41 protein-coding genes and 1 pseudogene are annotated in these 42,129 nt (G+C 72.5%); 16 read left to right on the top strand and 26 right to left on the bottom strand.

Annotated features, from left to right (window positions below; genetic code table 11):
- Window positions 1–166 precede the first annotated feature (166 nt).
- Window positions 167–2,605, bottom strand: coding sequence for a GNAT family N-acetyltransferase (locus ACIWVC_RS12550; protein WP_396447081.1), 2,439 nt, complete (start codon window positions 2,603–2,605; stop codon window positions 167–169).
- 168 nt (window positions 2,606–2,773) lie between these two features.
- Here ACIWVC_RS12550 and ACIWVC_RS12545 point away from each other — a divergent pair, with 168 nt between their 5' ends.
- Window positions 2,774–3,697, top strand: a complete 924-nt coding sequence (locus tag ACIWVC_RS12545) for a carbohydrate kinase family protein (protein ID WP_396447080.1) — start codon at window positions 2,774–2,776, stop codon at window positions 3,695–3,697.
- 144 nt (window positions 3,698–3,841) lie between these two features.
- Here the strand turns inward: ACIWVC_RS12545 and ACIWVC_RS12540 are convergent, their stop codons facing one another.
- Window positions 3,842–4,816, bottom strand: coding sequence for a LysR family transcriptional regulator (locus ACIWVC_RS12540; protein ID WP_396454156.1), 975 nt, complete (start codon window positions 4,814–4,816; stop codon window positions 3,842–3,844).
- 557 nt (window positions 4,817–5,373) lie between these two features.
- Between ACIWVC_RS12540 and ACIWVC_RS12535 the strand changes: the two genes are divergently transcribed.
- Window positions 5,374–5,901 carry a pyridoxamine 5'-phosphate oxidase family protein gene (locus ACIWVC_RS12535; protein WP_396447078.1) on the top strand — a complete coding sequence of 176 codons (528 nt, stop codon included), beginning with the start codon at window positions 5,374–5,376 and terminating at the stop codon, window positions 5,899–5,901.
- A gap of 61 nt (window positions 5,902–5,962) precedes the next feature.
- On the opposite strand, the gene ACIWVC_RS12530 is transcribed toward ACIWVC_RS12535, so the two are convergent.
- Window positions 5,963–8,050: a RecQ family ATP-dependent DNA helicase gene (locus ACIWVC_RS12530; protein ID WP_396447077.1), complete on the bottom strand. Its 2,088-nt coding sequence runs from the start codon at window positions 8,048–8,050 to the stop codon at window positions 5,963–5,965.
- Between the two features lie 193 nt (window positions 8,051–8,243).
- Between ACIWVC_RS12530 and ACIWVC_RS12525 the strand changes: the two genes are divergently transcribed.
- From ACIWVC_RS12525 to ACIWVC_RS12515, 3 genes are read left to right on the top strand one after another with little or no spacing between them, the layout of a single operon-like run.
- The gene (locus ACIWVC_RS12525) at window positions 8,244–9,572 is read left to right on the top strand and encodes a threonine/serine exporter ThrE family protein (protein WP_396447076.1); all 1,329 of its coding nucleotides are present in this window, start codon (window positions 8,244–8,246) and stop codon (window positions 9,570–9,572) included.
- A 55-nt stretch (window positions 9,573–9,627) separates the two neighbouring features.
- On the top strand, window positions 9,628–9,954 hold the full coding sequence (locus ACIWVC_RS12520; protein WP_396447075.1) for a hypothetical protein: 327 nt from the start codon (window positions 9,628–9,630) through the stop codon (window positions 9,952–9,954).
- Window positions 9,955–9,964: 10 nt separating this feature from the next.
- Complete coding sequence (locus ACIWVC_RS12515) at window positions 9,965–11,086, top strand: DUF6745 domain-containing protein (RefSeq protein ID WP_396447074.1); 1,122 nt, start codon at window positions 9,965–9,967, stop codon at window positions 11,084–11,086.
- Window positions 11,087–11,304: 218 nt separating this feature from the next.
- Here the strand turns inward: ACIWVC_RS12515 and ACIWVC_RS12510 are convergent, their stop codons facing one another.
- From ACIWVC_RS12510 to ACIWVC_RS12470, 9 genes are all read right to left on the bottom strand, one after another.
- Window positions 11,305–12,153 carry an STM4011 family radical SAM protein gene (locus ACIWVC_RS12510; protein WP_396447073.1) on the bottom strand — a complete coding sequence of 283 codons (849 nt, stop codon included), beginning with the start codon at window positions 12,151–12,153 and terminating at the stop codon, window positions 11,305–11,307.
- Entirely contained in the window at window positions 12,153–13,433 is a 1,281-nt protein-coding gene (locus tag ACIWVC_RS12505; protein WP_396447072.1) for an STM4012 family radical SAM protein, read from the bottom strand. The genes ACIWVC_RS12510 and ACIWVC_RS12505 overlap by 1 nt, the downstream gene beginning before the upstream one ends.
- Window positions 13,430–14,221: an STM4013/SEN3800 family hydrolase gene (locus tag ACIWVC_RS12500; protein WP_396447071.1), complete on the bottom strand. Its 792-nt coding sequence runs from the start codon at window positions 14,219–14,221 to the stop codon at window positions 13,430–13,432. The genes ACIWVC_RS12505 and ACIWVC_RS12500 overlap by 4 nt, the downstream gene beginning before the upstream one ends.
- Entirely contained in the window at window positions 14,218–15,282 is a 1,065-nt protein-coding gene (locus ACIWVC_RS12495) for an STM4014 family protein (protein WP_396447069.1), read from the bottom strand. The genes ACIWVC_RS12500 and ACIWVC_RS12495 overlap by 4 nt, the downstream gene beginning before the upstream one ends.
- 28 nt (window positions 15,283–15,310) lie before the next feature.
- Window positions 15,311–16,273 carry an STM4015 family protein gene (locus tag ACIWVC_RS12490; RefSeq protein WP_396447068.1) on the bottom strand — a complete coding sequence of 321 codons (963 nt, stop codon included), beginning with the start codon at window positions 16,271–16,273 and terminating at the stop codon, window positions 15,311–15,313.
- A gap of 119 nt (window positions 16,274–16,392) precedes the next feature.
- Window positions 16,393–17,208, bottom strand: a complete 816-nt coding sequence (locus ACIWVC_RS12485) for a MetQ/NlpA family ABC transporter substrate-binding protein (RefSeq protein ID WP_396447067.1) — start codon at window positions 17,206–17,208, stop codon at window positions 16,393–16,395.
- 20 nt (window positions 17,209–17,228) lie between these two features.
- Window positions 17,229–17,885, bottom strand: a complete 657-nt coding sequence (locus tag ACIWVC_RS12480; protein WP_396447066.1) for a methionine ABC transporter permease — start codon at window positions 17,883–17,885, stop codon at window positions 17,229–17,231.
- The gene (locus ACIWVC_RS12475) at window positions 17,882–18,928 is read right to left on the bottom strand and encodes a methionine ABC transporter ATP-binding protein (protein ID WP_396447065.1); all 1,047 of its coding nucleotides are present in this window, start codon (window positions 18,926–18,928) and stop codon (window positions 17,882–17,884) included. Before ACIWVC_RS12475 ends, ACIWVC_RS12480 begins: the two co-directional genes overlap by 4 nt.
- Before the next feature lie 302 nt (window positions 18,929–19,230).
- Window positions 19,231–19,503, bottom strand: coding sequence for a hypothetical protein (locus ACIWVC_RS12470; RefSeq protein WP_396454155.1), 273 nt, complete (start codon window positions 19,501–19,503; stop codon window positions 19,231–19,233).
- Window positions 19,504–19,627: 124 nt separating this feature from the next.
- Here ACIWVC_RS12470 and ACIWVC_RS12465 point away from each other — a divergent pair, with 124 nt between their 5' ends.
- The 4 genes from ACIWVC_RS12465 (at window position 19,628) to ACIWVC_RS12450 (ending at window position 22,373) form a co-directional block, all read left to right on the top strand.
- A complete protein-coding gene (locus tag ACIWVC_RS12465) occupies window positions 19,628–20,194 on the top strand; it encodes a hypothetical protein (RefSeq protein ID WP_396447064.1) in 567 nt (188 codons plus the stop codon).
- 39 nt (window positions 20,195–20,233) lie between these two features.
- Window positions 20,234–20,815 (top strand): TetR/AcrR family transcriptional regulator, encoded by a 582-nt coding sequence (locus ACIWVC_RS12460; protein WP_396447063.1) that lies wholly within the window; start codon window positions 20,234–20,236, stop codon window positions 20,813–20,815.
- A gap of 80 nt (window positions 20,816–20,895) precedes the next feature.
- Complete coding sequence (locus ACIWVC_RS12455) at window positions 20,896–21,645, top strand: SDR family NAD(P)-dependent oxidoreductase (protein ID WP_396447062.1); 750 nt, start codon at window positions 20,896–20,898, stop codon at window positions 21,643–21,645.
- A gap of 38 nt (window positions 21,646–21,683) precedes the next feature.
- The gene (locus ACIWVC_RS12450) at window positions 21,684–22,373 is read left to right on the top strand and encodes a class I SAM-dependent methyltransferase (protein ID WP_396447061.1); all 690 of its coding nucleotides are present in this window, start codon (window positions 21,684–21,686) and stop codon (window positions 22,371–22,373) included.
- Window positions 22,374–22,396: 23 nt separating this feature from the next.
- Here the strand turns inward: ACIWVC_RS12450 and ACIWVC_RS12445 are convergent, their stop codons facing one another.
- The 6 genes from ACIWVC_RS12445 to ACIWVC_RS12420 all read right to left on the bottom strand — a co-directional run bounded on the left by ACIWVC_RS12445 (window position 22,397) and on the right by ACIWVC_RS12420 (window position 27,893).
- Window positions 22,397–23,002: a response regulator gene (locus ACIWVC_RS12445; protein ID WP_396447060.1), complete on the bottom strand. Its 606-nt coding sequence runs from the start codon at window positions 23,000–23,002 to the stop codon at window positions 22,397–22,399.
- A complete protein-coding gene (locus tag ACIWVC_RS12440; protein WP_396447059.1) occupies window positions 22,999–24,129 on the bottom strand; it encodes a sensor histidine kinase in 1,131 nt (376 codons plus the stop codon). Before ACIWVC_RS12440 ends, ACIWVC_RS12445 begins: the two co-directional genes overlap by 4 nt.
- Window positions 24,130–24,189: 60 nt before the next feature.
- Entirely contained in the window at window positions 24,190–24,834 is a 645-nt protein-coding gene (locus ACIWVC_RS12435) for an ABC transporter ATP-binding protein (protein WP_396447058.1), read from the bottom strand.
- Window positions 24,835–24,925: 91 nt separating this feature from the next.
- Complete coding sequence (locus tag ACIWVC_RS12430) at window positions 24,926–26,206, bottom strand: alpha-amylase family glycosyl hydrolase (RefSeq protein ID WP_396447057.1); 1,281 nt, start codon at window positions 26,204–26,206, stop codon at window positions 24,926–24,928.
- A 33-nt stretch (window positions 26,207–26,239) separates the two neighbouring features.
- A complete protein-coding gene (locus ACIWVC_RS12425; RefSeq protein ID WP_396447056.1) occupies window positions 26,240–26,668 on the bottom strand; it encodes a MarR family winged helix-turn-helix transcriptional regulator in 429 nt (142 codons plus the stop codon).
- Window positions 26,669–26,729: 61 nt separating this feature from the next.
- Complete coding sequence (locus ACIWVC_RS12420; RefSeq protein ID WP_396447055.1) at window positions 26,730–27,893, bottom strand: lactate 2-monooxygenase; 1,164 nt, start codon at window positions 27,891–27,893, stop codon at window positions 26,730–26,732.
- 148 nt (window positions 27,894–28,041) lie between these two features.
- On the opposite strand from ACIWVC_RS12420, the gene ACIWVC_RS12415 reads away from it, so the two are divergent.
- Window positions 28,042–30,531, top strand: coding sequence for a DNA topoisomerase (ATP-hydrolyzing) subunit A (locus ACIWVC_RS12415; RefSeq protein WP_396447054.1), 2,490 nt, complete (start codon window positions 28,042–28,044; stop codon window positions 30,529–30,531).
- A gap of 158 nt (window positions 30,532–30,689) precedes the next feature.
- On the opposite strand, the gene ACIWVC_RS12410 is transcribed toward ACIWVC_RS12415, so the two are convergent.
- On the bottom strand, window positions 30,690–31,262 hold the full coding sequence (locus ACIWVC_RS12410; protein WP_396447053.1) for a dihydrofolate reductase family protein: 573 nt from the start codon (window positions 31,260–31,262) through the stop codon (window positions 30,690–30,692).
- A gap of 229 nt (window positions 31,263–31,491) precedes the next feature.
- Here ACIWVC_RS12410 and ACIWVC_RS12405 point away from each other — a divergent pair.
- Together ACIWVC_RS12405 and ACIWVC_RS12400 are read left to right on the top strand one after the other, a co-directional pair.
- A pseudogene (locus tag ACIWVC_RS12405) lies at window positions 31,492–31,869 on the top strand (alpha/beta fold hydrolase); the annotation flags it as partial.
- Entirely contained in the window at window positions 31,862–32,425 is a 564-nt protein-coding gene (locus ACIWVC_RS12400; protein WP_396447052.1) for a TetR/AcrR family transcriptional regulator, read from the top strand. The pseudogene ACIWVC_RS12405 and the gene ACIWVC_RS12400, both read left to right, overlap by 8 nt.
- 81 nt (window positions 32,426–32,506) lie before the next feature.
- Here ACIWVC_RS12400 and ACIWVC_RS12395 read toward each other — a convergent pair whose 3' ends face one another.
- The 5 genes from ACIWVC_RS12395 to ACIWVC_RS12375 all read right to left on the bottom strand — a co-directional run bounded on the left by ACIWVC_RS12395 (window position 32,507) and on the right by ACIWVC_RS12375 (window position 37,395).
- Window positions 32,507–32,848 carry a hypothetical protein gene (locus tag ACIWVC_RS12395; RefSeq protein ID WP_396447051.1) on the bottom strand — a complete coding sequence of 114 codons (342 nt, stop codon included), beginning with the start codon at window positions 32,846–32,848 and terminating at the stop codon, window positions 32,507–32,509.
- Between the two features lie 74 nt (window positions 32,849–32,922).
- A complete protein-coding gene (locus ACIWVC_RS12390; protein WP_396447050.1) occupies window positions 32,923–33,567 on the bottom strand; it encodes a response regulator in 645 nt (214 codons plus the stop codon).
- Window positions 33,568–33,578: 11 nt separating this feature from the next.
- Complete coding sequence (locus ACIWVC_RS12385; protein ID WP_396447049.1) at window positions 33,579–34,715, bottom strand: sensor histidine kinase; 1,137 nt, start codon at window positions 34,713–34,715, stop codon at window positions 33,579–33,581.
- Window positions 34,712–35,185 (bottom strand): hypothetical protein, encoded by a 474-nt coding sequence (locus ACIWVC_RS12380; RefSeq protein WP_396447048.1) that lies wholly within the window; start codon window positions 35,183–35,185, stop codon window positions 34,712–34,714. The genes ACIWVC_RS12385 and ACIWVC_RS12380 overlap by 4 nt, the downstream gene beginning before the upstream one ends.
- A gap of 119 nt (window positions 35,186–35,304) precedes the next feature.
- The gene (locus ACIWVC_RS12375; RefSeq protein ID WP_396447047.1) at window positions 35,305–37,395 is read right to left on the bottom strand and encodes a type IIA DNA topoisomerase subunit B; all 2,091 of its coding nucleotides are present in this window, start codon (window positions 37,393–37,395) and stop codon (window positions 35,305–35,307) included.
- Window positions 37,396–37,608: 213 nt separating this feature from the next.
- On the opposite strand from ACIWVC_RS12375, the gene ACIWVC_RS12370 reads away from it, so the two are divergent.
- The 3 genes from ACIWVC_RS12370 to ACIWVC_RS12360 all read left to right on the top strand — a co-directional run bounded on the left by ACIWVC_RS12370 (window position 37,609) and on the right by ACIWVC_RS12360 (window position 39,931).
- Window positions 37,609–38,511, top strand: coding sequence for an ABC transporter ATP-binding protein (locus tag ACIWVC_RS12370; RefSeq protein WP_396447046.1), 903 nt, complete (start codon window positions 37,609–37,611; stop codon window positions 38,509–38,511).
- Entirely contained in the window at window positions 38,508–39,581 is a 1,074-nt protein-coding gene (locus tag ACIWVC_RS12365) for an ABC transporter permease (RefSeq protein WP_396447045.1), read from the top strand. Before ACIWVC_RS12370 ends, ACIWVC_RS12365 begins: the two co-directional genes overlap by 4 nt.
- A gap of 119 nt (window positions 39,582–39,700) precedes the next feature.
- A complete protein-coding gene (locus ACIWVC_RS12360) occupies window positions 39,701–39,931 on the top strand; it encodes a hypothetical protein (protein WP_396447044.1) in 231 nt (76 codons plus the stop codon).
- A 168-nt stretch (window positions 39,932–40,099) separates the two neighbouring features.
- On the opposite strand, the gene ACIWVC_RS12355 is transcribed toward ACIWVC_RS12360, so the two are convergent.
- Window positions 40,100–40,807, bottom strand: coding sequence for a GNAT family N-acetyltransferase (locus ACIWVC_RS12355; RefSeq protein WP_396447043.1), 708 nt, complete (start codon window positions 40,805–40,807; stop codon window positions 40,100–40,102).
- 47 nt (window positions 40,808–40,854) lie between these two features.
- Here ACIWVC_RS12355 and ACIWVC_RS12350 point away from each other — a divergent pair, with 47 nt between their 5' ends.
- The gene (locus ACIWVC_RS12350; RefSeq protein WP_396447042.1) at window positions 40,855–41,598 is read left to right on the top strand and encodes a YaaA family protein; all 744 of its coding nucleotides are present in this window, start codon (window positions 40,855–40,857) and stop codon (window positions 41,596–41,598) included.
- A 109-nt stretch (window positions 41,599–41,707) separates the two neighbouring features.
- Here ACIWVC_RS12350 and ACIWVC_RS12345 read toward each other — a convergent pair.
- Window positions 41,708–42,129: sigma-70 family RNA polymerase sigma factor (locus ACIWVC_RS12345; protein ID WP_396454154.1), on the bottom strand; the 422-nt coding region annotated here is incomplete at its 5' end.

Genomic DNA, 42,129 nt, shown 5'->3' with positions numbered 1-42,129 from the left:
CCGCCCGGCCCGCCGCCGGAGCCCACCCCTCCGGGCCCGCCCCCCGACCCGAGCCCGCCGGCGCCGCCGCCGGAGCCGATCCCGCCGGGGCCGGAGCCCGACCCCGTCCCGCCGACCCCGGAACCGCGCCCGCCGGCGCCGCCCGGGTAGCGCGGCCGGCGGGGCGTCAGAGGCGGCGGGGGGCCATTTCGGGGCGCGGGCCCAGGGGGCGCTCCAGCGTCAGCTTCGCCTCGCGCACCGTCACGCCGGCTCCGTCCGCCATGACGGGGTTCAGCTCCAGGCGCGCCACCTCGGGGAGGTCGTAGCCGAGGCGGGACGCGCGCAGCAGCAGCCGTTCGAGGGCTCCGACGTCCACGGGTTCGGCGCCCCGGTGGCCGAGCAGCAGCGGGGCGGTGCGGATCGCGCGGATCATCTCGGCGGCGTCCACGTCCGCGAGCGGCGACAGGCGGTAGGCGCGGTCGTCGAGCAGGTCGGCGGTCTCGTCCGCGATGCCGAACGAGATCAGCGGGCCGAACGAGCGGTCCTCGCTGACGACGATGCGGGCCGGCACTCCGCCGCCGCCCTCGGCGACCTCGATGCCGTAGCAGGCGAGGAGCTCGGCCGCCTGCTTCGGCGCGACGTCCACCGGGCCGCCGTCGCCGAGCAGGCCGGCGACCAGGACGCGGGCGCGGTCGCGGTCGACGTCCTCGAACACCGGCATGTGCCCCGCGGGGCGCTGCCGCCACTGCGCGTACCGGATCACGTACGCCAGCGCCCGCACGGCGTCCTCCGGCGAGGCGTAGGACGGCACCGACCCCTCGGCGGGCATCCCGTCCGGGCCGGGGACGCGCAGCTCGGCGGGCATGCCCTCGCTGCCCAGGTAGGTCGCCACGATCGGCTTCCCCGCCCCGGCGGCCAGCCGCAGGATCTTCTCCGGGACGCGCACGTCGTAGCCGCCGATCGTCGGGGGCGTGAACAGCGCCACGACCGCGTCGACCGTGTCGTCGGCGAGCGCGCCGGCGAGGGCGGCCTCGTAGTCGTCGGCGTCCGCGCGCGGACCGAGGTCGATGCGGGGCCGGACGTCCAGGCCGAGCGCGACCGCCTCGTCCTGCGCCAGCAGGCCCAGCGAGTTGGAGTTGTCGATGATCGCGATGCGGTCGCCGGCGGGGAGCGGCTGGTAGGCGAGCACCTGCGCGACGTCGAACAGCTCCGCCAGGTCCTCGACCCGGATGACGCCGGCCTGCTCGAACAGGGCGCTGACCGCGTGGTCGGGCAGGGTGAGCGCGCGCGCCGCGTGCCCCAGCGGGACGCCCTGCGTGCTGCGGCCGCTCTTCACCGCGACGATCGGCTTGCGGCGGCCGAGCCGGCGCGCCAGCCGCGCGAACTTGCGGGGGTTGCCCAGCGACTCCAGGTACAGCAGGACGGCCTTGGTCGCCGGGTCCTCCTCCCAGTACTGCATGAGGTCGTTGCCGGACACGTCCGCCCGGTTGCCCGCGGACACGAACGTCGACAGGCCGAGGCCGCGCTCGGCCGTCCGCTGCAGGATCGCGATGCCCAGCGCGCCCGACTGGGAGAAGAAGCCGACCGGCCCGCGTCCCGGCATGGTCGGCGCCAGGGTCGCGTTGAGCCGCACGTCCGTGTCGGTGTTGGCGATGCCCAGGCAGTTGGGGCCGACGACGCGCATCCCGTAGGCGCGCGCGAGGCTCACCAGCTCCTCCTGGGCGGCGCGCCCCTCCTCGCCGACCTCGCCGAAGCCGGACGACACCACGACCAGGCCGCGCACGCCCTTGCTCGCGCACTGCTCCACGACCTCGCGGACGGCGTCGGCGCGGACGGCGACGACCGCGAGGTCCACGTCGTCCGGGATCTCCAGGACGGACGCGTACGCCCGGACCCCCGCGACCGCCACGGCCGTCGGATGCACCGGGTACACGGGCCCGGTGAAGTCGCCGGCCAGCAGGTTCCGCAGGACGGTCTGCCCCACGCTGTGCTCCGCGCGGCTCGCCCCGATCACCGCGACCGACCCGGGGAACAGCAGCCGCTGGATCGACCGCGACTCGGCCCGGTGCTCGCGGGCCGCCATGACCTCCAGGGACGTCTCGGTCGGCTCCAGGTCGAGGACGAGCTCGATCACGCCCTCCTCGAACCGCTGCTCCGCCCGGTACCCCGCCTCCCGGAACACCCGCGTCATCCGGCGGTTGTCGGGCAGCACGCTCGCCACGAACCGCCGCACGCCGCGCTCCCGCGCCGCCGCCGCGATGTGCTCCAGCAGCACGGCGCCGAGGCCGCGGCCCTGGTGCGCGTCCTCCACGAGGAACGCGACCTCCGCCGTCTCCGGCCGGTCGGGGAGCCGGTCGTAGCGGACGACCGCCACCATCACCCCCGCGATCGTGGCGATCAGCGCGACACGCCGGTCGTGGTCCACGGTGGTGAAGTGCTCGACGTCGCGGTCCGACAGGTGCGGGCGCGGCGAGAAGAACCGGTAGTAGATCGACTCCGGGGACAGCCGCTGGTGGAACGACCGCAGCAGGTCCGCGTCATCGGGCCGGATGGGACGCAGATGCGCCGTCCCGCCGTCGCTGAGGACGACGTCGGCCTCCCACTGATCCGGATAACCCTCGGTCACGTACCCGAGGGTAAGGCACGGACCCCCCGGCCCCGCGCGGGGAAAAATCGGGCTTCCCCGGGTTTCGCTGCGCGTTCGAGACCTAATCCGGGCTCAAGAGCTGTTACGGTCGACCACACGCCCAGTGTTGCCGCTCGCGCGGGCCGTGTTGATCGAGGTGATGACTCCATGACGCGCGTGGTCGTGGTCGGCGATCTTATGACAGACACCGTGGCGCGTGCCGCGTACCCCTTGGCCAAGGGGAGCGACACGCCCGCCGCCGTGACGACCCACGGGGGCGGCTCGGGCGCCAACGTGGCCGCCTGGCTCGCCCTGGAAGGGGTCGAGACCGCCTTCGTCGGACGCCGCGGCTCCGACATCGCGGGGCGGAACCGGGACATGGAGATGATGGGGTACGGCGTCGACGCCCGCCTCGTCATGGACCAGGAGCGTCCCACCGGCACCTGCGTGGTGATGGTCACGCACAAAGGCGACCGGACGATGCTGTCGGATCCCGGCGCCAACGGCGCGCTCCTCCCCGAGGACATCGAGCGCTGCAAGGACCTGTTCACGCAGGGCACGCACCTGCACCTGTCCGGCTACTCGCTGATCAACGAGGGCTCCCGGAAAGCGGCCATCCACACGCTGGACCTCGCCCGCAAGGCGCAGATGTCGGTGTCGGTGGACGGCGGCTCGCACTCCCCACTCAAGCGCATGGGCGCCGAGCCCTTCCTGGAGTGGACGCAGGGCGCGCGGCTCCTCGTCGTCAACGCCAAAGAGGCGGAGATCCTCACCGGCCGCGAGACGCCCGAGCAGGCCGCCAAGGTGCTGACCGCCTGGTACCCGCAGGTCGTCATCAAGAACGGCGCCGAGGGCGCCCTCTGGTACACCAACGGCCGCCCCGAACCCGTCACCGTCTCCGCCGAGCCCGTCGAGAAGATCGTCGACGGCACCGGCGCGGGCGACGCGTTCGTCGCCGGGTTCCTGCCGCCCTGGCTGGACGGCAAGCAGCCCGCCGACGCCCTCACCGCCGGCTGCCGCCTCGCCGCCCAGGCCATGAAGCACCTGGGCGCCCGCCCCACCCTCGACGTGGTCGACAACCAGATCAAGTAGGGGGTGCCCCCGGGGGGGCATGTTCTCCAGGGGGGCGCGACCCACTGGAACCCCGTCGCGAGCTGGGCGCTGGGCGCCCTCCGCGTGCCCGCCCGTGATCGGTGGCCGGGGTTCACGACCGGAGAGCCGGCGTGCCCGGGACGGTCAGGCCAGCGGGGTGTAGGTGCGGACGTCCTCCTTGACCGCCGCCCACAGGCGGTTGAGGGGATGCCCGGCGTCGTAGCGCTCCAAGTCGGCGCGGCGCACGAACGCGCCGGTCATCAGCTCGGCCTTGGGCTCCAAGTCGTCGTGCAGCCGGATCGCGCGCAGCGGGACGGCGTCCGGGTCCTCCTGGGCGGCCATGCCGCGCCCGATCGACCCGGTGACGATCATGCAGCCGCGGACGAACCCCGACCGCAGCAGCGACAGCCCGTAGTGGACGTCGTCGATGTCGGCGACCACGTTCAGCCGGTCGCGGAAGTTCGCCCCGTACCAGGTGGCGAGCAGGTCGGCGACCAGCCCGGCCGGCGGCACCACCAGCGGCACTCCCCCGAGCGCGCTCGTCTCGACCGGCGCGTCGGGCAGCTCGTTCTCCGGCAGGTTGGTCAGCAGCAGCGCCTGCCCCCGCGCGTACTCGACGACCTCGTACTCCTTCAGGCGCAGATCGCCCTCCGGGGTGCTGACGATGCTGCCGCACACGAGGTCGACCTGCCGGTTCTCCAGGCGTGACCACACGTCCTTGGTGCGGACGTGGGCGACCTTGAACTCGACCTCCCGCTGCCGGAACTCCTCCGAAACGCGGTTCCAGGCCCGCGACACGATCGGCAAGGTGAACTCGGTGGTGCCGACGGTCAGCATCCGCCCGAGGCGGCGCCGGCTCAGATGAATGGACTCCAGCCATTTGTCGAACGTCATCCGCGCCCGTTCGACGGTGGCCTCCCCGGTGGGCGTGAACAGGTAGTCCTTGCCGCGCCCCTGCCGGACGGTCAGCACCTCGCCGCACAGCGTCTGGCTGTTGCGGTTCAGGATGTCGAGCTGTTTCTGCACGCTGGACTGCTCGCGCCCGAGGACCCGCGCCGCCCGCAGGGCCGATCCCGTCTCATGCACGATCAGCAGCGTCCGCAGCTGATCGAACGTCATATCGAGCAGCCCGGACGGACAATCCAGAAGCGCCTCGAGACTCGGTGACACGGTGAGGGACATTACTACCTGTTTCGCCGCCCCGCAGAAATGGCCGCACGGCCAACTGAGCGGGAAATGATGACATTTCCCCTCTAACTTATCTCAAGATGTTCTTGCAAACAACTGGACAGGATTTTCTGACCTCTAGAACACTTTCTCCCGACCACGCCGCCGTCATCCGTCCCATCCAGGACGGCGGCGCTCCCGGGCGTGCCCCGGCGGTGCCGGCCGCCGGGGCCGCCGCACGGACTCCCGTTCGCCGCGGCCCTTCTCCGCCGCGGCGCCGGGACCTGCCGCCGGCCCGTGCGCGGGGCCGCGCGCACGGGCCGGCACGATCGTCCCGCCCGCGCCCACGGGGGCGCGCGGGCGGCACGAACGCCCCCGCGCGAACCGATGAGAAACCAAGGGGCATGAAGGTCTGCACGTAGACCCTGCAGCGGCGACGAAATAGACCCGGGCATGACGGCCGCCTCCCTGATCGACCGCATCGCCCTGCCCGCGCCATCGCCGTGACCATGAAGATCGGAGTGACCATGAAGAACCCGACGCCTCAGCTCGACGAGCGCTTCAGCCAACCGGGCAGCGAGCCGGTGCCGTGGGCGACCACCCTCGAAGCCCTGGAATCCGCGCAGATGTTCTGGATCACGACCGTCCGCGCCGACGGCCGGCCCCACGTCACGCCCCTCGTGGCCGTGTGGCTCGACGACGCCCTCCACTTCACCACCGGCCCCGAGGAGCAGAAGGCCCTGAACCTCGCAGGCAACCCGCGGGTCGCCCTGATCACCGGCTGCAACCGCTGGGACGAGGGCCTCGACGTGATCGTCGAAGGCGCGGCCGAGCGCGTCACCGCACGCCCCGCCCTCGAACGACTCGCCGCGGCCTGGGCCGCCAAGTGGGACGGCCAATGGCAGTACGAGCCGACCGAGAACGGCTTCGCCCACGACCAGGGCGGCGAGGCGCACGTGTTCGCCGTACGCCCGGCCAAGATCCTCGCCTTCACCAAGGGCGCTTTCACCCAAACCCGCTACCTCCCCACCGACTAGCCCGCCCACGACGGGTAGGGGACGCGTCTCGGCGGGCGGGGCGGTGCGTGGCCGGGTGAGGTCAGTTCGGGATCGCGAGGGTCAGGGGGAGGACCGTTTCGGCGCCTGCTTCCTTGAGGAGGCGGGTGGCCACTGTCATGGTCCAGCCGGTTTCCACGCGGTCGTCCACCAGGAGGATGGGGCCGGGGTTCGTGGGGAGGGCCGCGGCCAGGTCGCCGGGGACGGCCAGGGTATGCCAGACGGAGCGGAGGCGCTGGGCGCTGTTGTGGCGGCGCGGGACGGGGTCGCCGACTGGAGTCAGCTCGCCCAGGTAGGTCAGCCGGCCTATCTGGGCTATGCGCCGGCCGAACGTCGTCACCAGGCGGGGGCGGGACCGGGAGCCGATCGTGACGACGGCCGTGGGGCGGGCGGGCCAGTCCCAGGCGGCCAGGACCTTCACCACGGCGTCCACCATGTCGGCGGGTACGTCGGCGTCAGGGGCGGCGAACAGTTCGCGGAGGCGGTTGCCCCAGCCGATGTCGGTGAGGCGGCCCAGGGCACGGCCCGTTTCAGCCGGCTGGGCGATGCGCCCTGAGACGCCGAGGTCGTCCTTGACGCCGGTGGGCCACATCCGGCGGGGGGCGATGTCCACGCCGGGGCGGTGCAGGCGGTTGCGCGCCTGGGCGGCGCTCTCCTCCGCGACGTCGGTGGGCCAGCGGCGGCCCGTGCAGTTGTCGCAGCGGCCGCAGGGGGCCGCCTCCGGGTCGTCCAGCTGGCGGCGCAGGTACTCCTCGCGGCAGGCGTCCGTTGCGATGTAGTCGAGCATCGCCTGCTGCTCGCGGCGCCGTTCGGCGGTGACGCGCTCGTAGCGCTCGCGGTCGTACGCCCAGGGCCGGCCGGTGGACGTCCAGCCGCCCTTGACGCGGCGGACCGCGCCGTCCACGTCGAGGACCTTGAGCATCATTTCGAGGCGGGAGCGGGTGAGGTCGACCATCGGTTCGAGGGCGCCGGTGGAGAGCGGCCGGCCGGCCGTTTCGAGGACGTCCAGGGTGGCGCGCACCGTCTGCTCCGGAGGAAAGGCGAGGCCGGCGAAGTACGCCCAGATGTCGCGGTCTTCGCGGCCGGGGAGCAGGATGACCTCGGCGCGGTCGACGCCGCGGCCGGCGCGCCCGATCTGCTGGTAGTAGGCGACCGGCGACTGCGGGGCGCCGACATGGACGATGAAGCCGAGGTCGGGTTTGTCGAACCCCATGCCGAGGGCGCTGGTGGCGACGAGCGCCTTGAGCTTGTTGTCCTGGAGGTCCTGCTCGGCCTGGAGGCGTTCGGCCTGCTCGGTCTGGCCGGAGTAGGCGGCGACCTCGTGGCCCCGGTCGCGCAGGTGGCCGGTGATCTCGTGGGCGGCGGCGACGGTGAGCGTGTAGATGATGCCGGAGCCCGGCAGGTCGGCGAGGTGCTCGGCCAGCCAGGCGATGCGCTGCTCGGCGGTGGGCAGCCGGACGACGGCGAGGCGCAGCGACTCCCGCTCCAGCGGCCCGCGCAGGACGAGGGCGTCGTCGCCGGCGAGCTGCTCGGCGACGTCCTGGGTGACGCGGGCGTTGGCGGTCGCGGTGGTGGCGAGCACGGGAATGCCGGGCGGCAGCTCGGCGAGGAGGGTGCGCAGCCGCCGGTAGTCGGGCCGGAAGTCGTGGCCCCAGTCGGAGATGCAGTGCGCCTCGTCGACGACGACCAGGCCGGCCCCCGCGGCGAGCTTGGGCAGGACGAGGTCGCGGAAGTCGGGGTTGTTGAGGCGTTCGGGACTGACCAGCAGGACGTCCACCGCGCCCTGCTCGACCTCGGCGAAGATCCGCTCCCAGTCGTCGGTGTTTGACGAGTTGATCGTGCGGGCGTGGATGCCGGCCCTGTCCGCGGCCTCGATCTGGTTGCGCATCAGCGCCAGCAGCGGCGAGACGATCACGGTGGGGCCGGCGCCGCGCTCGCGGAGCAGCCGGGTCGCCACGAAGTAGACGGCGGACTTGCCCCAGCCGGTGCGCTGCACGACGAGCGCCCGGCGCCGCTCGACGACGAGCGCGCTGATCGCCGTCCACTGGTCGTCGCGGAGCCGCGCGTGGTCGCCGGCGAGCGCGCGCAGGCACCGCTCGGCATCGTCCCGGAGCTGCTCTGGAGTGGTCATGCGTCCTTGGTACCAGCGCCGCGGAAGCCGCCGCACCGGAATCGCGTTCTGTGGAAAGGGCGGGGGCGGCCGCGGAGTTGGAGCGGGCGGGCCGCGGGTAGCCTGCCAGTCAAGATCGGTTACAAGGCGGGGAAGGGGCACGAGCGGGGGAATGCGCGCGGCCGAACGCTTGCGGCGGACATGGCAGGTCCTGATGGACGGATCCCCCCCGGAACCGCCCGAAGAGGAACCTGGCGAGATCGTCGATCCCCGGGCGGTCGACCTGGTGCTCCGCGTCGGCGAGCTGCTGCTGGCCAGCGGCGAGACCACCGAGCGCGTCAACGAGGCGATGCTCAGCCTGGCCCTCGCCTACGACCTTCCCCGCTGCGAGGTGCAGGTCACCCTGACGAGCCTCCTGGTCTCGGCCCACCCGGGCAAGGGCGCGCCGCCCATGACGGGGACGCGCGCCATCCGGCGCCGCACCCCCGCCTACTGGCGGCTGACCGCGCTGCACCAGCTCGTCCAGGACGCGTCCATCGGCATGCTGGAACTGGACGAGGCCCACAACCGGCTCAGGCAGATCAAGGCGGGCCGCGCCCCGTACCCGGCCTGGCTGCTGGTGGTGTCGCTGGGGCTCATCGCCGCGTCGGGCAGTGTCCTGTCCGGCGGCGGTCCGCTGGTGGCGGCCACCGCGTTCATCGCCACGCTGCTCGGCGACCGCACCGCCGCCGCGCTGGCGCGGCGCGGCATCGCGGAGTTCTTCCAGCTGGCGCTCGCCGCCGCGATCGGCGCCGCCGCCGCGGCCCTGGTGGTGGCCATGGGCAACCCGGGGCACGCCTCCACGATCGTCACCGGGGCGATCCTGGCGCTGCTGCCTGGACGCCCGCTGGTCGCCAGCATCCAGGACGGCATCACCGGCGACCTGGTGAGCGCCGGGGCCCGGGTGCTGGAGGTCTTCTTCATGATCGCGGCGATCGTGGCGGGGCTCGGCGCGGTCGTCTACATCGCGGTCAGCATGGGCGTGCCGATCGACGTCAAGCACCTGCCCGCGCCGGCGGCGGAGCTGAGGCCGGTCGCGGTCATCGCCGCCGCCGCCATCTCCGTGACCTTCGCGATCTCGCTCGCGGCGCCCAAGTACGTCCTGACCGCGGCCGCCCTGGGCGGGGCCCTGATCTGGGTGCTGTACGTCCTCGCGCGCGGGTGGGACATGCCCCCCGTGCTGGCGGCGGCGGTCGCGGCGACGGTCGTCGGGGTGGGGGCGAACTGGCTGGCCCGCCGCAACAACCAGCCCGTCATGCCGTTCGTGGTCCCCGCCATCGGCCCCCTTCTGCCCGGGACCGCGCTCTACCGGGGCATGGTCGAGCTCAACACCGGCTCACCGAACACCGGCGTGCTGAGCCTCATCGGCGCCATCTCCGTCGCGCTGGCGCTGGGAGCCGGGGTGAACCTCGGCGGCGAGCTGGTCCGGGCGTTCCAGCACGTCGGCCTCGGCGGTTCCGGACGCTGGGGACGGCCTGCGGCCCGCCGCACCCGCGGCTTCTGACCTCGGTGTTCGGGCGCGCCCGCATTTTGTCGGTGGCGGAGGTTACGTTCGCCGCATGTACCGACAGGGAGACGTCCTGATCATGCCCGTGCCCGAGGAGGCGGTTCCGCGGTCCGTCCGCGACCTGCCGCCCGCCCCGCGCGACGGCCGCGGGCGCATGGTGCTGGCGCTCGGGGAGGCGACCGGGCACGCGCACGCGCTGTCCGCGCCCGGCTCGCTGCTGCGCACCCCCGATCCGCTCGCCCCCGACCATCTGCACCTGCCGTCCGGCGGGCGGCTGGTGCACGAGGAGCACGCGGCGATCACGCTGCCCAAGGGGTGGTACCGGGTGATCCGCCAGCGCGAATACGTGCCCGGCGCCGTCCGCGTCGTGGCCGACTGAGGGGGCCGGGATGCCCACCGGAACGGTACGTGAGACCCACTACGTCGTCGGCGACTGGCAGGCGGCCGCGTTCCGCACCGGCCCCGCCGACCGCGCCCGCGCCGAGGCGGGCGTGGCCGCCGCCTACGCCGCGGCCGGGCTGGCCGCCCCCGAACGGTACATCTGGGTGCCCTCCCCCGCGCGCGGCGCCGCCCTGGCGGCCGTCCTGGCGGGGCACGGCGACGCCCTCGCGGCGGCGGGACTGGGGGGCCTGGTCGAACAGGCGCGGATCGACCTCGGCGAGAGCACCCCGGGCAGGAGCGTCCTCGCGGACGTGCGCACCCGGCCCTGGGAGGCGGAACGTGCGGCGGCCTGCTCCGAACAGGGGCCGGAGCAGTGGCCGCGCACGTGGGCCGACACCGGGGGCCTGCTCTGGAACCCGGTCCAGTCGCTGGTCGCGCGGGTGCGCGCCGCCATCGGCGAGCAGGCCGGGGACGCGCCCGAGCAGGAGCCGGCCGCGTCGCTGCTGCGGGCGGCCGCGCTCGACGCGGTCCTGGGCCAGCACGACGCGCCGTGGCTGGCGCTGTTCGAGTCGCTCGGCCGGCTGGACGGCCCGCTCGCCGGCCTCGCCGAAGCCGCCCGCTCGGCGGGCTGGTGGTGGCCCTACGAGCGGCTGGCGATCATGTCGGAACGCCCCAGCGAACTGCACCGCGACGAGCCCGGCCGGCTGCACCGGGGCGACGGTCCCGCCCTCGCCTACCCGGACGGGTTCGCGCTGCACGCCTGGCGCGGCATGCCCATCCCGCCCGGTTTCGTCTCCTCCCTGACCGACCTGACGGCCGACCGCATCTCCGCCGAGGAGAACGCCGAGCTGCGCCGCGTCATGCTGGAGATCTTCGGCTACGACCGCTACCTGGCCGAAACGGGCGCGCGCCCCCTGCACCGGGACGAGACGGGCGTCCTGTGGTCGATCGACCTGCCCGGCGACGAACCCGTGGTCATGGTCGAGGTGGTCAACTCCACGCCCGAACCCGACGGCACGTACCGCACCTACTATCTGCGCGTCCCGCCGGGGACCCGCACGGCCCGCGCGGGCGTCGCGTGGACGTTCGGCGTGGACGAGGCCGACTACCGCCCCGAAAAGCAGACCTGAGCCCGCGGGCGTCCCTTGGTCGCACTTCCCCAGTCACCAAGGGACGCCCGCCCCGCCGCATCACCGGGACCCGCCCGGCTGACCACCCCCGGTCACGCCTCCGGCCCAGTGGTCCGCCTGCGCGGACCGGCTGCTCCGCGCTGGCACAGGACGGCAGACCGGGGCGTGGTCCCTGGCGCCGGCCGCGGCCGGCGTTGCCGGTCGTCTTGTTGTGGGGGTCAGGGCAGGAGGATCGGGATTCGTTCGAGGATGCCGTCGGCGAAGGTTTCGTAGAGGCCCAGCGGTTTCAGGTGGACGTAGCCGATGTGGCAGTCGCAGGTGTCCAGGGGGCAGGGGCGCGGGGCCAGGGCGTCGCGGAACGTTCCGTCGTAGAGGTTGCCCAGGACGGTCGGGACGAAGTGGCAGCGGCGCACCGTGCCGTCGCCGTCCGCGGACACCACCGTCTCGCCCGTCCGGCAGGGAAGCCCGCGGCTGGGGTGGGGGCGGCGGCTGAGGGGGAAGAGCGGGTCGATGTCGGTCCAGGAGGCGGCCTCGGCGTCGTCGTAGGCGCGGCCTTCGGCGGCGTTGACCCACAGGTAGGTGCCGGCGGGCAGGTCGGCGCGGAGGCGGCGGGCGGCGGCGAGGTGGTCGGGCTGACCGACGATCCCCACGCTGAAGCGGACGCCGTTCGCGGCCAGGTCGCGGCATTTGCCCAGGAACCGTTGGTAGGGGACCTGGCCGGGGTGGTACGTCGCCCACAGCGCGAGCCGGGTGAGGTCGGCGTCGGCGGTCCACGAGACGCGGTGGCTGAGGTTCGTCTGGATCGCGACCCGCCGGACGTGCGGAAGGTGGCTGAGGGTGATGAGGGCCTGCCTGTACCAGGAGCGCACCAGGCCCTCGCCCCAGGGCGTGAACAGGACGGAGACCGGGTGGTCGCAGGCGGCGACCCAGGCGACGAAGCGTTCGAGTGCGGCGCGGTCTGCGCGGAGCTGGGCCGGTGTGTCGCGACGCTTGGCGAACGGGCAGTACGGGCAGTCGTAGTCGCAGCTCGCCAGCGGTCCGCGGTAGAGGATCGTGAGGTGATTCATCAGCGTGCCTCGTAGGAGTCCATGAGGGCTTGGACGCGGGACGAGAAGAGGGCGGGGCCGATGGCGTCGGAGTAGGCGAGACCCTCCGGGGTGAGGCGGAGAGTGGTGTCGGACGCGTCCAGCCAGCCGCGGTCGATGAGGGTTGCGAGCTTGGAGGAGAAGTCGTCCAGGGGGTCCGTGCCAAAGCGCGCGCGGTAGGTGTCCCGGTCGAGGCCGGTCGCCTGGAGGAGTGATTGGAGGAGGTGCCGGCGGCGTTGCTCGTCGGTATCCAGGGCGAACCCCACTCGGGCGGTCGTGAAGTCGGTCTCACTTACGTAGGAGTCGATGATGGAGCGCACCTGGCCCGCACCGACCGCGTACTCGAACGAGTAGTGCAGGCGCGAGGTGTAGGAACGGGCGCCGCAGCCCAGGCCGACCATGCCGTCGGTCTGGCAGCAGTACCCGGTGCCGCCGGCCGAGGTGCCGGGAAGGCGGAACATCCGCATCGACACCTGCTCGTAGCCTTCGGCCAGGAGGTGGTCGCGGCCGATGCCGTAGAGGGTGAGGCGCTGGTCGTCCCAGTCCCGGGCGCGCCGTCCGAGGCCGGTCAGCGGACGGACGTAGAGCGGGTACAGGTAGATCTCCTCCGGGCGCCACGCGAGGGCGGCGTCCAGGGAGTGCAGCCATGTCGCGGGCGTCTGGCCGTCGATGCCGTAGATGAGGTCGATGTTGAGGGTCGGGAACCCCGCCGCCCGGATGCGGTCCAGCGCCGCCTCCACCTCGGCGCGCTTCTGGGGCCGGACGGCGGCGCGGGCCTCGTCGTCCAGGAAGCTCTGCACGCCGATGGAGACACGGGTCGCGCCGCGTTCGGCGAGGACGGCCAGCCGGTCGGTGGTGGCGGTGGCCGGGGAGGTCTCCACGCCGAGCGGGATCGCGCCGAATCCCGGGAACCGTCCGGCGATGTCGCAGAGCCGTTCCAGTTCGGACGCGGTGAAGTAGGTGGGCGTGCCGCCGCCGAAGGCCGCCGTCGCGAAGGCGGGTTCGCCGAGGGCGTCCAGGACGGCGGTCGCCTGCCGGTCGAGGGCGTCCAGGTAGGCGCCGGTGAGTTCTTCGGGCGCGCCGGTGCGGGTGAAGAGGTTGCAGAAGCCGCACCGCATCTCGCAGAAGGGGACGTGCAGGTAGAGGAAGAGCGAATCGAGCGGCTCCCCCGCCCAGACGTCCTGCAAGGGGGGCGACGGGTCCAGGGGGCGGTAGGCGGTCTTGTGCGGGTACGCGTACACGTACGCCTGGTAGGGCTTCACGACAGGATGAACTCTCCGTACGGAACGGTCCAGACGACCTCGTGGCCGATGCGGTGCCCGGTGTGGCCGTCCTCGCCGTAGGCCGTCCCGTGGTCGGAGCAGACGATGACGAAGCACGGGCGGCGCATCAGCGCGAACAGCCGGCCGATGTGGGCGTCGACATGGCGGAGGGCGGCGGCGTGGCTGGCGCGCGTGTCGCCGTCCTCCTCGGTGGCGCCCGGCAGGTAGAACCAGTTGGGCTGATGCAGGGACGCGACGTTCACCAGCAGGAACAGGCGCCGGTCGGCGGGCAGCCGGCCCACGATCTCGGCGACGCGGCCGATCTGGTTGGGCAGTGCCTCCGGGTCCGCCACGCCGAACCCGGGTTCCCAGTGGCTCTCGGCGAACAGGGACGGCAGCGCCGACCCGAGCGGTGTCAGCTTGTTGAAGAACCCAACGCCGCCCACGCAGGCGGTGTGGTATCCGGCGGCGGCGAGCCCCGACGGCAGGTCGGCGGCGTCGAACGTCCAGGTGCGGGGCGCCGTCGTCTCGCTCCCCGGGAACGCTCCCGCGAAGAGGCGGGGGTGCGGCCCCGGGGACGCGGGCGTCGGCAGGAACCCGGCCAGCATCGCCGCGTGCGCGGCATAGGTGAAGCTGCCCGGTGTGTGGCGGCGCTCCCAGCGGCCCCCGGGCAGCAGGCCGGCCAGCGTCGGCGTCGCGCCGGACGCGGCCAGTTCGGCGGCCACGTCGTAGCGCAGCGTGTCGAGTGTCACCAGCAGCAGATCGTGGCTGCCGATGATGTCGTTCATGTCGTGCATCTGAGCCACGCGACCTGGGCGGCGTAGGTGTCGAGCCCTTCGGCGGGACCGCCTGGAAGGCCCGTCAGCCCGGGGAGCAGGTCGCCGAACGCGTTCACCTCGCACACCGCGAACCGGTTCAGACCCGCCCCCACGAGCAGGTCCACGCCGACCATCGGGGAGCCCGGGAAACAGGCCGCGGCCCGCGCGCACACGTCGAGCGCCCGCTGCCAGCGTTCCTGCCCAAGCGCGCGCTGCACGGCCCCGAGGTCTCCCCTGGCACCTCCCAGATGGAGGTTGGTCATCGGTGTGCGGCTCGTCCGGACGACCGCGTGCGTGGGTTCGCCGCCGATGACGACGACACGCAGGTCGAACACGCGGCCGTCGAGGGTGGCCTTGGGCAGCCACCGCTCCACGTGCAGGCCGTCCGGCGCGAGCAGGCCGATCAGCGCCGCGACCTCCCGCTCGGTCTGGTAGGAGCGCACGCGCAGCGAGTTGAGCAGCCGCTCCCCGGACATGAGGGCGGAGGTCACGGCCCTCACCCGGCCCGGCGCGGTCTGCAGGGCGACGACCCCGGAGGCGGACGAGCCGTGCGCCGGCTTGACGAACACCCGCCGCTCCCCCGCCTCGTCCATCCGCGACCGGAGCGCCGCATATCCGTCGATGCCCGGCAGCGCGGCGGGGACCGGGACCCCGGCGGCCAGCAGGCGCGCGTGGGTCAGCCGCTTGTCGAACATGACCGCGATCTCCTCGACGTCGCCGAGGACCCGCGCCCCGGACGCCGACGCCGCCTCCGACAGCCGCCGCAGCGCCGCCGTGAAGGTCCGGTGCCAGCGCGCGCCGCCGCCGACGCGGGCGGGATCGCCGGGGCCGCGCAGCAGCGCGTCGGCCGCGCGGTCCTCTCCCGGCGAGTCGATGCGCAGGACGTCGCCCGCCCGCAGGCCGAGCGGGGCGCCGCGCAGCACGTCCGTCCAGGCGACGAGCCGCGGCTCGGGCAGCCCGGCCGCCCGGCACGCCGCCGCGAAGAGCGCGGGGCGCCGGTCACCGGGCGTCCCCACCGCGACGAGGCTCATCCGGCGAGCGCCGGGAGGCGGTCGCGGATCATTCGGATACCGCGATGTAGTGCCAGTCGCCGTCCGGCTTCTCCTGGTCGCCGAGGTCGACCTCGACGCCGGGGAGCGCGGCCCTCACCCGCTCCATCATGGCGTCGGACAGGAAGTGGTGGTGCAGGTCCAGCCTGCGCAGGTGGGTCAGCGGCTGCCCGGCGAGCAGCGCCTCCGCGCCCCGGTCGGTGAGGATGCCCATGGCCAGGCTGAGCGACTCCAGCCGCGCGACGACGGGCGCGCCGGCGACCGCCGCCGCGATCTCGTCCTGGATCTCGCTGTCCTCCAGGCCGAGGTGGCGCAGCGCGGGCAGCCGCTCGCCGCTGAGGAACGGGGCGAGGTCGGCGACCGTCGCGTCGCCGCCGTAGTTGTCCTCGCCGAGCCACAGGTCGAGGTGCTCCAGGTTCGGCAGCTCGCTCGCCCCCACGGCCCGGACGACGCGGGCGGGCAGCCCGCCCGACTCGAACCGCAGCACCTTGAGCTTGTCGCTCTCGACCGGGTCGAGGACGAGGTCCTGCGAGCCGCGGACCTCGAACCGCTCCAGGCCGGGGAACGCGGTGAACAGCGGGGTGATGTCGGAGTGCTCGATCCAGGAGATCTCCGACTCCTCGCCGGTGATGTCGCCGAGGAACAGCGCCCTGAGCTTGGGGAACGACGCGGCGGCCGCGGTGAGCAGCGCGACCGGGTCGGCGGCGCCGTCGTCGTAGGACGCGCCCCAGTAGCCGATGATCAGCGCCGTGACCTCGGTGGTGTCGACGGTCTGGAGGAACCGGGCGAAGACGTCGGCGAAGTCCTCCTCGTCGAAGGAGGTCCCGACGAACCATGCGGCGTCGGCGGCCGGCGGGAGGTCGGCGCCGGTGACCGGGTCGCCGGCTCCGCCCTCCCCGTCCGGCCGGGTGTCCTCGTTGAACGTGGCCACCGGCAGGCCGGCGTATTCCTCAAGGTGCTGATAGACGCCCATGGGTCCCCTTTGCGAGTTCGTCGGCACATGTCCTATCAGGACGGGCGGACAAACCGCGGCGGTTTCCCTCCGGAGGGCGTCCCGGCGCGCGGGGCGCCCCCCGGACGGCGCCCGGCGCGTCAGGACGCGATCAGCACGGACCCCTTGTACTTGTCCTCGACGAACTTCTTCACCTCCGGCCCCTGCAGCAGCTGGACGAGCTTCTTCACGCGCGGGTCGTCCTTGTCCTCCGGCAGGGTGACGATGCCGTTGGCGTACGGGTTCCCCTCGGCCTTCTCCGCGGCGAGCGCGTCCTTGTTCGGCGCGAGCCCGGCCTCGATGGCGTAGTTGCCGTTGATGACCGACAGGTCCACGTCGTCCAGCGACCGGGGCAGTTGCGCCGCCTTGACCGGCTTGAACTTCAGGCCCTTCGGGTTGCTCGCGATGTCGCGCTCCGTCGCGGTGGACGGCGCGTCCGGCTTCAGGGTCAGCAGGCCGTTGTCGGCGAGCAGCTTCAGCGCGCGGCCCTCGTTCGCCGGGTCGTTCGGGACCGCGACCTCCGCGCCCTGCGGGACGTCCCGCAGGCTCTTCGCCTTCTTCGAGTAGACGCCGAGCGGCTCCAGGTGGACGGGTGCGACGAACGCCAGCTTCGTCCCGGTCTGCTTCTCGAACTCCCGCATGAACGGCACATGCTGGAAGTAGTTGGCCGTGACCTGCTTCTCCTTCAGCGCCGTGTTCGGCTGCTGGTAGTCGTCGAACGTCACGATGTCGATCTTGAGCCCGGCCTTCGCGGCGAGGTTGTCCTTGACGTAGGCCAGGATGTCGCCGTGCGGGACGGGGTTGACCGCGACCTTCAGCGGCGCGTCCGGATCGTCGGACGCCTCCGACGAGCCGCAGGCGGCCAGCCCGGCCAGGAGACCGAGGGAGGCCAGCGCGACAGTGATCTTGCGAAGCACGACAAGTGCCTTTCTGTGGGTTACCTATGGGTCAGGCGGCGGGCGAGGAGGTCGCCCGCGGCCTGGATGAGCAGGACCAGGACGACGAGCAGCGCGACGGTGGCGACCATGACCTTGGTCTCGAAGCGCTCGTAGCCGTAGACGACGGCGAGGTTGCCGAGCCCGCCGCCGCCGACCGTCCCGGCCATGGCCGTGTAGCCGATCAGCGCGATGACGGTGACGGTCAGCCCGGACACCAGGCCCGGCCGCGCCTCGCGCAGCATGACCTTGCCGACGATCTCCCGGCGGGTGGCGCCCATCGCGTCCGCCGCGGCGAGCACGCCGGGGTCGACCTCGCGCAGCGCGATCTCGACGAGCCGCGCGTAGAACGGGATGGCGCCGATCGTCAGCGGGACGATCGCCGCGGCGTTGCCGATGCTGGTGCCGACGAGCAGCCGGGTGAACGGGATGATCGCCACCATCAGGATCAGGAACGGCAGCGACCGGCCGATGTCGACGGCGACGCCGAGCGCCCGGTTGACCGGCGCCGCGGGCAGCAGCCCGCCGCGCTCGGTGACGACCAGCAGCACGCCGAGCGGCAGCCCGAGCACGACGGTGAACAGCGTGGCGACACCGGTCATGTAGAGGGTGTCCACGGTCGCGGGCCACAGCAGCGGCGCGACCTCGCTCCAGGTCATCGCACGCCCTCCGCGCTCTCGGCGCCGGCCGCGACCCCATGGCCGTGCTCACCGGCGGGACGGTTCCTGACGTCGACGGTCAGGCCGGATTCGCGGAGGAAGGCCAGCTGCGCGGCGTTCGTGCCGGGGTCGCCGGGGAGTTCGAGCTGGAGGCGGCCGACGCGTTCGCCGGCGACCGTCTCCACCGCGCCGCCGAGGATGTTCACGTCCAGGGAGTACTTGCGGGCGAGCGCCGACACGAACGGCTCGCCGGCGGCGCCGCCGGTGAAGGTGACCTCGACGAGCGTCCACCCGTCGCGGGGCTCGGCCGGCGGCAGCGGGAACAGGTCCCGGGCCAGCTCCGAGCCGGGGCGGGCGAGCAGCCGCGCCACCGGCCCGGACTCGGTGATGCGGCCGGCCCGCATGACCGCGGCCGAGTCGCAGATGCGCTTGACCACGTCCATCTCGTGCGTGATCAGCAGGATGGTGAGGCCGAGCCGCCGGTTGAGGTCGCGCAGCAGCTCCAGGATCGACGCGGTCGTCTCCGGGTCGAGCGCGGACGTCGCCTCGTCCGACAGCAGCACCTTCGGGCGCCCGGCGAGGGCGCGGGCGATGCCGACGCGCTGCTTCTGCCCGCCGGAGATCTGCGCCGGGTACGCGCGGGCGTGCTCGGCGAGCCCGACGAGGTCCAGCAGCTCGGCGACGCGGCGCGCCCGCTCGGCGCGCGGGACGCCCATGACCTCCAGCGGGAACGCGACGTTCCCGGCGACCGTCCGGCTGCCGAGCAGGCCGAAGTGCTGGTGGATCATGCCGATGCCCTGGCGGGCCCGGCGCAGGTCGCCGCCGCGCAGCGCGAGCAGGTCCTGCCCGCCGACGACGACGCGGCCCTCGTCCGGGCGGTCGAGCAGGTTGACGCAGCGCAGCAGGGTGCTCTTGCCGGCGCCGCTGCGCCCGAGCACGCCGAAGACCTCGCCCTCGGCGACGGTCAGGTCGACCCCGTCGACGGCGACGACGCGTCTGCCGCGGTCGCGGTAACTTTTTCGGAGTTTCTCGATCTGAATCACAGGAAAATATCCAGGCGGTGATCGCCGAACGGGCGGCGGCGGTCAGGACGGCGGCGTGCGGCGCGGCGCGCCCGGGCGCTCAGGAGCGGCCGGGCGGGAAGGGCGCGTGGCCGAGCAGGTGGCGTTCGAAGAAGTGGCGTTCGAAGAACATGTGTGACTCGTGGACGTCGCGGACGGCTCGCTTCGGGGCGCGAGGCTCAGGCAGGGGCCCTCAGCGGTCACACATTCGCCGGCAACACGTACGCCGCAGGGCCCGCGGCATCGGCGGGCGGTGCGCGAAGCACAGGCGTACGGAGGACATGTCAGCAGTTAACCCGCTTCACGCGAGTGACCGCAACTCCACCCGGTGTGACGTCGATCGCCGTGAACCGCCCGCATCGCAGGCGGCGGGCGGTGCGCGCGCGGTGCTGTGACGACCGCCACGCCCGGCCCGCGCGGATGCGGGCGATCATGCTCGCGGCCGCGCCGGAACCGCCGCCGGCGGCCCCGGGAAGGCCCGCTGCGCAGCCCTTGCCGCACCGCCGTTCACGCAGCGTAGAGCCATGATCGACGATCCGGTGCACGATGATCGGCAAAGCGTGGAAGGGAGTGCGTCAGATGGGTGAAACCAGACGAGCCGGACCTCTAGAGTGAGTGCCACGTGAGGGCCCTCTCGCGGGAGGGCCCTTTGTTCTGCCTGCACGATCCAGAGGTCCCGACATGAACGACCACGAGGTGCACGAGGAGTGCATGAGGCTCCTCAGGGATGGCCTCCCCGTCCCCGCTCCCGCCGCCTTCGAGGAGGGACGGGACTTCCTTCCGCTCAGTCTCGACGTCGACGGCGACATCGCCGTTGTCACGTTCCTACACCAGTGGGACGGGGCGTCGCCCTTCATCGAGGGGTGGACGTTCCACCGCCGCGACGGCGAGTGGCGGGAGCTGGGCGGCGCCGGCGGATCGGCGCCCGCCGACCCGCTGCTGCGCCGGTCGTCCGGGGAGATGGGACGCCACCTGCTGAAGTACGGGTCGGGCCGCACCGTCCGCAACTCCAACCGGCTGCTGCCGTGGGGCGCCAAGTGGGTCCACGAGGCCCGGCTGCGGGCGTCGGCGGAGGTGGCGCGGATCAGGGTCGGCAACCGGATCCTGAACGTCCCCGAGCACGGGCACGTCGTCGTGGTCTGGGGCGCCCGCCGGGGGCCGGTCGTGGAGGCCCTCGCCGCCGACGGGTCCGTGCTGGACGCCATGGACCTCGACCGCCCGTCCGTTCCCGCCCGCCCGCAGAGCTGATATTTGACCGATCGTTCTGCACAGGGTTACCGTCCTGCCATGGCACGGACGAAGGAGTTCGACCCCGACGCCGCGCTGCGGCGCGCGCTCGACCTGTTCTGGGAGCGCGGGTACGAGGCGACCTCCATGGCCGATCTCGTGGAGCGTCTCGGCATCGCCCGCGCCAGCATCTACGGGACGTTCGGCGGCAAGCACGAGCTGTACCTGAAGGCGCTCGAACGGTACCTGCGGACCACGGACCCGGGCGTCGCCGAGCGGCTGTCGCAGCCGGGCCCCGCCCTGCCGGCGGTGCGCGCGCTGATCGAGCGGTACGCCGAGGAATCGGCCGGCGACCGGGAGCGGCGCGGCTGCATGGTCGTCAACGCGGCGGTCGAGCTGGCGCCCCGCGACGCCGAGGCCGCCCGGCTCGTCGAGGCGAGCTGGAGCTTCCTGGAGGCGGCGCTGACCGTCGCGCTGACCCGGGCCCGCAACCAGGGCGAGCTGGCGCCCGGCAAGGACCCGCGGGCGCTGGCCCGCCTCGTGCTGGTCATCCTCCAGGGGATGCGGGTGCTCGGGCGCGCCCCCGCCGACCCGGGCCGCGTCCGCGACGCGGCGCGCGCCGCGCAGGCCCTGTTCGACTGATCCCCGGCCCCCGGCCGACCGGGCCGGGGGTCTTTTCCGCCCTCATTCAAGAATGATCGATCTAGAAACGGAGCCCGGCCATGACCTTCGACGGCAAGATCGTCCTCATCACCGGCGGCGCGGGCGGCATCGGCCGCGCCGTCGGGCACGCCTTCGCCCGCGCGGGCGCCACCGTCGTCCTCGCCGGCCGCGACGTGACCGCGCTCGCCGACGCGGTGAAGGAGATCGGCCCCGGCAGGGCCGACCACGTGGCCGCCGACGTGACCGACCCCGCGTCCGCCGCCCGGATGGTCGAGACGGTGACCGCACGCCACGGCGGCCTGCACGTCGCGGTCAACAACGCCGGGATCTTCGGCGCCGCCGCACCGGTCGCCGACCTCGACGCCGGCGTCTGGGACGGCGTCCTCGCGGTGAACCTGACCGGGGTGTTCCTGTCGATGAAGCACGAGATCGCGCACATGCGCGCCCACGGCGGCGGAACGATCGTCAACGTCTCGTCCAACATCGGTGCTCACCGCCGGCGTCCGGGCCTGGCGGCCTACGCGGCGTCCAAGGCGGGGGTCAGCGTCCTCACCCGCACCGCCGCGCTCGACCACATCGCCGACGGCGTCCGCATCAACGCCGTCAGCCCCGGGCCGAGCGACACCCCGATGTCGCTCCTGCCGGGCGAGACCGAGGCCGAGCGCGCCGCCCGGATGCGGACGGCGGTCCCGGCCGGCCGCGTCGCGAGCACGTCAGAGGTCGCCTCGACCGTCCTGTGGCTCGCTTCCGACGCTTCGGCGCACGTAGTGGGCCATGACCTCGTCATCGACGGGGGTGTCACCGCCTGACAACGCATCCCGCGCCCGCCTCCGGGCAGACTCGGGACATGGCCCTCACACCCGATCACGACTCTGAACCGGAACGCTTCCGCCTCGCCGGCCGGGTCACCGGGAAGTATCTGATCGGGGCGCGGAGCCTGCACGACCACGTCGCGTCGAAGCTGCTGAGCGCCGGCGCGTCCCTCGTCCTGGACATCGGCTGCGGGGAGGGCGCCCTCAACGCCGCCCTCCCCCGCCCCTCCCCGCTCCGGCTGGTGGGCCTCGACGCGTCCGCCGGCCTCCTGCGCGACCACCCGGGCACGCGGGTCCGCGGCGACGCGCTGCGGCTGCCGTTCCGCGACGGGACGTTCGACGCCGCCGTGGCCGTGAACATGCTCCACCACCTGGACGATCCGGGCCGCGCGCTGCGCGAGGCCCGCCGCGTCCTCGCCCCCGGCGGGCTGCTGCTCGCCTCCGCGATCTGCCGGAACGACAGCCCCGAGCTGGCGCCGGTCTGGCGCCCCGAGCCCACGGCGTTCGACGCCGAGGACGCCCCCGACCGGGTATGCGAGGTGTTCGGCGAGGTCGAGGTGGAGCGCTGGGACGCCCCGCTGATCACGCTGCCCGACCGCGCCGCCGTCCGCGACTACCTGATCGCCCGCCGCGTGCCCCGCCCCCAGGCCGCCGAGGCCGCCGCGAAAGTCCGCACCCCGCTCCCCGTCACGAAGCGGGGCAGCCTGGTCCTGGCGCGCCGCTGACCCGGCGCCCGCTGCGGCGCCCGCTACAGCCAGCCGAGGTCGCGGGCGACGCGGGCGGCGGCGTGGCGGTTGTCGGCGCCGAGCTTGGTGACGGCGGCGGAGAGGTAGTTGCGCACGGTGCCCTCCGACAGGCCGAGGTCGCGGGCGATGCGGGAGACCGGGGCGCCGCCGGCGGCGGCGCGGAGGGTGTCCAGCTCGCGCGGGGTGAGCGGGCACTCCTCGGCGGCGAGGGCGTCGGCGGCGAGCTGCGGGTCGATGTAGCGGGCGCCGGCGGCGACCTGCCGGATGACCTCGGCGAGCCGCCGGCCGGGCGCGTCCTTGCCGAGGAAGCCGCGGACCCCGGCGGCCATGGCGCGGCGCAGGTTGCCGGGCCGGCCGTGCGCGGTCACGATCACCAGGCGGCAGCCGGGCAGGTCGCGGGCGAGGCGCTCGGCGGCGGCGAGCCCGTCCAGGCCGGGCATGTCGATGTCGAGGACGGCGACGTCGGGTTTGAGGGCGAGGGCGCGGTCGACGGCCTCGTCCCCGCGGCCCACGTCGGCGGCGACCTCGATGCCGTCCTCGGTCTCCAGCAGCAGGACGAGCGCCTCCCTGATCAGGAGGTGGTCGTCGGCGAGCAGCACCCGGATCATGCCTCACCCCTCGCTTCGGCGGGCACGGCGGCGGTCACCCGGAACGTCCCGTCGCCGGCCGGGCCCGCGGTGAACTCGCCGCCGGCGGCCGCGATCCGCTCGGCGAGGCCGGCCAGGCCGCTGCCCGCGTCGCCGGCCCGGCGCCCGGCGCCGTCGTTGACGATCTCCAGCCGGACGCGGTCCCGGCCGGCCCGGACGGCGATCTCGCACCAGGTGGCGCTGGAGTGCCGCAGGACGTTGGTGGCCGCCTCGCGGGCCACCCAGCCGAGCGGCTCGTGCACGTGCGCGGGCAGCGACGGGGACACCGCCGGCCGCTCGCACCGGATCCCGGCCGCGCGCAGCACGGCGGACATGCCGTCCAGCTCGGTGCGCAGGGAGGTGGCCCGGTAGCCGCGCACGACCTCGCGGACGTCCCGGACGGCGTCGCGCGCCATCGTCTGGATCTCGGTGAGCTCCTTGCGGACGCGCCCGTCGTCGCGTTCCACGAACCGTTCGGCGACCTCGGCGCGCAGCGCGACGGCCTGCAGGCTGTGGCCGAGGACGTCGTGCAGGTCGCGGGCGAAGCGGAGCCGCTCCTCGCCCACCGCGGAGCGGGCCAGCTCGGCGCGCGCCTCGCGCAGCTCCTGCACGACGTGGAACAGCCAGACTGTGACGTACCCGGAGAAGGCGCCGAGCGGCACCCCGGTGACCTCGTACAGGACGTTCAGCGCGGGCAGCCCGAGGAGCAGGCCGTAGAGGGGGGTGAGCACGGTCGCCGCCGCCGTGACCGCGATCGCCTCGCGGACCGGCAGCACGACGGCGATCAGCCCGGCCGGGACGAGCAGCGCGTTGCCCCAGCCCTGCCCGGTGTCGAGCAGCGGCGGCAGCGCCCAGCAGATCAGCGCGATCGCGGCGAGCCCGAGCCGGTGGGCGGGTGCGGTGCGGCGCATCAGGTTCTGCCACAGCAGCCGGGCGTAGAGGCCGAACGCGGCGGCGACGCCGGTGAGGGCGACGAGCAGGTGGCCGGCCTCCCGCCGCTCGGCGATCTCGTACCAGAGCGCCGGCAGCAGGAACCCGGCCAGCGTCAGCACCGTCATCCCCACGATGATCGCGGCGATGACGGTGGGGCGCGGGATCCTGGGCTGCACGCGCCCAGCGTATGCGGCCGGCAAGGCGGCTGGTGAGGTCGTCGGTCCGGGCCGCGCCGCTCAGGCGGCGCGGAGCCGGGCCGCCTCCCGGCCGGTGACGAGGCGGCCCTCGTCCAGGACCCCGACCCGGTCGGCGCGGCACGCCTCGTCCGGGTCGCGGGTCGCGACGACGATGCCGGTCCCGTGCGCGGCCAGCATGAGCAGGACCGACCACACCTCGCGGGCGTCGGCGGTGTCGAGCCCGGCGGTGGGCTCGTCCAGGAAGAGTACGTCGGAGCGTCCGATCAGGGCGAGCGCGAGGTCGAGCATGCGGCGCTGCCCGGGGGTCAGCCGCTCGAACGGGACGCCGGCGACGTGGGTGAGGCGGGCCAGGCGCAAAGCCTCATCGCGGGTGATGGGGTCGAGCGTCCAGCGCCGCCACGTGTCGATGACCTCGGTGACGGTCAGCCCCGGGAACAGGCCGCCGTCACGCCAGACCGCCCCGGCGCGCGCGGAGTCGCGGTCGGTGTAGGGGTCCGCGCCGCGGAGGCGGACGGTCCCGCCGGCGGGGCGGCGCAGGCCGGCGAGCATTTCCAGGAGTGTCGTCTTGCCGGAGCCGTAGCGGCCCAGCAGCGCGTAGATCTCCCCTTCGGCCACAGTGAACGAGACATTCCGCACGGCCTCGTTCAGGTGCAGGTCGCGTACCTCGATCACAGGTGCCTTCATGGGATCCATGCTGGCCGCCGGCGGCGCGGGCGAGCAGTCACAGGCGTCAGAAGGCGGCCGTGAGGAATCCATGAGTGGGCCATGACAAATGTCATGGTTCGGCGATCGCCCATCCGGCCGGTGGGATGGTGGCGCCGTCTGCGGTGAAGCTCGCTTCACCGGCTGCGCACGTCCAGTCGGCGGCGGGCAGCTCGGCTGTGGCGGGCTCATCGCCCAGGTTGAGGACGACCGCGAGCCGGTCTGCGCCGTGCCCCACTGTGTAGGACAGGGCCGTGTTGGTCAAGGTCGCGACCGTGGTCTGGGCGCGGACGAGCCATGGGTGGCGCCGCCTCAGCCCGATGAGGTCTTGGTGGAGGCGGTGGTAGGGGGCGCTGTAGCCGGGGGTCTCGTCGGGACGTTCGGGGAAGGCCGGCCGTATGGCGTCGTCGCCGCCGGCGCGCTCCTCCTTGATGCCTTCGAAACCGAACTCGTCACCCGCATAGATGGACGGCACGCCCCCGGTGGTCAGCAGGATCACCAGCGCGTGTTGCAGGAGTTCCTTCCGGTTCAGGCGGCTGGCGATGCGGGTCACGTCGTGGTTGCCGAGGAACGTCTGCGGGACGAAGACGTCGAGCATCCCGTTGTGCCGGTTCAGGGCGTGGGCCAGTTCGAAGAAGTTGCGGTCGTTGAGCGAGCTCCAGATGGCCTTCCACAGTTCGTACTGGGTGAGGGAGTCGAATCCGGTGTGCTCCACAAGGCGCGTGTAGTCGCCGTGGATGACCTCGCCGACGAACCATACGTCGGGGAAGCGCGCGCGGACGCGGTCTGTGACCGTCCGCCAGAACGGGGGCGGGACGGCGTACGCGGCGTCCAGGCGCCATCCGTCTACGCCGCGCTCCAGCCAGTGGGTCATGACGTCGGTGACGTAGTCGGCGACCTTGGGTTCGGCGTGGTTCAGCGTGACGAGGCGGTCGTGGCCCTCGAACGTGCGCAGGTCGGGGTGGAACCAGTCGCGGTACGGGGAGTCGTCGCCTCTGGCCGCGACGTCGGCGAACGGTTCGAAACCGCGCCCGACATGGTTGAAGACTCCGTCCAGCAGGACTCTGACGCCTTTCCGGGACGCCTCGTCGATGAGCCTTTGCAGGTCGTCCTCGCTGCCTAGCCTCGGGTCGATGCGGTAGTGGTCGACGGTGTCGTAGCCGTGGGTCTCGGACGCGAACACCGGGCCGAGGGCGAGCCCGTTGCAGCCGAGCCCGACGAGGTGGTCGAGCCAGCCCGCGAGCATGGCGAGCCGCGGCACGGGCGGCGCCCCCTCGGGGAGTGCCTCGCGTTCGGCACCGACGAAACCGAGCGGGTAGACGTGCCACCAGATGGCGTGATCGGGCCAGCGCATGCCCGTTCCCCTACCCCGAAAAGTAGTACGTACTCACGAACTATCCGCCAGGCGTCCCATGAGCCGGGCCGCGATCAGGAGGACGTCGCGCTCGGTCTCCGACAGGCCGGCCAGCGCGCCCGCGAGCCAGGCGTCGCGCTCCCGGACGTCGCGGCGGAGCGCCTCCGCTCCCCGCGGGGTGATGGTCAGCACGACCTGACGGCGGTCGTGCTCGGCGCGCGCCCTGGAGACGAGCCCCTCGGCCTCCAGTTCGGCGAAGACGCGCGTCAGGGACTGGGGCTTCTGGCCCTCCGCCCCGGCCAGCTCGCCGGGCGTGGCGGAGCCGTTCCGGTACAGGTGGCCGAGGACGACGAGCTTGTTGCCGCTCAGCGCGTCGGGCGAGCGGGCCGAGCGCATGCGGCGCGACACCCGCATGATCCCGGCGCGGATCTCCGCCACCGCCTCCATCGAAACGCCGTCCACAATGTTACGCTATCACTTACTAATTACGGGAGGCGGTCATGGCCGACGTCTGACGCGCCGCCTACCCGCGCACGAGAATGTCCGGAGTCAGCCCGTCCGGGGCCTTGATTCCGGACAGCGCCATGGTCAGCTCCAGTTCGGCCTGGAGGCAGCGCAGGACGTGCTGGACTCCCGCCTGACCGGCGAGCGCCAGCCCATAGGCGTACGGGCGCGCGACCAGGACGGCCTTGGCGCCCAGTGCGAGGGCCTTGGCGATGTCCGCTCCCGTCCGGATCCCGCTGTCGAACAGCACGGTCGCCTGGTCGTGGACCGCCTCGACCACCCCGGGCAGTGCGTCGAGGGAGGCGATGGCGCCGTCCACCTGGCGGCCGCCGTGGTTGGACACGATGACGGCGTCCATGCCGGCGTCCACGGCGTGGCGGGCGTCGTCGGGATGCTGGATGCCCTTGAGCGCGATGGGCCCGTCCCAGTGCTCCCGCAGGAAGATGAGGTCGTCCCAGGTGAGGCTGGGGTTTCCGAAGTTGGCGACCCAGTGCAGGAGCGCCATGTCCCGATTCTCGTCGGTGACGGGTCCGCCCACGGCCTTCTGGAAGACCGGGTCGCTGAAGTAGTTGGCGACACCGATACCGCGCAGGAAGGGCAGGTATGCCTGGTCCAGGTCGCGCGGGCGCCAGGCCATCGTGAACGTGTCCAGGGTGACGACCAGGGCCGTGTACCGCGCTGCCTTGGCGCGCTCAAGGAAGCTGACCGCGAGCTCCCTGTCCTTCGGCCAGTACAGCTGGTACCAGCGAGGCCCGTCGCCGTTCGCCTCGGCCACGTCCTCGATGGAGTACGAGGCCGCCGTGCTGAGCACCATCGGCACCCCCTCGGCCGCCGCCGCGCGCGCGACGGCCAGCTCGCCGTCCGGGTGGAGGATCGACAGGACGCCGATGGGGCCGAGCAGGACGGGCGACGGCATCGCTGTGCCCAGCACCTCGACCGACAGGTCCCGTTCGGCGACGTCCCGCAGCATGCGCGGCACGATCCGCCACCGGTCGAACGCCGCCCGGTTGGCCCGCGCGGTCGCCTCGCTGCCCGCCGACCCCGCCACGTACCCGAACGCCCGCGCCGACAGGGAGCGCTCCGCGAGGCCCTCCAGCCTGGTCAGGTCCGTCGGCAGCGACGGGACGACGTCGCCGAGGCCCTGGAGATAGATCGAGTTCTGGAAGTCGGCAAGCCCGCTCAAGGGAACCTCCACCTGGGTACGTCGGAACCGTCCGTCCACAATCTGCCAGGTCCGGCAAGGTGACGGAACGGCACCAATCCCCCGAGTTGGGCGCCACACCCGGTGGGGCGGGCGAAAGATGTCCCCGGGACCGGCCACAATGTGGGGCATGGCACGACGCGGATCCCAAGCCCCTCCACCTCCGCCGGACTTCGAGGAGAACATCGTCGACGTCGATGTCTCCGACGAGATGCGGGGGAGTTTCCTCGAATACGCCTACTCGGTCATCTACCAGCGGGCGCTTCCGGACGCGCGCGACGGCATGAAGCCCGTCCAGCGCCGGATCCTGTACTCGATGAACGAGATGGGGCTCCGGCCCGACCGCGGGCACGTCAAGTGCGCCCGCGTCGTCGGCGAGGTCATGGGCAAGCTGCACCCGCACGGCGACAGCGCCATCTACGACGCGATGGTGCGGATGGCGCAGCCGTGGGCGATGCGGATGCCGCTCGTGGACGGGCACGGCAACTTCGGCTCGCTCGGCGGCGACGACCTGCCCGCCGCCATGCGGTACACCGAGGCCCGCATGTCGCGCGAGGCGATGCTGATGGTCGAGTCGATCGACGAGGACACGGTCGACTTCCGCCCCAACTACGACGGGCAGGAGCAGGAGCCGGAGGTCCTGCCGGCGGCGTTCCCGAACCTGCTGGTCAACGGGGCGTCCGGCATCGCGGTCGGCATGGCCACGAACATGGCGCCGCACAACCTCGGCGAGGTCATCGCCGCGGCCCGGCACCTGATCGACCACCCCGACGCCACGCTCGACGACCTGATGCGCTTCGTGCCCGGCCCCGACCTGCCCACCGGCGGCAGGATCGTCGGCCTGGACGGCATCCGCGACGCCTACGAGCGCGGCCGGGGAACGTTCCGCACCCGGGCCACCGTCTCCATCGAGAACGTCACGCCGCGCCGCAAGGGCATCGTGGTCAGCGAACTGCCGTACGCCGTCGGGCCGGAGCGCGTCAAGGCCAAGATCAAGGAACTGGTCAACGCCAAGAAGATCCAGGGCATCTCCGACCTGAAGGACCTCACCGACCGCAACGTCGGCCTCCGCCTGGTCATCGAGATCAAGAACGGCTTCAACCCGGAGGCCGTCCTCGCCGACCTCTACCGGCTCACGCCGATGGAGGAGACGTTCGGCATCAACAACGTCGCCCTGGTCGACGGCCAGCCCCGCACCCTCGGTCTGCGCGACCTGCTGCAGGTGTACGTCGACCACCGCATCGAGGTCGTCCGCCGGCGCTCGATGTTCCGCCGCAAGAAGCGCGAGGACCGCCTCCACCTGGTGGACGGCCTCCTGGTCGCCCTCCTCAACATCGACGAGGTCATCCAGGTCATCCGGCAGAGCGACGACGCCGCCCAGGCCAAGCAGCGCCTCATGCAGATCTTCGAGCTGTCGGAGATCCAGGCGCAGTACATCCTGGACACCCCGCTCCGCCGCCTCACCCGGTACGACCGGCTCGAACTGGAGAAGGAGAAGGAGCAGCTCGCCAAGGAGATCGCCAGGCTGACCGCGATCCTGGAGTCGGAGCGCAAGCTCCGCGGCGTGGTGTCCAAGGAGCTGGGCGACGTCGCCAAGGAGTTCGACACCCCCCGGCGGACGGTCCTGCTGGAGTCCTCGGGCCAGACGACGGCGTCGGCCGTGCCGCTCGAGGTGGCGGACGACCCGTGCACGGTGCTGCTCTCGTCCACCGGCCTGATGGCCCGCACCCACGACGCGTCGCCCCTCCCGGACAGCGGCCCCCGCGCACAGCACGACGTGCTGACGTCGGTGGTGCCCGCGACGGCGCGCGGCCAGGTGGGCGCGGTGACGTCGCTGGGCCGGATGATCAGGATCGACGTCCTGGACCTGCCGACGCTGCCGCCGTCGGCGACGCCCCCGTCCCTGGCGGGCGGAGCACCCGTGGCCGAGTACGTCGACCTGGAACCGGACGAGACGGTCGTGGGCATCGCCGCCGTGGGCGAGGAGGGCGGCGGCCTGGCCCTCGGCACGGCGCACGGCGTGGTCAAGCGGGTGGTCCCCGACTTCCCGGCCAACCGCGACGAGTTCGAGGTCATCACCCTGAAGGAGGGCGACCGGGTCGTGGGCGCCGTCCAGCTGCTGTCCGACGACCAGCACCTGGTCTTCATCACGACCGACGCCCAGCTCCTGCACTACTCCGCGTCGCTCGTCCGCCCGCAGGGCCGGGCGGCGGGCGGCATGGCGGGCATCAAGCTGGGCGCCGGGGCGAGCGTCCTGTGGTTCGGCGCCCTGGAGCCTGACCGCGAGGCCCGCGTCATCACGGTCTCGGGTTCGTCCTCGGCGCTCCCGGGCACGCAGACGGGCGCGATCAAGGTGGCCGACTTCGCGGACTTCCCGTCCAAGGGCCGCGCGACGGGCGGCGTGCGCGCCCACCGCTTCCTGAAGGGCGAGGACGTCCTGCTGCAGGCGTGGGCGGCCCCGACCCCGCTCCGCGCGGCGGCCGCCAACGGCAAGCCGGCGATGCTGAACGCGACGCTGGGCCGCCGGGACGGCTCCGGCGAGAAGCTGGACAAGCCCATCGTCGCCATCAGCGGCCCGATAGGCCCCGCCCCCGAAGAAGACGAATCCCCCGAAGAATGACGCAAAGAGGCCCCGGCACCCCCGGGGCCTCTTTCACATGCCCGGCCGGACCCGGGCGTTGAGATCCGCGTTGCACCGCGCGATCCGCTCCGCCGCCTCGACGACGTCGCAGACCGGACGGCAGGCGCCGTCACCGTCCGGCAGCGCGACGCAGGCCGTCAGCGGATGACGTCGAAGACGTTCTTCTGGATGCCGTTGGAATATGCCTCGTGCTCGACGAGCCTGAGCTGCTGGGCGTCCTTGTCAGTGGAGCTGAACAGGCGCTTGCCCGCGCCGAGCAGCAGCGGGAACACGAGCAGGTGGTACCGGTCGATCAGACCGGCGTCCGACAGGGCATGGTTCAGGGCCGCGCTGCCGTGGAGGATGATCGGGCCGCCCTCGGTCTCCTTCAGCGCGGCGACCTCGTCGAGCGAGCGCAGGATCGTGGTCTCGCCCCAGTCCGCGACCAGATCGTCATCGGTGAGGGTGGTGGAGACGACGTACTTCGGCATCGCCTTGTAGCCGGTGAACTCCTCCATGGCGGGCCACACGGGGCTGAACACCTCGTAGCTGACCCGGCCTAGGAGCAGCGCGGTGGCCTCCTCCTGTTCCCGGCCCTTGATCTCGTACGCCTCGGGGACGAACTCGATGTCCTTGAAGGTCCAGCCGCTGTTCCGGTAGCCGGGCTCGCCGCCCGGCGCCTCCATGACGCCGTCGAGCGAGATGAAGGCGGTGCTGATCAGAGTGCGCATCTTGGTCTCCCTGGTGTCTCGCGGTACGGTCACAGCCTGCCCTGGACAAGAATATTTGTCAAGAACGATTCGATTGTCGGCAGCTCGGCGGTCGCGCCGACGGTCGCGCGCTTGACGAGGGCAGCTAATTCCATTAGCGTTTAGCTAACTTGATTAGCCATCGAGGGAGCATCATGACCGAGTTTCTGGCCGTCGACGGCGGCACCATCGCCTACGAGGTGGCGGGGTCGTCTGGCGGTCCTACCTCGACGTGGCCTACCCCGGCCGGAAGCCGGCCGACTGGGCCGAGCGGCTCGCCCTCATCGAGTCCCGGCTGCGCGAGCCCGGCCGGATGAAGGCCATGCAGGCCATGGGCAAGAGCGCCCCGACCGACGCCGGCGCGCAGCTCGGCAACGTCCGCTGCCCGGTCCTGGTCGTGATGGGCACGCAGGACCCCGACTGGGCCGACCCGCGCGCCGAGGGCGCCGCGGTCATCGGCGACCTGCCGTCCGGCCTCGGCCGCCTCGAGATGATCGACGGCGCCGGGCACTACCCGCACCACCAGTTCCCCGACCGGGTCGCCTCGCTCGTGCTCGACTTCCTTCACACGGACGCCGCCCGTGCCTAGGGCGGGCCTGGACGCGGCGGCGGTGGTCGCCGCCGGGGCCGCCCTCGCCGACGAGGTCGGCTTCGCCAACGTCACGATGGGCAAGCTGGCCGAGCGGCTGGGCGTGCGCACCCCGTCCCTCTACAAGCACGTGAAGGGCCAGGAAGACCTCAACCGGCGCATCGCGACCCTGGCGCTGGGCGAGACCGCCGAGGCCGTCGGCGACGCGGTCCAGGGCTACGCGGGGCGCGACGCCCTGGCGGCGGCGGCGCGCGCCTTCCGCGCCTTCGTCGTGGCCCACCCCGGCCGGTACGCCGCGACGATAGGGGTCGAACCGGAAGGACCGGACGATCCGCTGGCCACCGCAGGGCAGCGGCTGCTCCGCGCGTTCTCGGCCGTCCTGCGCGGCTACGAGATCAAGGAGGCCGATAGGAACCATGCCCTGCGCATGCTCCGCAGCCTCTTCCACGGCTTCGCCACGCTGGAGGCGGCGAACGGCTTTCAATGGAGCACCGACATCGACGAGAGCTTCGAGTGGCTCATCGACTTCGCCGACCGGGGCCTGCGCGGCCTTTGATCTCGGGGTGGCCGACCGCTTGGTCCTGGCACGGGGGTAATTACACCGCAGGATGACAGCGGTGGAATCACAGCGGGCTAGTTACGCCGGCGTGGTTTCGGCCTCGCGGGGGCGGGGCTGCAGGCCCTGCTCGGCGGCGGAGGCCAGGGCCTCCAGCAGGTCGGCCGGGCCGCCCGCGGCGTCGTCGTAGTGCCATGCGCGGATGATCTGCTCGCCTTCGGCGCCCGGGTTGAAGCGGCCCAGGGCGAAGCAGCCGGCCTTGGCCATGCGGACGATGACGCGGGAGCTCTCGTCCAGGTGCTCCACGTAGGCGGCCGCGTCGATGAGGCCGATCGCGGCGCGGACGTTGCGGGGGCCGGGACGGTCGATCCGCCATTGCGCGTACGGGCGCAGGTAGTCCGCGATCATGCAGGTTCTCAGCACGGTCCTCATCGTGGAGCCGCGAGGACACGCCAGTGCCCCGTTTGACCGACGCCTTGCCGGACGATGACCGATGATCAGCCGGTGAGGCCGTTCTTGTAGGCGTAGGTGACGGCCTGGGCCCGGTCGCGCAGGTTCGCCTTGGCGAACAGGTTGTTGATGTGCGTCTTCACGGTGGCCTCGGAGATGAACAGGTCCCGGGCGATCTCGGCGTTGGAGCGTCCCCGCGCGATGAGGGCGAGTACCTCCGCCTCACGGCGGGTGAGGCCGTCGGGCAGCCCGGCGCGGCGGGGGCGTTCGCCCGCGGCGACGGCCTCGACCAGGCGGAGCTGGACGGCCGGGTCGAGCTGGGACGCGCCGCCGCGGACGGCGGCGATGGCGCGGGCGATCTCGTCGGCGTCGGCGTCCTTGGTGAGGTAGCCGCGGGCCCCGGCGCGCAGGGCGGCGAAGATCGAGTCGTCGTCGGCGTAGGTGGTGAGGACGACGATCCCCACGTCCGGATGGGCCTCCTTGATGCGGCGTGTCGCCTCGACGCCGTCCATGCGCGGCATGCGCAGGTCCATCAGGACCACGTCGGGCTCCAGCTCGCCGACCATCGCGACCGCCTGCTCGCCGTCGCCGCAGGCGCCGGCGACCTCGATGCCGGGCAGCAGTTCGAGAAGGAGGACCAGGCCCTCGCGCACCACGGTCTGGTCGTCGACGACCAGGATTCTCGTCTTCACCGCGTCTCCCGTCACGCCGGCACCTGGAGGGACACCCGGAACCCCGCGCCGTCCGGTCCCGTGACCAGGGTTCCATCGATCAGCTCGGCGCGTTCCCGCATGCCGACGAGACCGTATCCGCCGCCGCTCACCTCGATGACCGACTCGGTGCCGCCGGTGTCGGTCACGTCCAGTTCCACCCGGTCGGGGAGGTAGCGCAAGGTGACCTGCGCGCGGGCGCCGGGTGCGTGCTTGCGGACGTTCGTGAGCGCTTCCTGAGCCGTGCGCACCACCGCCAGCCCCGCCTGGGGCGAGAGTTCGCGCGGGGCGCCCGTCACCTGCACGTCGCACGGGCGTCCTGTGCTGGCGTAGAACTCCTCGGCGAGCTCCGCCAGCGCCTCCCTGGGCTCCGGGATCTCCCCGCGGAGGGTGGCGAGGGCGCGCCTCGTCTCCTCCAGGCCGGAGCGGGCCAGGTTCCGCGCGCGCTCCACGCGGTCCAGGGCCTGGAGGCGGTCGCCGTCGCGGGAGAGCAGCAGCCTCGCGCCCTCCAGGTGGACGAGCTGCGCCGACAGGGAGTGGGCGAGGATGTCGTGGATCTCGCGGGCGATGTGCGAGCGTTCGGCGAGGACGGCGTTGGCCGCCTCGGCGCGGCGGGTGGCCTCCTGCGCGATGGCGCCCTGGCGGCTGGCGACGGCGCCGAGGGTGAGGCCGGCGAACGCCGACAGGAGGCCGAGGTCCGCCCCGCCCGGCCGGAGCGCCTCCCCCAGCGCGCCGACCGCCGCGATCGTCAGCACGCTGACCGCGACGCCCCACCGCAGCGGCAGCCGCATCAGCAGCACCCAGAGGCCCGCCATGCAGAAGAAGAACCCGCCGCCGGCATGCGGCGCGATCGCGTACAGCGCCATCCCCGCCGCCACGGCCAGCAGCAGCAGGACGATCCCGGGCCCCCGCCACGGCGAGCCCTTCTGCCGCCCGAGCACGATGCCCGCCCCAAGCAGCGCGAACATCACCGCGTTCAGGACGACCATGGCCAGGCCGACGCCGTGCAGCGCGGGGGCCGGGTCAGCGAGCAGCAGCCCCCGGACGTACGCGATGAGGCCCCACGCCACCAGCATGCCGACGATGAGCAGCCGGACGAACCGCTCCCGTCCCGTGTCCTCGCACTTCACGGTCCGACGTTAACCTGTGCGGCGCCGCGCGCCCGGCGGCCGACGACGAGGCCCTGCACGAGCAGCGTCACGGCGAGGAACAGCAGGACGCCGCCGGCGGCCGGTTTGATCCCCGCCGCGTACCCGGCGGCGACGAACGCCGCCCGGATCGCGATCGACACGAGCCAGGCCGCGAGCGTCCAGCCGGTGCCGCGCCGCCACAGCGTCCCGTCGCCCGCGCGCCACACCCGGATCGTGACCGCGCGCAGCACGCCGAGGCCGACGGCGGCGACGGCCTCCCCCGCCACCAGGGCGGCGCTCAGCGCGAGATGCCCGCGGTCGATCAGCCCGCCCTGCGCCAGGGCCACCACGGCGAGGACGAGCGGCACGGTGTACATCCGGCGTTCGTCGACGGAACACGTCCGCAGCTGCCGGTACAGGACGAGGGCCACCACAGCGGCGGCGAGCAGAACGTTGTCGAGCGTGTTCATGCCCCGACGCTAGAAGCCGGCGGCCGTGCAGCGGATCGGCATGCGGCTGGACATCCCGCTCTCCACCCCCGGGTGGACGCCCTCCCGGCCCCGGCCCGAGGCGCCGGAGCCGCGGACGCTCAGGCGTCGATGCGCTCCACGTCGAGTTCGGTGGCGCCGGCGGTGATGAAGGCGCGGCGGGGGGCGACCTCGCTGCCCATCAGCAGCTCGAACACCTTCGCCGCCTCCTCGGCGTCCTCGATGCGGACGCGCCGCAGCACCCGGTGGCGCGGGTCGAGGGTGGTCTCCGCGAGCTGGTCGGCGTCCATCTCACCGAGGCCCTTGTAGCGCTGGATCGGCTCCTTCCACCGCTGGCCCTTGCGCTCCAGCTCGACGAGCCGTTTGCGCAGCTCGGCGTCGGAGTAGGTGTAGATGTACTTGTCCTGGCCCTTCTTCGGCTTGATCAGCTCGATGCGGTGCAGCGGCGGGACGGCGGAGTAGACCCGCCCGGCCTCCAGCATCGGGCGCATGTAGCGGTGGAAGAGGGTGAGCAGCAGGGTGCGGATGTGCGCGCCGTCGACATCGGCGTCGGCGAGGATCACCACGCGGCCGTAGCGGGCCGCCTCGACGTCGAACGTGCGGCCGGAGCCGGCGCCGATCACCTGGATGATCGCGGCGCACTCGGCGTTCTTGAGCACGTCCGCGACGGACGCCTTCTGCACGTTGAGGATCTTGCCGCGGATCGGCAGCAGCGCCTGGAACTCGGAGTTGCGGGCGAGCTTGGCGGTGCCGAGCGCCGAGTCGCCCTCGACGATGAACAGCTCGCTGCGGTCGTCGGTGGTGCGGCAGTCGACGAGCTTGGCCGGCAGCGCCGAGTTCTCCAGGGCGTTCTTTCGCCGCTGGTTGTCGCGCTGGGTGCGGGCCGCGATGCGGGTCTTGGCGGCGCCGACGACCTTCTCCAGGACGGCGCGGAGCGCCTGCTTCTGCCCGCGCGGCGGGTTCTCGAAGATCGCGCGCAGCTCCCGCATGACCACCTGGGACACGATGCGGGTGGCGGCGGACGTGCCGAGGACCTCCTTGGTCTGGCCCTCGAACTGCGGCTCGGGCAGCCGGACCGTCACCACCGCGGTGAGGCCCTCCAGGACGTCCTCCTTGATGACGTCCTCGTCGCCGTTCTTCAGCAGCTTCACCGCGCGGAGCTGCTCGTTCAGCACCTTGACCACCGCGCGGTCGAAGCCGCGCAGGTGGGTGCCGCCCTTCGGGGTGGCGATCACGTTGACGAACGACTTGGTGATCGTGTCGTAGCCGGTGCCCCAGCGCAGCGCGACGTCCACCTCCAGGTCGCGTTCGACGTCGGTCGGGGTCAGGTGGCCCTGGTCGTCGAGGACGGGGACGGTCTCGGTGAAGTGGCCGCGCCCCTGGATCCGCAGCACGTCGATGATCGGCGCGTCCTTGGCCAGATAGGTGCAGAACTCGCTGATGCCGCCGTCGAACCGGAACGTCTCCTCGACGACCTCCTCGCCGCGCTCGTCGCGGACGTCGATGGTGAGGCCGGGGATGAGGAACGCGGTCTGCCGCATCCGGTCGAGGACGAGCTGCTGGTCGACCTCGGCGTCCTTCAGGAAGATCTGCGGGTCGGGCCAGAAGCGGACCCGCGTGCCGGTGACCTTCTTGGCGACCTTGCGCACCTTGCGCAGGCCCGACTTCTTCCTGAACCGGGCGTTCGGGCGCCCGTCGTCGGCGAACTCGCCGGGCAGGCCGCGCCGGAAGCTGATCGCGTGGGTGTGGCCGTCGCGGTCGACCTCGACGTCCAGCCGCGCGGACAGCGCGTTGACCACGGACGCCCCCACGCCGTGGAGCCCGCCGGACGCGGTGTAGGAGACGCCGCCGAACTTGCCACCCGCGTGCAGCCGCGTCATGACCAGCTCGACGCCGGGCAGCCCGGTCTTCGGCTCCAGGTCGACGGGGATGCCGCGGCCGTTGTCGCCCACCTCGAAGGAACCGTCGGCGCGGAGCGTCACACTGATGTGGGTGCAGTAGCCGGCGAGGGCCTCGTCGACGCAGTTGTCGACGATCTCCCACAGGCAGTGGGCGAGGCCCCTGCTGTCGGTCGACCCGACGTACATGCCGGGCCGTTTCCGGACGGCCTCCAGCCCCTCCAGCACCGACAGGTGCCGGGCGGAGTAGCCGTGCGGGTCTTCGGTCGTCGGTTCGGCGGTCGCGGCGGTCAACGTGCGTGCGCTCCTCGGGGGTAGGACGGACGGCAGCAGGGTACCCCCGACCACCGACAATCCGCCGAAAGGCTCGCCGCCGCGGGCGTTCCGCGCGTCCGCGCGGCGGCCCGGGGACTCGTTCGCAGGACTACCCGGACCTCGACTTCTAGACCTTAACGTCCACCTTTAGGTGGGTGTGCGGGCTCTGCCGGACTGCTTAGGGTTCGTTGCATGGTGCAAACGATCGAGGTCTCGGGCCTCCGTAAACGCTACGGAGACGTCCAGGCCGTGGACGGGGTGACGTTCGAGGTCGAGGAGGGCGAGTTCTTCGGCATCCTCGGCCCGAACGGCGCGGGCAAGACGACGACGCTGGAGATCATCGAAGGGCTGCGGCAGGCCGACGCGGGCGACGTCGCGGTGCTGGGGGCCTCCCCGTGGCCGCGCAACCCGAAGCTGCTGCCCAGGATCGGCGTCCAGCTCCAGGCTTCGTCGTTCTTCGAGCGGCTGACCACCCGCGAGCAGCTGCAGACGTTCGGCTCCCTCTACGGCGTCCCCGCCAAGAAGGCCGACGCGATGATGGAGCTGGTCGGGCTGGGCGACAAGGCCGACGTCCGGGTGGAGAAGCTGTCCGGCGGCCAGGCGCAGCGCCTGTCCATCGCGTGCGCGCTCGTGCACGACCCGGAGCTCGTGTTCCTGGACGAGCCGACCGCCGCGCTCGACCCGCAGGCCCGCCGCAACCTCTGGGACCTGCTGCGGCAGATCAGCACGGAGGGCCGCACGGTCGTGCTGACCACGCACTACATGGACGAGGCGGAGATCCTCTGCGACCGCGTCGCCATCATGGACTCGGGCAGGATCCTGCGGCTCGGCCCGCCGGCGGTGCTGGTGCGGGGCCTGGACGCGCCGGCCAGGATCAGCGTCGCGAGCGGCGTGCTGGACGTGACGGACGCGCGGCTGCTGCCCGGCGCGGACGAGGCCGCCGACGACGGCGTCTCGCTGACCATCACCACCCGCGACCCGTCGGCCGTGGTCGCGGCGATGGCGGCCAAGGACGCCCTCGACGGCGTGCAGATCCGCGGCGCGACCCTGGAGGACGTCTTCCTCGAGCTCACCGGACGGGAGTACAGGGCGTGAGCACGTTCGAGAGCTTCAAGAGCCTGTCCAGGGCCATGTACCTGGGCTTCAAGCGGGACCGGACCGCGCTGTTCTTCACCATCCTGTTCCCCCTGATGTTCCTGCTGATCTTCGGCGGGATCTTCGGGCACCAGACGACGTCCAAGGTGAAGGTGCTGCAGATCGGCAAGGCGCCGGTCCTGGAGCAGGCCGTCGCGCAGGGCGGCGAGGAGGTCGGCAAGGTCATGAAGGTGACCAGGACGTCCGACCGCGCCGCCGCCCTGCGCAAGGTCGAGAAGGGCGACGCGGACGCGGCCGTCGAGCAGCGCGGCAACCAGCTGGTCGTCCACTACTCCGCCGCCGACCAGGTCAAGTCGGGGACGGTGCGGGGGCTGATGGACTCCATCGTGCAGTCGGCGAACCAGGCGGCCACCGGCAAGCCGCCCGCCTACACGATGTCCGCCCAGCAGGTGGAGGACGACTCGCTCAAGGCCATCCAGTTCTTCACCCCCAGCCTGCTGGGCTGGGCGCTGGCGTCGGCCGGCGTCTTCGGGGCCTCCCAGACGCTGGTGACGTGGCGGACCAAGGGCATCTTGCGGCGGCTCCAGCTCTCCCCCGCCCCGATACCCACCGTGTTCGCGGCGCGGGTCGCGGTCAGCCTCGCCATCGCGCTCGTGCAGTTCGTGCTGTTCGTGGTCGTGGCCCAGCTCCCGATGTTCGGGTTGCAGCTGAGCGGCGCCTGGTGGATGGCCATACCGATGGTGATCGCGGGCGTGCTCGCCTTCCTCGCCATCGGGATGCTGATCGGCGCGTGGGCCAAGACGCAGGAGACCGCTCAGGCGGTGACGCAGCTCATCGTCCTGCCGATGGCGTTCCTGGGCGGCTCCTTCTTCCCCTTGGACGCGGCACCGGGCTGGATGAAGACGCTGTCCTACATCTTCCCGCTTCGGTATCTGAACGAGGGGATGCTCAACGTGATGGGACGCGGTCTCGGCCCTATGTCCGCGGTGCCGCAAATCGGCATCCTGTTGGGCGTCGCGTTGGTCGGCGCGCTCATCGCCGTGCGCCTGTTCCGGTGGGAGGCCGCCTAATGTGACCTCGGTCACTTATTGGGCCATTCTGCTGTGGGCGTACGAAGAACCAGGTTGGGAACGTCAACGTCGGGTTAGATGTTGTCCTAAGTACCGACCCCGAGCATGAGGAAGGTGCCGTGACTGGAGCCCTTGCCCCAACCAAGCCGCTGACCGTCGCCGACCGATGCGACCGCTGCGGCGCCCAGGCCTACGTCCGTGCAGTCCTTGTAGGCGGCGGCGACCTTCTGTTCTGCGCCCACCACGGACGCAAGTACGCAGAAGCGCTGCGCGCCAACGGGGCCGACATTCAGGACGAGACCGACCGGCTCAACGAGACCCCGGCCACCGCACGTGACGACGAGCGGTAGATCAACATAGAAATCCCCGGAACGGCGGTCACCGGACACGGTGGCCGCCGTTCGCATATCCGGCGCCCGACCGCCATCGGCTATCACTCCGGAAAGTGATGAAGCCATTACGGACCGTGGTTGCATTCGTGCGCGCCGGTGAGTCAGCTCACCAGATCGATGCACTACTCACCCCGTGGTGACATTTTTCACTCGATAGTGATAGCCGCCCGCCGGCGCAAAGCCCTCGGCCTCGTACAACGCACGCGCCGGGGCGTTCCGCTCGACGACGACCAGGTACGCGCGCTCGCATCCCTGCTCGCGTCCCCAGCCGAGGAGCGCCCGCAGGACGCGCCGTCCCAGACCGCGCCTGCGCGCCTCCGGCGCGACGGCCATGGCATAGACGCCGAGCCACTCCCCCTGGGGAACGCCGCGGCCCACGGCGACGCCGTCCAGCGACGCGTACGCCGCGGGTACCCCGGTCAGGATCTTCTCGGCCATCGGCAGTTGGTGGTCGTACCGGCCGTCGACCGACCACCACAGGTCGAGCCACTCGCCGGACGGCGCCAAGGCGATCTCCACGCCGTCACGCTCGTAGGGGCCGGTCAGGTCCGTCTCCATGGCCATCGTCGGATCGACCAGTTCGTAGCCCCTGGCTTCCAGGAGCCCATCGAGACCTTCGGGGCGCGCTTGGGCGTCCACCGAGAACACGGTCGGGAGGCCCAGTTCGGTGTAGAAGCGCTCCGCCCGCTCCAGGGCGACATCCACGTCGCCTGGGTCGTCCATGGGCAGGACGGAGTTGGCCCGCTTGGTCACCCCGCCGGCATGGCGCAGCAGCCAGCCCCCAATATCCTGGGTGGACGGCGCGGGCCATGCACCGGCGACGAGTTCGCCCAACCGCGTTCCCAGTACCCGCGTCATCTGTCACCGCTTTCGGGGGGATCGTGCACATCCTGCTGCCGCCGTCGGAGAAGAAGGCTACCGGCGGGGACGGGCCGCCCCTCGACCTGGCCTCGCTGAGCTTCCCCGAGCTGAACCCGGTGCGGAAGCGCGTCCTGTCGGCCCTGGCCAAGGCGAGCCGGCGGGCCGACGCGCCCGAGATCCTCGCCTTGCCGCCCGGCCAGGCGGACGAGGCGCTCGCCCGCAACAAGGCGCTGGCCAAGGCGCCCACGCTGCCGGTCTCCAGGCTCTACACCGGCGTCCTCTACGACAACCTCGACCTCCCGGACCTGGACGCCGAGGCCGCCGCCGCTCAGCTGATCGTCTTCTCGGGCCTGTGGGGCGCGCTGAGGCTCACCGACCGCGTCCCGCCCTACCGGCTGGCCATGTCGGTGTCGCTGCCGCCCCTCGGCCGCCTGGGCACGCTGTGGCGTCCCGCGATGCGCAAGGCGCTCCGGCCGGACGGCGACCTCGTCGTCGACATGCGCTCCGGCCCCTACGCGGCCGCGTGGAAGGCGCCCCAGCCGGCCGTCGCCGTCCGCGTGTTCCGCGAGCGGCTCGCCGGCGGCTCCCCCGAACGCGCGGTCGTCAGCCACATGGCCAAGGCCACCCGGGGCAAGATCGCGCACGACCTCCTCAAGGCGGGCGCGGCGCCGCGGACCCCCGAGGAACTCCTGAAGGCCGTGGCCGATCTCGGCCACACCGTCGAGCTCAACGGCGCCAACCTCGACGTCATCCTCCACGACTGACGCCCGGCACGGGCCGCGCGGTGAAGCGCGGAAAGGGTGAACCGGCCGCGTACGCGAACAGGGCCCCGCGTAACGCGGAGCCCTGTTCCTCGCCGTGTCGCGGGCCAGGTCAGTCCAGGTAGTCGCGGAGGACCTGGGACCGGGACGGGTGGCGCAGCTTCGACATGGTCTTGGACTCGATCTGGCGGATGCGCTCGCGGGTCACCCCGTACACCTTGCCGATCTCGTCCAGGGTCTTCGGCTGGCCGTCGGTGAGGCCGAACCGCATCGACACCACGCCGGCCTCGCGCTCGCTGAGCGTGTCCAGGACGGAGTGGAGCTGCTCCTGCAGGAGCGTGAAGCTGACCGCGTCGGCCGGGACGATGGCCTCGGAGTCTTCGATGAGGTCGCCGAACTCGCTGTCGCCGTCCTCGCCGAGCGGCGTGTGCAGGGAGATGGGCTCGCGGCCGTACTTCTGGACCTCGACGACCTTCTCCGGGGTCATGTCGAGTTCCTTGGCCAGCTCCTCCGGGGTGGGCTCGCGGCCCAGGT

The sequence above is a fragment of the Actinomadura sp. genome (assembly GCF_044508335.1).
Lineage (GTDB): Bacteria > Actinomycetota > Actinomycetes > Streptosporangiales > Streptosporangiaceae > Spirillospora.
This window is presented reverse-complemented; position numbering and strand designations above follow the sequence as displayed.

Coding starts and splice junctions, on each gene's coding strand:
- ACIWVC_RS12545 (WP_396447080.1), top strand. CDS start 2,774: ATGACGCGCGTGGTCGTGGTCGGCGATCTTATGACAGACACCGTGGCG.
- ACIWVC_RS12540 (WP_396454156.1), bottom strand. CDS start 4,816: ATGACGTTCGATCAGCTGCGGACGCTGCTGATCGTGCATGAGACGGGA.
- ACIWVC_RS12535 (WP_396447078.1), top strand. CDS start 5,374: ATGAAGATCGGAGTGACCATGAAGAACCCGACGCCTCAGCTCGACGAG.
- ACIWVC_RS12530 (WP_396447077.1), bottom strand. CDS start 8,050: ATGACCACTCCAGAGCAGCTCCGGGACGATGCCGAGCGGTGCCTGCGC.
- ACIWVC_RS12525 (WP_396447076.1), top strand. CDS start 8,244: ATGGACGGATCCCCCCCGGAACCGCCCGAAGAGGAACCTGGCGAGATC.
- ACIWVC_RS12520 (WP_396447075.1), top strand. CDS start 9,628: ATGTACCGACAGGGAGACGTCCTGATCATGCCCGTGCCCGAGGAGGCG.
- ACIWVC_RS12515 (WP_396447074.1), top strand. CDS start 9,965: ATGCCCACCGGAACGGTACGTGAGACCCACTACGTCGTCGGCGACTGG.
- ACIWVC_RS12510 (WP_396447073.1), bottom strand. CDS start 12,153: ATGAATCACCTCACGATCCTCTACCGCGGACCGCTGGCGAGCTGCGAC.
- ACIWVC_RS12500 (WP_396447071.1), bottom strand. CDS start 14,221: ATGAACGACATCATCGGCAGCCACGATCTGCTGCTGGTGACACTCGAC.
- ACIWVC_RS12495 (WP_396447069.1), bottom strand. CDS start 15,282: ATGAGCCTCGTCGCGGTGGGGACGCCCGGTGACCGGCGCCCCGCGCTC.
- ACIWVC_RS12490 (WP_396447068.1), bottom strand. CDS start 16,273: ATGGGCGTCTATCAGCACCTTGAGGAATACGCCGGCCTGCCGGTGGCC.
- ACIWVC_RS12480 (WP_396447066.1), bottom strand. CDS start 17,885: ATGACCTGGAGCGAGGTCGCGCCGCTGCTGTGGCCCGCGACCGTGGAC.
- ACIWVC_RS12465 (WP_396447064.1), top strand. CDS start 19,628: ATGAACGACCACGAGGTGCACGAGGAGTGCATGAGGCTCCTCAGGGAT.
- ACIWVC_RS12460 (WP_396447063.1), top strand. CDS start 20,234: ATGGCACGGACGAAGGAGTTCGACCCCGACGCCGCGCTGCGGCGCGCG.
- ACIWVC_RS12455 (WP_396447062.1), top strand. CDS start 20,896: ATGACCTTCGACGGCAAGATCGTCCTCATCACCGGCGGCGCGGGCGGC.
- ACIWVC_RS12450 (WP_396447061.1), top strand. CDS start 21,684: ATGGCCCTCACACCCGATCACGACTCTGAACCGGAACGCTTCCGCCTC.
- ACIWVC_RS12445 (WP_396447060.1), bottom strand. CDS start 23,002: ATGATCCGGGTGCTGCTCGCCGACGACCACCTCCTGATCAGGGAGGCG.
- ACIWVC_RS12435 (WP_396447058.1), bottom strand. CDS start 24,834: ATGAAGGCACCTGTGATCGAGGTACGCGACCTGCACCTGAACGAGGCC.
- ACIWVC_RS12430 (WP_396447057.1), bottom strand. CDS start 26,206: ATGCGCTGGCCCGATCACGCCATCTGGTGGCACGTCTACCCGCTCGGT.
- ACIWVC_RS12415 (WP_396447054.1), top strand. CDS start 28,042: ATGGCACGACGCGGATCCCAAGCCCCTCCACCTCCGCCGGACTTCGAG.
- ACIWVC_RS12410 (WP_396447053.1), bottom strand. CDS start 31,262: ATGCGCACTCTGATCAGCACCGCCTTCATCTCGCTCGACGGCGTCATG.
- ACIWVC_RS12380 (WP_396447048.1), bottom strand. CDS start 35,185: ATGAACACGCTCGACAACGTTCTGCTCGCCGCCGCTGTGGTGGCCCTC.
- ACIWVC_RS12370 (WP_396447046.1), top strand. CDS start 37,609: ATGGTGCAAACGATCGAGGTCTCGGGCCTCCGTAAACGCTACGGAGAC.